The sequence below is a fragment of the Streptomyces sp. NBC_00076 genome, assembly GCF_045041235.1.
Lineage (GTDB): Bacteria > Actinomycetota > Actinomycetes > Streptomycetales > Streptomycetaceae > Streptomyces.
Map to the genome: position 1 here is coordinate 1 of NZ_CP108242.1, position 57,671 is coordinate 57,671.

A 57,671-nucleotide genomic window follows, 5' to 3' on the forward strand; every position below is an offset into this window, starting at 1 on the left:
CCGCAGGAACGACGCGCCGACGCTACGCGTCGGTAACCGTCTCCGCTCCGCGGAGACGCGGTCCCTCCGGGACCGTTGATCCGCTCCGCGGATCATGAGGGGGGACGTCGGTGCAGTGTCCCGATCGCTCCGCGATCGCGCCTCCTCCCCGACTCTTCTAGGTTTGTAAGGCGCAGCTTTGACTGTGTGTCAGCTTGTTGAGTGAGCCGTCCACTCCGTGGCCGACTCCTCTCTGGCTGCAAGAGCGGCTGGTTCCGTCTCGGGGTCGTGTTGATGCCTCGTCGGGTAAGTGATCAGCCAAGTGCTTCGAGGCTCTGGTGTTTGGGTGCTTCCTTGTCTGCAGAACTTTGGTAGATTCGAGTTCTGCCTCTCCCCCGCTCTTCGTGTTGGTGCGGACCCCCGACTCCATCGCTCATGCCCTGCCTACGCCGGACATGCGGCAGGAGTTCTGGCGGCAGTTCAACCTCACTGCTCTTCCCGGGCCTTAAGGCCCTGGGTGAGAAGTGGGTCAAGGTCATCGAGGAGTTGGAGGCCGCTGTCGAACGCGGCCGTGAGCTGCACGCCTTCCAACAGGAGCACGGCGGCCAGTGCCGGAGCAGTACGCGATGTCAGCGAGCTGATCACGGAGAGCCGGGCGCCTGAACCATGTACCGGCTCTATATGGACTCCCAGATCCCATGCCGTCTACCGGGATCTGCCTCACAAGGCCCGCGCGCGGGTCGCCCAGTTCCTCTTGGACTCGGCCACCCCGCGCCGCCACCGACCCGTACGGAGACATCGACGACGGCGTGATGTGGCTGTGGGCCGCCGGTGACCTCGCCGTTGTGCTTCTGATCGGGGATCAGACTCGCACGGTCACCGTTTTGAGCATCGCCTACGCGGGACTCGAATAGCCTTCGTTCAGGGCGCCGCGGGGATCGTCTGGTGGAGATCGAGGGACTTGTCGTGGCGAACTGCCCACACGCCGGTTTGCCTCAACGCTCGGTCTGGACAGCGGACTTGGGCCCACTCGGTCTGCGAAACTGTGGAGGCGTACTGCGCACGTGCCAGCAGTTGGCGCAGCGTCGCGTCCCGCGACGTCCCTTTCCGGGCACCGACCGCGGCCAGGGCCTTCACCGCACACCACGGCAGGCGGACGTTGGTCTCCGTACGGCCAGACACCGGGCCAGTATCGGCCAATCCCCGCATACCCGTCGCGCGAACTCGGCATCCTGGCCTCCCGCTTGGCCACTGCCGGGCGTGTCTCAGACTGTCCAGGCGGTCCGCGTCGCGGGACAGGCCCCGGTGCGTGATGCAGGCCCGCGACGACATCACGCGGGCCAGTTGCCGGGCTTCGTGCTCGTCGCGCACCACCATGCGCTGGAACTCCAACTGCGGTGACAGGGCGGCCAGTTCGGGGCAGGGATGCACCGATCCCGTACAGGGCGCGCAGCCGTCCCGTGGTGAAGAGCGGGATGCCGTAGGCGAAGTCCCGCTGACGGGCCGGGTGTATCCGGCCCGTCCGTCTCCTCCCCAACCCCTGGGCACGGCTTCCCGGACGTCACACTCGCCGTCCGCCCGCCGTCTTCGCGAAACTCTACGTTCGTCATGGCACTTCCAGCACACCGCGTGCGGGATTGCCGTGTCGCCTCGTCTCTCCGAGGAAGCCGGACCGCGCCGATTGGTCCTGCTCACCGTCTGCCGGTTCCTGCAACACGACGCGGAGGACGCCGGCGCCGACGAGTCCGCTGTACTGTCGTCCCTCGTTCAACATCGTCTCCTTGACGAGGAGATGCTCGCCCGAGCGCTCTTCCTGGGCCCCGCCACAGCGGCGAACCCGGGAAGCCGGCCACGCACGTTGGTCCTCGGTGATGCGGCAAAGGTGGTGATGGCACCCTCGGCCTAGCCAGCCGAAGGGCTCGCCGTCGCTCCCGGCCCGGTCACACATACGTGCCCGGCCCAGGGCCCAGCGTGGGACGTCGGCCGGCGCAGAGGGCGTGCGGCGCTACTACTGCGCGATCCGGGCACCCGCCGGGGCCTTCGCACCGGCTCGGGATCGGCGCGAAGGCCCGCCCCACCATCGTGCGCCCTGCCCCCGGGCACGGATGTTCTGACGCACCGCGGAGCCGCAAGCGCTCCGGAGCCGCCTGCCAGACGCAGCGACAGGCAGCACGGGGCGGCTGCGCCTGACAGCCGTCACGCGCAGCCTTCGGAAAGATCCCTGCATACCGCACGAATATCTCGCCGTCCGCGTCAGCGGCACGCCGAATTGAGACACGCCTCACAATCCAATACGTAGGGGCTCCGTTCCCGCCCGAAGAGGTTAGGACAAAACGGGCTGATCGCCCATGAATTACTCTCGCAGGCCGCGATCAAGAAGCCGGTATTCGCCACGGTGAAGGGAATGCAGGGCGACTGCGGGTAAACTCGTCTCGTAGCTTTATAAATCCACAGAGAAAGGCAGTGCCGCCATGGCCGACGACGAGATCAATTCCAACGAGTCGGCCGAGGACCCGATCGTCGAACCGGCCGAAGAACCGGCCGGGACGCCGCCCTCCATTCCCGACACTATGTCGTGGTACGAGGCGACGTACATGACCCTGGCGATCGCCTACTACGGAAGCCACACCATCCATGGGGTGTGGCTGCAGATGCAGGAACAGCTCTTTCCGCTGGTCCAGCCCTTCCTGTAGGCCCGCGGAGCCCGGTACCACGTGATCCGTGGGTCCAGGCTCCGCGGCGGTCTCGGTCAGTCCCGGGAACTTTCAGCGAGCAGCTTCACAGGCTCCCGGGTCCGGACGCAATCCAGATCAACCAGACCGGATCCGAAAATTTGGTTCCTGCCAAATCTTCGGACTCTGTCATTCTACGCGCTGCGGGAGTGGTGATTCCACTCCCGCAGCGCGTTTCTTGTTTTCGAGGTTTTCGGGATGCGCACGTCGGCCATCTTTCGTTTCGCTGCGTTCGCCTGAAAATGGTGAATCAACTTTTACGGTTCCGGCGCCTTCAAAGTTTCTGCCTGCCGCTCAAATCGGCCCGGATGCCGTTTCTCCATTTTTCCGATCCGGCGGAACATGAAAAATCCAGAACTTCAAAAACCGAAGCCCGGCCGGATGGAGGGTTTTCGGAAACGGAGATTTTCCAGACGAGCGTGGGACGTGCGTCTGACGGCATCGGGAGCAGGCTGGCGTGGGGACGTCCCGGCGGGGCACCGCGTACGTGGACCGATACGGAACCGGTCAGGGCTTCCCGGGTCCATCTCTCCACCGGTCCGGCCGACCGGACCGTGAGCGTCCCGCACCCGGCCGGCCCGCTCACACCGGTTCGGCGAGGGGGCTTCGGGGATGCTGCGCGATGCTCTGGAGTGAGCACAGGGTGGCGCCACGGTCAGGGGCGGGGGCTCGAATCGATGCCGTGCTCGGCAAGAGTGGAGGACAGCAACTCCACTTGGCTGGAGAGGAGTTGGCCAGCATTCAGTTTGGTGCGGGTCTTGGCGAGCCAGGGCCCGATCATGACGCGCTCGCCGTCGACCTCGATCCACTCGCGGGCTCCGGGCGCGCGACCCCACCGCTCGACGAACAGGGCGAGGATCTCGGCGGTCTGCGCGAAGCTGCGCCGCCGTGGTGTACCCGGTAGGCCCGTCTCCAGGGTGACGCGGTCGGGGGTGAGGCCGATGCGGGCAAGCAGGTCGCGCTGGCCGGGATCGAGCCGGTCCCAGTCGGTGAACTGGCGGTGCAGCCAGCTGCCCGCCTTCACCCCGTGGATGACCGTGTCGCGGGACAGGGTGCTGGGGTGGGTGCCGGCTTCGAGGTGGCGGCGCAGCAGGTGGTACTTGCGGTGCCAGTCGGGGCCGTGCGGGAGTTTCCAGTCCGGGTCGAGGGCAGTGAGCTGGACGTCGCGGTCGGGGGTGAGGCGGTCTTTGCGGGCGGCGGCGCGCTGGTCGGCGAGGAACTGGCCGCCGGGGGCCTGGGCGGGGATGGCGAGGTGGCCGTGTTCGGCGTGGAAGGCCTCGACTGTGGCCAGGTGGCCCTGCCAGGTGGCCTCGTGGTCGTCCCAGATCATGCCGAGGGCCTCGAGCTCGGCGATCCAGCTCTGGTCGAGGGCTCCGGCCTGGTGGGCGGTGCGCTGGCCGGTGATGAAGCTGCCCAGCCGGTAGCCGTAGGCGTCCTCGTAGTCGGCGCTCACGCGCAGGTGGCCGTGTTCGGCGTGGTAGCGGACGGCGGCGGCGAGTCCGGCGCGGCGGGGGGCGGACAGGACGGCGCCGCTGGAGGGCCACACCAGCAGGTCCAGGGCGCGGGCGATCGCCGAAGGGTCGAGGGTGTGGTCGAAGCGGAAGCGGCGGGTGATGTAGGTGTGGGAGTCGCGGGCGGGATGGGTGTTCTTGGCCCGCGGAGCGCGGGCGGCGATGGTCTGGTCGTGGTGGCGCAGGGCGGCGGTGACCAGCCAGAGCGCCTCGTAGGGGGTGCCGAGCAGGTCGGTGGGGTCGGCGCCGGGCGGAATGTAGGCAGGGACGACGAGGCTGGCCGTCTTCGTCTTGAGGGTGGGAGGTTTGCGCAGGGCGCGGCCCAGGGCCTGGACGATGCGGCGGACGCTGGCGGTGCGGTCGGCGAAGACGACGCCGTCGACGGTCGGCAGGTCGACGCCTTCGCCGAGAACCTTGGCGTTGGCCAGCACGCCTCGCTCGGCGTCGGTGAAGCGGGCGATGGTGTCGGCGCGCCGGCGGGGGCTGTGGGTGCCGTCGATGGACTGCACGACGACCTCGCCCGCCCAGTCGGGGCGCAGTTCGTCAGGGAGGGTGCGCAGGGTGTGGGCGAACTGGCGAGCGAAGTCGGCGGCGTCCGCGATCTGTTGGAAGTAGACGAACACGTGCCGTAGGTCCTGCTCGCGCATGGCCTTGAGGATGGCCAGGTGCAGGGCGGTGGTGCGGCGCGCGGTGGGCCCGGTTTCCGGGTCGGTGAGCGCGGTGCGCAGTTCGATGTCGGTGACGGTGGGGACGACGAGCTGGTAGTCGGCCAGGACGCCGTCGTCGATGGCGTCGGCGTGGGTGTAGGTGTGCAGGCGGGGGCCGAAGATCTTCGGCTGGTCCATGGTCGCCAGCAGGGATGGGTCGTCCCAAGCCGGTGCGGTGGCGGTGGTGCGCTTGGGCTGCGCCCTGGTGGTGGGCGGTTCGGTCAGGCGGGGGGCTTCCCACACATACGGGGTGGCGGTGAGGTAGAGGCGACGCTCGGCAGGGATGCGCTCGTTGTCGTGCAGCGCAGTCCAGTTCTTCTCCCAGGTGCCGGCCGTGGCGTGGGCTTCGTCCACGATCAGCAGGCCGAAGATGGAGGCGGGGAAGATCGCGGAGTGCTGGGCCTCTTCGATCTTGGACAGCGAGTCGTAGGTGAAGAAGACCGTCGCTTTGGGGTGGCGGGCGAGCCAATAGGCCAGGTACTCCCCCGCGTTGGCCGAGTCGACCTCGGCCTCGGCGAGGAGCGGGTGGGATTCGGCGCGCAGCGAGGAGACGGTGATCATCGGCTCGCGGCGGCCGTCCGCGCGGGCGGCCGCCGCCCACTGCGCGACCAGGTCCAGGCTGGGTACCGCCACCGCCAGGTGGCGCACGCCGAGTTCTTCGGCGACGCGTAGTGCGAAGAGGGTCTTGCCGGTGCCGCAGGCCGAGACGGCATGCCCGCGGGTGCGCGGGCGGCGCAGGTGGCGGACCGTACTAGCGAGGCCCTCTTGCTGGTCCGTACGCAGGACCAGACGCCCGGTGTGTTCTGTGGCGGTGGGGCTGGCGGTCATCGCACGGTTCCTCGGCATACGTGAGGGGCTGGCTCGCGGTCATTCTCGCGTATAGCGGGGGTTCGGTGCAGCTGGTCTCTATCACCTGGAGCCCAAGGCCTTGGTGTCATGCGTTCCGGTCGGCGGGTGGCCGGGTGCGTGTCCTCGTGTTCTGCCATGCGGTCATTCGGCGCCTTCGGTCAGGTGCGTGAGGGTGGAGCCGTCGATGTGCTTGGCGATGTGCAGGCGCTGGGTGATGCGGCGGCGCAGTTCGGGGACGTGGCTGATGAGTCCGACGGTGCGGTCGTGGGCGCGCAGGGAGTCCAGGACGTCGAGGACTTGGTGGAGGGTGTCTTCGTCGAGGGTGCCGAAGCCTTCGTCGATGAAGAGGGTGTCCAGTGCCTGGCCGCCTGCTTCGGCGGTGACGATGTCGGCCAGGCCCAGGGCGAGGGCCAGGGAGACGTAGAAGGATTCGCCGCCGGAGAGGGTGTCCGTGTGGCGTTTGTGTCCGCTCCAGGCGTCGAGGACCTTGAGGTCCAGGCCTGATTTGGCGCCTCGAGCGGCTCTGTCGTCGGAGTGGACGAGGGTGAAGCGGTGGTGGGACATGCGTGACAGGCGGGTGTTGGCGGCGTCGACGACGTCTTCGAGACGGGCTGCCAGGACGTAGGACTCCAGTTGCATGCGGAGCTGGTTGCTGGGTGAGCCGCCGCTGATGAGGCCGTGGAGGTGATCGACGGTGCGGTAGGCGTCCTCGAGTGGTTCCAGGCGCTGGATCTGGGTGTCCAGCTGAGCGGTGAGGGTGGCCAGGGTGGTTGTCCGGTCGGCGGCCTGGGTGGCGAGGGCTGCCGTGCGGGTGTGGGTTGTGGTGGCGGCGTTCAGTTCGGTGACGGCGTGCTCGAGGTCGGCTGGTGGCTGGGTGATGGCTGCCTGCAGTTCGGGTTCGGCGAGCCGGGCGGTCAGTACGAGGCGCTGTTCACGCCAGTGGGTGATCTCTTTGTCGATCGCGGTGAGTTCGTCGTCGGGCAGGCGGGCGGACGAGGCTTCGGCCGGGGAGGTGAAGCCTGCCGCGTGCGCTGCCTGCTCTGCGAGAGCGGTGGCGCTGTGGCGGTCTGTGGCGGTTGTTGTCACTGTGGCCGCGCACGCGGCGGCGGCCTCGAGCCGGCCGGCGTGCTGGGTGAGGTGGGTGATGCGATCGGCGAGTGAGGCGTGTCCGTTGAGGGCAGTTGCCAGGCGGTGGGTGAGCTCTTCGCGCTGGGTGTGCAGGCTGTCGTAGGTGGCGTCGGCGGCGCCCATGCGTGCGGTTGCGGTGTTGCGGGTGTGCTCGGTGTCGGCCTGTTCTTTTTCCAGGAGGGCGAGTTGTTCGCCGGCCGGTCCGGCGTCGGCTGCCTGGGAGAGGGCGTCGGCGAGGTGTTGTTCGAGGGCGGTGCGGTGGGCGGTGAGGTCGGTGAGGGGGATGTTGCCGCCGGCTTCACCGCGTGCCGTGGCGGCCTGTTCGTTCAGCTGAGCCAGGGCCTCTTTGGCCGTGTTCTCGCTCTGCTGGGCGCGGGTGTGGGCGGCTTCGGCGGCCTGTTCGTCGGCGGCGGTGGGCTGGCCGGGCTGGGCAGTGGCGGGTGCGGGGTGGGTGGGGGAACCGCATACGGGGCAGTCTTCGCCGTCGACGAGCCGGTCGGCGAGCTCGGCGACGATGCCGTCCGTGCGGCGGCGCCGGATGTCGACGTACGTTTTCGCGGCTTGCGTGGAGTCCTTCTCGGCCTGGCTGAGGACTTTGTGGGCGGCGCTGACCTGCTGGTCGAGCGCGTCACGGCGCCTGGCGGCTTCCAGCTGCTTTTCGACGAGGTTGAGGGTGGGGGTGAGTTCGCGGCTGGTTTCCTGCGCGCTGCGGGCGGTTTCCAGGCGTGCGGCAAGGTCAGTGCGGCGTTGCGGAAGGGCGTTGAGCCATTCCTGGGCGTCGGTGAGGGTTTCGGTGAGTTGCTGGCGCTCGCGGTCGAGTGCGGCCAGTTCTGCAGTGTGGCGCTGGAGGGTGGCCTCGTCGGGCAGCAGTGCCTGGACGGCGCCGGTGTCGGCGTGCAGCTGCTGGGCGGCGTGAGTGAGGCCTGCGGTGTCGAGGGATGCGTGTTCGGGCGGCAGCAGGGCGCGGGCGCGGCTGTCGTCGTCCAGGGCACGGGTGTGCTCGCGGTCGGCGGTGTGTGCGGTCTCCAGGACGGAGTGCAGTTGTTGGGCTTTCACGGCGCGGTCGCGGCGTTCGGCGAGGTGGTCGTGGTGGGTGGCCTGCTCGTGGAGCAGGTCGAGGTCGTGTGCGGTGGTGCGGTGGGCCTGCTGGAGACGGTGGAGGTCGCGGACGGCCTGTTCTGTCATGCGGGCTTCGGTCAGCTGCTGCTCGGCGGTCTCGGTGGCGGCGTCGGCGGCGTGCTGGCGGGTGAGGGCCTGGCGGTGCAGGGCGCTGGCCCAGGCGCGGGCGGGTGCGGTGAGGGTGGCGGGGTCGTCGGCCCGGGGGGCGTTCTGGGCCGGTTCGAGGTCGTCGCCGGCTGCCTGCTGGATGCGTTCGGCCAGGCGCAGGACGTCGGCGCGGGCCTCGTCGCGCGTCTTGGCGGTGAGGGTTTTGCGGTGGGCGAGGAATTCTTCGATGAGGCCGAAGCGGCGGGTGCCGAAGAGGGTGCCGAGCAGGACCCGGCGTTCGGATGCGTCGGCGCGCAGGAACTTGGTGAACTCGTTCTGCGGGAGCAGGACGACCTGGCAGAACTGCTGGCGGGTCAGGCGCAGGAGGGACTTGATCTCTTCTGCGGCTTCCTTGTGGGACTTGATGATGCCTTCCCACCGGCCGTGTCCGTTTTCGTCGAGGACCCACTGGTGCAGGTAGGTTTCGGCCTTCTGGTCGACGAGCTCTGCGCTGTTGCGCAGGTGGGGTCGCTTCTGGGCGGGGATCCTGCGGATCTGCAGGCGCTTGCCAGCCAGGGTTAATTCCAGGGTCACTTCGGTCAGCAGACCCTCGGGAGCGTGATCGCTGCGCAGCCGCATGTTGCGTTCGTGAGGCGGCAGGCCGTAGAGGGCGAAGCAGATGGCGGCGAACAGGGTGCTCTTGCCGGCGCCGGTGTCACCGTGCAGAAGGAAGAGGCCGTCGGCGGACAGGGCGTCGAAGTCGACGGTGTGGCGGCGGGCGAAGGGGCCGAAGGCCTGCAGGCGCAGGGAGTGCAGACGCATGTCAGACGGATTCCTTCTCCTGGGCGCGCACGCGCATGTCGTCGACGGCCTCTTGCAGGAGGCCTGCCTCTGCGGTGGTGGGTGGGGTGCCGCGCACGGCGGTGATGAAGTCGTGGGCGATGTCGAGGTCGCCGCGGCCGCGTACCCGTTCGCGGTAGGTGGGGCTGTCGGTGGCCTGTGCCGGGATACCGGCGGGCACGTGCCGCATGTCCAGCGTCTTGGAGAAGCGCTGCCTGAGGCGTGCCATCGCCTCGTACGGCAGGGCGGTGTCGGTGAGAGTGACCTGCAGCCAGGCTTCGCTGAGCTGATCGTGTGCGGGGTCGGTCAGCAGGTCCTCGATGCGGCCGGTCAGCCGGGCCAGCGGCAGGTGGAGGCCGGCCGGGATGTCATGGCGGGTGACCGTGGGAGCGCCGTCGGCCGGCAGGTCGGCCAGGGTGAGGGACTTGGTGTGGTTGGTCTCGGAGAAGGAGTAGGCCAGCGGGGAGCCGCTGTAGTGGATGCGGTCGTTGACGCGCTGCGGGCGGTGGAGATGGCCCAGGGCGGTGTAGTCGATGCCGTCGAAGAGGTCGGCACCGGCGTGGGCGACGCCGCCGACGCTGATGTCGCGTTCGCTGCTGCTGCTGGTGGCGCCGGTGATGAAGGCGTGGGCGAGGACGACGGAGCGGGTACCCGGGCGGGTGGCGAGGTCGGCGCGGATGCGGTCCAGTGCCGAGGTGAGCACGGCCTGGTGGGAGGCTGTCTCGGCGTCCAGCTGGGTGCGTACCAGGGCGGGCTCGAGGTAGGGCACACCGTAGACGGCGACGGGGCCGTGCTCGTCGTCGAGGAGGACGGGGCGGGCGGCGTCGGCGGGATCGGTGCGCAGGTGGACGCCGGCTGTGGCGTACAGGCCGGAGCCGGTGCCGAGGCGGTGGGCCGAGTCGTGGTTCCCACTGATCATGACGGTGGGGATGCCGAGGTCGGCGAGCTGGTGCAGAGCCCGGTCGAACAGGCGTACCGCGTCCAGGCTCGGGATGGCACGGTCGTAGATGTCGCCCGCGATCAGCAGGGCGTCCACCTTCTGGGTGCGGGCTGTGGCGCAGATGTGGTCCAGGACCGTGCGCTGGTGGTCAATCAGATCTTCCCCGTGGAACCGGCGGCCGAGATGCCAGTCCGAGGTGTGCAGGAACCTCATGGGCACAGACCGTAACCAGTGCGGTGGGAGCTACGGGCGGTTTTCCCGATAAACGGTCTTGTTTCAGAGGCTTGGGGACACGTGAGGGAAAGGTTTCTTCGTCTGCGCTGCCGGGTGGCGGAGCCGGACGCGGCTCGCGGGGTGATTGTCAGTGGCAGGAGGCAAGATAAGCAGTGGGGGAAGGAGGATGTGATGTCGTTATCGCGTTCTGCCAGGACCGAGCACACGGTGGCGCCCGGGGGCTGCCGGTGGTGCGGAATCGAAGCCCGCGCTCACGCGCGGCAATGGACTGCGGAGGCCGGATGGCACGCCTGGGCGGCGCCGACCGACGAGCAGCGCAAGGAGCGCATGCTGCAGCGGCGAACGCAGCAGCAGGTCAGCAGGCGAGGGCCTGCACCTCGGTGAAGATGTCCCGTAGCTGCTGGGGGACCTCTTCGGGAGTGGTGAGCATGGACACCAGTGCGTAGAGCATGTCGGCCTTGCCGTTGGGGCTGCTCTCCTCGGCCTGCTGTTTGATCATATAGAGGATGCGCTCGCTGAACTTGCCGCCCCGGTGCTCGGTGAAGTCGTCGGCGCTCCAGGACCGGCCCTTGGGGCGGGGCCAGTGGGCGTTGGCGGCAGCCGCCCACTGGAGGTCGCTGAAGAGCTCCTCCAGCTCGTTGTAGCCCTCGCTCTCGCCCACGTAGGAGACCTGTTTGGTGAGGTCGAGGCCGGCCTTGATGAGTTTCTCGGTCTTGAAGTGCTTGTTGGCGCGGCTGTCGGCGTCGACCATCAGCATGACGGTGCGGTGGTGCTTGACGAGGTAGCCCGCGAGATGGAGTGCTCCTTCGTTGTTGTCGCAGGCCCACAGGGCGATGCCGGCCGCCTGCAGGGGCAGCCCCTGCGAGAGGCGGAAGAGCAGGGGCACACACTGCTGCTCGGTGGGGCCCTCGACTGCCAGGAAGCAGCGTTCGTGCAGCAGGACGGAGTTGCGCAGTCCCACCGCGGCGGCGATCTGCCCGAGGTGGAAGTCGATGCCGTCGTGGGTGTCGTCGTCGAGGCGCTCGACGAGGGTGCGGCCGCTGTCGCTGAGCTTGAGGTGGACGACGTCGGCGATGTCGACGCCGTCGATGAGGTTCATCGAGTGGGTGGCGACGATGACGCTGACGTGGGGCAGGGCGCACTGCTTGCGGATGATGTCCATGACGGTGCGCTGGTGGCGGTAGTCGAGGTGGGTGTCGGGCTCGTCGTAGACGACGATGGTCTGCGTGGGCTGCGGCTCGTCCTGCTCCCCCGCCGCGGCGAGTTTACTGCTCTCGAGGAGGCTGCTGGTCCACTCCCACACGGCGAGGGCAATGCGCCGGGTGCTGCCCTGGCCCGAGCGGGTCAGGTCCACGGGCTCGCCGTCGGCCTTGGAGACCTCCAGCGGCGCCCTTTTGAAGCCGCCCTTGAAGGAGACCTCGGGCTTGACCTCCACGCCGACGAACTCGTGGCAGTGCTGGCGGATGTGCCGGCACAGGGAGTCCGCTTCCTTCTCCAGCCGCTGCGTGATCTCCTTCTCGATCTCACGGACCTGTCCCTGGAGGGTCTCGTCCTCCAGATGGGTCTCGTAGCAGCTGCTCAAAGCGGTGCGCACCGCGTCGTCCGGGCTCTCGTCCTTGCCGCCGAACGCCAGCAGCCGCGGCAGCCGGGTCTCGAGTTCTTTGGGCAGCGGCTGCCACTGGTCGGTCTGCGGGACGGTCGCGGCGTGTGCGGTGAGCGCGGCCAGCAGGTCTTCCTTCAGCGTGCCCGACGGGACGAGGCCGAACTCGGCGACCAGTTCGGTCAGGTCCTTCTTCATCAGCCGGCCCAGGCCCTGCAGGCGGCTGTCTGCGGGCTGCGATCCGAAGAACTCCCAGCACGCCGCCTCGCCGACGCGTGAGCGGCGCCGGATACGGACCTCGGCCGGTAACAGGGCTGCTGCGGCCTGCTCGGCGGTGTCCAGGCGGAAGACACCCTCCACCCATGTCTCCGCGCAGCGCTGTCCCTTGACACCCTCGTCCTGCTGGTAAGTGCGGTCCTCGTCCGTCAGACGGTGCTCGCCCAGCAGGAAGGCCAGCGCGGCCAGGACCGCGCTCTTACCGCCGTCGTTGCGGCCGGCCAAGATCGTCGGGCTGCTGACCGGGATGTCCTGCACATAGGTCAGCGAGCGGAACCCGCACGCGGAGAAGCTGATGAGGTGCACGGTCGAGCTGCTCCGTATCTCCCCGCTCCGCCGGGCGACGGGCAGGGGTGTGGCGTGCGGGCGTTACGCGTGCGGATGAGGCGCTTGAGGCCTCGGCGCAGGCAGTCATCCTAGAGGCACGCACAGCAACCGTGCCCCGTATTGCGCCAGTTAGCGTCTGGGCGAGGGGAGGCTGGACCTCGACTCCTGAGGGCGGAACACTGCATCCCGCAAGAGCCGGGAGCTGCACCGGCACAGCCTCAGGGAACGTATTTGACCAGCGTGAACCCAGAATGCACGGTTCCACGCATTGCGCCCCCTCTTCTTGACCTTCTGTCATTTTTGTCAACTTCGATACATGGAGGAATATTTGAATCTAATCTTTTGAGGTCTGATCTGAGGTGGTACGACGTGAGCGACGTACGTCCGGCGCAGCCGGGGATGCTGGTGGTGGCCCGGGAGTTCCGCGGCATGACGCAAGCCGACGTGGCTGAGGCGATGGTGAAGGCCTCCGGCGGTGACGTGGCGGTGTCCCAGGGGTATGTGAGCCGCGCCGAGAGCGGCCGACTGGCGGTCTCGGGAGAGCGGCTGGAGCTGTACGCGGCGGCGCTGGGGTATCCGCCGGATCTGCTGTGTCTGGATCCGCAGGTGCACGGGATCGGCGTGGGGCTCGTCCACCACCGCAAGCGTGCGTCGTTGACCGTCTCCGCCCTGCGGCGCCAGCATGCCCATCTCGCCCTGACACGGGTGCAGTTGCAGGGCATCGCGGCGTGCCGCCCCGGTCTCGGCGTGCGGGCTGCGGCCATTCCCCCTGTCGAACTCGACGCCCTGACCACGGCCAAGGACGCGGCCCGGCAGGTTCGCAAGGCCTGGGGCATGCCGCCGGGCCCGGCGGCGGACATCACCGCATCGCTGGAGGAGGCCGGGGCCCTGGTGGTCGCGCGTGATCTGGGCAGCGGCCGACTCGACGCGGTCAGCCAGTGGGACGGAAAGCAGCCGCCGCTCATCCTGGCCAACGACCACGCGCCCGCAGACCGCTACCGCTTCAGCCTGGCGCACGAGCTGGGGCACCTGGTCCTGCACCAGTCCCCCGGCGACAGCGCCCTGCAGGAGCGGCAGGCCGATGAATTCGCCGCCGAGTTCCTCATGCCCGCGCGTGACATCCGCTCCGCCTTCACGCCTCGCGTCGACCTGGAACTCCTGGCCCGGCTGAAGCGGGAGTGGAAGGTGTCGATGGCCGCGCTGCTACGCCGGGCGCAGAGTCTGAACATCGTCACGGACTGGCAGTACCGCAGCGTGATGGTGGAGATGTCCGCGCTGGGATACCGCACAGCCGAACCGGTCGAGATAGACCGGGAACGGCCCCGGTACGTCCCCTGGCTGATCCGCTCGGCTCTGGCCGCAGGGATCAATGAGGAGGAGCTGGCCCGCTGTGCGCGACTGCTGCCCGAAGACTTCCAGCTGCTGTACGCCCCGCGCGAAGACGCGGCGGTGAATTCCGCTTCGAAGGTGAGGCCATGACTGAGTCGTTCCCCTCCCCGCGCCCGGGCGCCGGTTCCGATCCCGCGGAGCCTCCCGACCCGCCTCTGACCCATCAGCCCTCTGTACCCGGGCAGTTGCGGGGCCGGATGCTGCTGCAGGCCGGGGTCAGCCGGGTCGGTTACATCCGCGCACAGCTCGATCCGGTGCGCAGCGGGCTCGTCGTCAGCGGTCCCGGGGCGGCGGCGAAAGTCCGCAAGCTGCGCGAGGAGGGGTTCACGGGACCGCTGCTGGCGGATCCCGCCGTCTACACCGTGGCGGCGGCCAGTGAGGATGACCCTTTCCCCGACGTCTCGGAAGGCCAGCTGGCCTTCGGCGACCCGCTGAGGCTGTCGATCGAGGAGCAGGTGGGCCACCGTGCGGGCGCGACGGCGGCCATGACGCCCACCGGATATCTGCACGCGGAAGACTCCGACGCCCTCAAGACCGCCGTCCACCAGGTCCTCAAGCTGGAGGACCCTAACGTCTTCTTCAGTGTTCCCGTGGACGTGGGGTGGCTGCGCGACGACGCGGTCGGGCAGCTGATCGCCTGGCTCAATGTCGTACCGAACCCCAAAGCGGTCATGCTCGGCGGGCAGATGGACCCGCTGGCCGGCTTCTCCCAGGCAGTGGGCAACCTCAAGCGGCTGCTGGCGGAGGTACCCGGAACCGCGCTGCTGCGTGCCGACCTCGCGGCGTTCGGGGCTCTGGCCCACGGGGCGGCGTTCACCGCCTTCGGCGCCACCAGCAGCGTGCGGCACATCGTGCCGCCCGGCCAGGCGGCCAAGCGGTCTCCGGGCGGACCGAACTCGCCCTCCGTGCTGCTGCCGGAGCTGATGGACTTCTTCCTCGGCGAGACGCTGGCGAAGAGGTTCGCCGCCGGCCTGGCGCCGGTGTGCCGGTGCGCGGCCTGCGACGGACTCGTGCTGGACACCTTCGTCAGCAATCACTGGCAGGTGCCGGCTGCCGCCCACAACGCGGCGGTGCTGATGGAGTGGCTGCGCAGCATGGACGCCGTCGAGCCGGCCGGACGGCCCGCATGGTGGCAGCAGCGCTGCCAGCGGGCGGTCGACCGCTACCCGGTGGTCAACGCCGAACTCGACCATCCCGGGTTCAGCGCCTTCAAGGTGCCCCAGCAGTTGCTGCAGTGGGCGCAGGCCTCTGTCGCCCCGCAGGCTTCGTCGACAGCCCGCCCGGTGGCGGGCGTGGAGCGCGGTGAGCCGTGACTAGCCGATGCGGCGGTGGAACTCCTCGGTGAAGCACCACGCCGCGGGCGTGTGGCGGCGCGGGGTGTAAGGCCGGGGCTCCAGCAGCAAGTCCACGCTCTCGCCGTCGGCCACCAGGATGCCGATGCCGTAGAAGGCGGCTTCCATCAGCATCTCCTCAGCGGCCGGTAGAGCGCTATCCAGCAGCAGGGCGCGCCGGCAGAAGGGGGCGAAACGGCCGGCTTGCTCCAGCCCTCCGCGCCAGCCCGCGGCGCTCGCCCGGACTACGGCGAGATCAACGGTGAGCGGTCGCACCGCGCGACGGGTGACCTCACGGCGGTCGGCCTCGGCCGCACCGGCCGGAAGCCGCCGTACCGCCGAACGCAGCCGTGCGGGCAGCGACGCCAGTGCGACGGGCTCATCTACGGGCAGCTCCAGAAGGGTCTGCAGCGCATCAAGACTGTCCAGGCGCGCCGCTGACACGCGGGCGCGGCGTGCGCATTCTTCCTCGTCAAGCCGGTAGAACAGCAGCGCCTGACTGCCCATCAACTGGAGCGAGACAGACAGTACGGCAGGATCCAGCAGGGCCGCGGAGGCTGCGCGTACCGACGTGCCCACCGACGGGCTGGCCAAGGTCACCATGCCGTTCACCCTGCCTCATCCGACTTCAGCCGCACCCGGCGGCCCCGACTATCCCACCCGATGGGGCACGGCCGCCTCGTCCAAACGTTCCAAAAACGCACCCAATCCCTGCCACAGTGCTATGCCGCCGACCGCACGGCAGAACTACCGCTGTTCCCCAGGACACCAGGCCTACGGGGCCGTATGCCGCGCGGCCAGGTGGACCACGGCGCAGGTCCCGCACAGCACGGCGGCTCGGTGACGGGTATGGGCAGACCAGGACCTGCTGCGAGATCCCAGCGCGGACCGCGCACATGGCAACCCTGCACTGTGCGCAGACGCCAACCACTGCGATCCGCGCACCGTCACCGACGACTCCCCTGTTCGCCGCAGAGAGTCCAGCGAGAACGGCCTGAGATCGATCACCTCGGGCAGGCAGCAAGGGCGGCCGGGCCTCCTGCTGGGCAGGAGGCAGACGTGGGCTTGCGCCGGGAACGCAAAAGAGCCCGGATCGTGTAGATCCGGGCCTCTTCGGCAGTAGCGGGGACAGGATTTGAACCTGCGACCTCTGGGTTATGAGCCCAGCGAGCTACCGAGCTGCTCCACCCCGCGTCGGTGATCCCCACCGTACGCCATCCCAGCAGGCGCCGAAGACCACCTTCCGGCGCAGGGCTCTACGCGGCGAAGCCGACGTTGGTGACGTACTCGTACTGGCCCCACTGCGAGCCGAGGTCGACGATCGTGTCCTGCCACGCGGCGTCGAGGCTCTGGTGGTCGCCGGCCGCCCAGGAGCCGACGATTCGGTCCCAGCGGCGCACGTTCATCGTCCGGTACTCCACCACGCGCTGCAGCGGCTGCGGCACCTGGGACTGGTTGAGCGGGTGGATCTCCACTCGCGTACCACGTCCGTCGCGGTTGAGGCGCCTGAGGAGATGGCGGGCGACGTTGTGACGGCGCACCGCCCGGTACACCTGGTCGATGCGTTTCAGGTTGGCCTTGGAGGGGCGGCGTTCACCCTCCAGCCAGGCCTTCAGCGTCCGGTGGGTCACTGTGAGTCCGGCGTCCTGCGCTGCCTTCAGGGTCTGGGTCGACTTCGTCAGATAGTGCAGGCGCGCCGTCCATCCGCGCTTGGCGGTCACGGGAGTGGCGATGCCGCCCGCGAGTTCGTCGAGCTTGCGGGCAACGGCGTCGCTGCCCTTGATGCCCTGGGCGCCGAACCTCCCGAAGTCGATGTTCTTCTCCGGCACTACTCCCCCTCTCCTGCGTGCTCACCGGCGTCGGTTCCGGCGGCGTACGTGTCCTTGACCTTGACCTCGGTAACACCTCGGCCTTCGGCGAAGACACGGCGCCAGTCACCGATGACGTGGAGTTCGTCGGTGCCCATCGCCCGGACGACGGCCAGGCCTTCGTCATGGGCCTTGAGCGCCTTGAGCCACAGATTGGCGAAGGCCTGGCTGCGGATGAGGTGCATCCAGTCCGGACGGTAGAGCTCCCGGTTGTAGTTCGACTCCCCCATCGTGGAGACGAACTTCGAGTACATCGCCTTCACGTACTCCAGCGTCACCGTATCGCCCTGCTCGATCGCCGTGTCGCGGGCGTCCTTCAACGCGATGCGAAACTTTTCCAGCAGGTTCTCCGTGGCCCCGGAGGTGTACGACTCGTGGATCTGAGGAGGCGCGCACAGCTGGTGCTTCGGGCCGGACAGGCGCAGCAGGAGGCGCAGCGTCGGCTCGGTGACCCACAGCGGGCCGGGCTCGTCCCTCTGGCCGATCGGGTTGGGCAGCACCGCCTCGTGCTCCCACTCGGGCGGGGTGATCAGGTGGACTCCGGAGCGGCGGCGGTCGTGGGCCAGGCCGGTGGAGTGCTCGAGCTGACCCAGGGGGAGGTGCGTCTTGAGGGCGGATAGGTAGGCGCCGTTGATGTCGAGCGCGGTCACCTCATGCCGGCCGGGCGGGAGTTCGTGACGGATCCACTTGGGGCGGGCCTCCCAGATCTGGTCGGCGCCGCGCGCGGTCTGCTTCTTGAGGATGTCGGGGATCCAGGGGTGCGCGATCACGTCGTAGCGGGCGCCCTTGCGGGTCTCGTCCAGCAGTCGCATTGCGTCCGAGATCGCCCGCTTCAACAGCGCCGCCGTGGCTGCGTCGACGTCGCCCCGGTGCTCGGCGAGCACGCCCTGCACGGCCTCGCGGATCAGGTCGACCGGGCCGGACGGCTCCTGGAACGCGTGGCGGGCCGGGCCCTTAGAACGCTCCGTTGCACGCACCGGACGTGTGGTGCGCAGCGGCGCTTTCGAGGTGTGCGCAGTGGGCTGTTCAGCAGGTGGGGCAGGCGCGGCAGCGGGGGCTCCAGTGGCGGTGGGCCGGCAGTCGGCCGGGGCCAGGTGCTGAGCGAACCCCGCCACGCGCTGTCCGGCCGGACGGCCGCACAGCACACACGGCTCGGGTACGACGAGCAGCTCCACGTCGTCCCCGTCCCCGTCCTCGTCCTGCCCGGGATCCGGCGAAGACGAGGGAGTGACGGTCGCGGCCGTGCCCGACGTGAGGGGCTGCTCCGCAGCCAGCGCCGCCTCAGTCTCGGTGGCAGTCTCGGTGGCGAGCTTGGTGTTCAGCCCGTCCAGCAGGTACGCGTATTTGGTGCGGCTCTCGCCGGCCGGGTCCCGGCCGCTTTCCCATCCGCTGAGGGTTGACGGGCTCACGCCGAGCGCGCGTGCCACCTGCGCCTTGGACAGCCGAGCCCGCTCCCGCAGCTCGCGGCGCACCTGACAGGGCGGGAGTTCGGCCTCCGGGCCGACGGCGTCAAGCAGCGAGTCGATCGCGTCGAAGTCGCTCACCGGCTCGTCCCCTTCGCTTCGGTCCGGACGGAACGGCGCCTGTCGGCCGGCAGTACCTCGCACGCCCTGGTCGGACCCCCCAGCAGGTCCAGCGCGCCGATGCCGTAGTGCTCGGCCAGGACGTCGACGTCGCGCAGGCTCCATGAGATGGCGCCCGACTGCCGGCGCGACACCTGCGTCTGCGTCAGCCCCAGCACCCCCGCAACCGACCGCTGCGAGTCACCCGTCACCTGCATCAACGCGGCCACCGTCAGCCGCAGCGACTCCTCCAAGCTCAATCCCATGCCGCCATCTTACCTGAATCTATGCAACTTTCGCATCTATATCAGCTTTTTACTATCGATGATGCAGGAAAGCTTTCACCGTCACCAGGAACTGAAGGTTCTCGAGCAAGCGAGTGTCAGCAATCCGGGCCGCCCTGATCCCGCGGAATCCGTCGGGCCGCGCGCCGGGCTTCCCGTTTCACCTGGCGCGCCGCTTCCACCGCACGATCAGACAGGCACCGCGGGCACACGAGGTCGACGACACGGCGGCGCAGGGCCCGGCGCAGCCGGAGCCCGGGCGGCGGCGGCCACCCACGGCAGTGGCGGCGCACCGTACGCACTCCGGTGCCCAAGAGCGCCCCGACCACGGAGGCGTTGTCGGCGTAGTTGGCCAGGAGGAACGCCATCTGCGCCCGGTGGCCGGCCGGGAACCGGGCCGCGAACTCGGTCCGCTCTTCCGGCTGGAGGAGCGCGTCGTGGCGTTCGCAGCGCGGCGTCGTCTTGTTGTTCCGGGCGATGCCCGGCGAGCTGATGTTCATAGCTCAAGAAGCCTGCCGGGGGCCGTCTGTGGACAGCGGGCGGCCACTGAGGGCTTCTCGGATGTGCCGTCACCGGCAGGGTCGGCGCCCGTCACACTCGATGCTGCACCGTCCCGGATCATTGCGATCCGTACCGCCGCTCCCCCGTGCGCTCCTTCCAGGCGGAGGCACCGAACGCCCAGAACCCGCCCGGAGTATCACTGTGGTGGCTGGGGACTGGCCGATGCTCCTTCCGGATGCTCGTTGATCCAGGACAGGCCGCCGATGTCGAGGCGGTGCCGGGTGCGGGTGACGGCCACATAGGCCAGGCATGCCTCTTTGTCGTCGATCCGGCGGGCCGCCCCCTGCCCTGTGTCGTGCGGCGGGCCGTCGGAGGGTGGGGTGAAGTCGTCGGCGATCTTCACCTGTGCCCATTCCCGGCCTTTGGCCTTGTGCGCGGTGGAGACGGTTACCTCGGCCTGGCCTTCGGGGGCGAGATGGTCGACGGCGGTCAGGATGGCGTCCGCGCCGTGGGTATCGACCAGGTCGACCAGAGGTTGCAGGTCACGGCCGGCGGGGTCGTAGGCGGCGTAATCCTGCAGATCGCCCCAGGTCGTGAACAGCACCAGTTCGGGATGCGTGGTGCGGCGTCCTTCTTTGAGGTCGCGGGCGGCCAGGGCCAGAGCACGCAGGCCACGCTGCACGGCTACCGGTTGCCGGCCGCCTCGGCCCGCTCCGTTGCCCTGACGCACCTGGCCCGCCACGCCCGACGGGACGTGCTGCCCAGGCATTTGCGGACCTGCCAGTGCCGGGCGCGAAGCTGCTCCTGGCACCCGCGTCATCGCGGCTGCGCCGGCCCCGTGCTCCTGGCGCTGACCTGCGACCGCAGCGGCCGCGTGTGGCGCCTCGCGGATGCCTGCGCCGCCTGCGCGGCCGCCACCACCAACACCGCCGTCGTACCCGACACCCTACTGGCCTCCGCACGCGCGCGGCAGGCCGGTCCGGCAGCCAGGCCCTCGCACGGACCGGGCGAGCGGCTACGCGTCCGGGAGATGCTCACCTACCTCGGAGTGGCGCTGCCCTGCTACTCCTCCCCCGCCGCCCGGCTACTGGCCCTGCAATGCGCCCTGCGCGCCACCGGCCGAGGCCGCGTCCGGCTCCCCAGCGGTCTTCTGCGCAGCATGCGGCTGCACGGCCGTGCCGAACTCTGGAGCGAACTGGAACATGCCGAGTGGCTCCGCTGTTCCCTCCCGCTGCGTCCTCACGTGGAAGCGCGTCTGCTCGACGCGGACATGCAGACCCAGACATCTGGTCGCGGCGCCCGCGCCCGCGCGGCGCACTGGGCCCTACGCCCTGTTCCGCTGGTCGCGCCGCGCGGGATGTCTCCCGCGGTGCAGCTCACCGCTCTGGTCCTGGCAGCCCACACGTCCGACGGCGTCGGAAGTGCGGAACTCGACGTCCTTGCCCGGCTGGGCGGTCAGTCCCCGCAACAGGTGGAGGACCTCCTGGACCAGTTGGTCCGCTGCCGCCTCCTGGCCGCCTGGCAGCACCTCAGGGAGCACGACGAGATCTCCTGGCGCCTCCCCGAACACAGCGCACCAAGCAGCGCCCCACCAGGAAGGTGACCCCGCAGCGGGCCTGTTGTCCCGCTCCGCCCACACTGCCGGGACTGCCTTGCGCTCACCTGGAGGATGAGGTTGGGGGACACTCCTTCGATGCGAGCAGCCGACGCCGGCCCGCACAGGCTCCGTGACCGCTCCCAGGGCCCACGGAGAGGAGCTGGAGGACGGGGCCAAGGTCAAACTCGGGTGTTCTTGTCCAACAGCAAGAGCAGGCACGGGAAGCTCAGTGCTGACAAGGTCGCCGCGCTGGCTGCGCTCGGGCTGGAGTGGGCGAGTACGTAGGACATTCGAGGAGGTAACGACAGTACCTCTTCGGATCCCACGATCCGATCTTCAAGATATATCCATAAATGAGGGCAAAACTGGTCTTTCGGTGGCAACCTATCGTTGGGCCTCGTCCACAGGCGCGAGGTCCGCGGTGAGTGCCAAGTGGTCAATGACGTCCAGGCAGCGGTCGCGGTCAGTTGGACTGCCCTGCCGGTCCAGGCGCAGCAACAAGGGGATGAGGTAGCGCCCGGTCAACCGTGCGTCAGTTCCTTGGGCTGCCGCTTGCTCGCATGCCTCGATCGCGGCCGGGGGCAGGCTGGTCTGCTGGTTGAGGGTGTTGAGGAAGGTCCTCTTGTTCTTTGGGAAGGCCTTGCTGCGGGTGAATGTCTGGACGAAATCGTTCAGGGCAGCCGCTTTCAGTTGCTTGATATTGAAGGTGGCTCTGGCTGCGCTGTCACGGATGGTGGGGTCGGTGTCGTTGAAGAGGTCGGCCAGCCATGGGAGGGAGAGCTCTGGGTGTTGGGCGAAGACCTGGGCCGCACCGTTTCGTGCGGGCTCGCTCAGTTCCTGAACCGTGGCAGGGAGGTCTGGTGTCAGGACTCCCCAGAGCGCGAGGCAAGCCCAGGCCTGGCCGCCGCTGTTACCGGCATCCGCCGGAAGCGACAAGGCTTGGAAGAGGTGAGGGCTGAAGCGGGACGTGTCTTGTTGCAGGGCCGAGATCAGCATGTCGCGCACGGTGTGGGCACCATAAATGTCCGCGGCAGTGGAGGCCAGTAGTTCGTCCGAGAGATCCATGGCGGTGTCGGGGCTGTACTTGCGGAGTGCATGTACCGGCTGTGCGGCGCAAGCCCGCACAGCCGGTGACGGATCCTTGGCCAGACGCTTCACAATCGGCGTCAGTGCGGACAGGTGCTGCTCTCCCTGCCACAACAACGTTCCAGCCACACTTGCGACCTGTCCTCGGTTGGTGTTGATCCCTGCAGTGACGAGGTTATCGGTCGCGGTGTAGCCGTCGCTGGCACTCTGGTCTTCGGAAAAGATGTCGAGCAGTCTGACGAGGGCCTGGTTGGTTCTGGTGGGGTTGGACTCGATAGCGCGGCAGATCTCCGGGATGCTGGATGGACCGACACACTGGTAGGTGTGTGCACACAGCTCGGCAAAGACGTTCGCGTCCAGGGACGGCGCGTTGGCGTGAAGAACAGCGGTGAAATAGACCAGGAGCGTGGTGCTGTCCAACGCAAGAATTAGGCGGGCGAACCGCTGCGGGTCGAGCTCTGCTTGGCGGCCCAACGTCTGAGACAGTGCGAAGGCCCCTCCTCGCCTGCTCCACGGCCCGTTGTTCTCCGGCTTGGCGTAGATGGCCAGGGCCTTCAGCCAATGCTTGTCCTCCATCCGGGCAGCTGCCGCGTCGCTGATGGCCGACACGACATCGCCTACCGCTGAGGATGGCGAGAGAGTCAGGACCCCTGGTGCGTCCCTCCCGAACTTCCTTTCCCACTCCCCCAGCCGTCGACGTACCAGATCCGAGCGGCGCGTCGGGTCTACCGCCGACAGCAGCCGGTACTGGGTGATCCCCAACAAGCCTCGGCGATCGAGGCGAGGACGTTCCCAAGAGGGGAAGTGGCCCAGAAGGGCCGTGACAAGAGAGTCGAGGCTGTCCTTGGAACAGCCGGGAGTTACGGATTTGATCATGTCCCGGGTGGCCCACAAAACATCATCCCAGGTTCCTTGACGGAAACGGTCGTCTGCCAACAGCCACGCCACTGCCTCATCGGGCTGGTCAATGACTGTGTGCACACGCGCCACGATGTAGTTGGTCTCTGGCCCGTTGATCGCCATGAGTTGTTGCAGGGCTCTTCTGGCTGTGTCGGGCTGGCTTGCTGCCAGTGCGCGCAGTGCCTGGTCGAGGCCTCGGATGAGGAGGGATCCCACGTCGTGGGTTCCGAGGTACGGGTGCGCCCAGGAGGTCTTGTCGCCGGACTCCCTGCCGGCCTTCTTCGCAGCGGCGATCTCCAGGACGAAGGGCAGTACCTCAACGACGAAGGTAGCGGGAGCGCCGTCAGCACAGGGAGAGATCACGTCGCGGGCTGTGGGTGTGTACTCAGTGAGGAAGCCCGCCGTGAACGGGTCCGGCTGCCCGTCCCACAAGGCGCGTGCTGCGGCCCGGCGGAGATATGCGCCCAGAATCCGGGTGGCGCTGTGGGGGTCTTGGCCCGCCAGAGAGTCCAGGTTGCTCATGAGAGCCGTGCCACCCGTCTCACGTCCGTGGGGGTCGTCTAGTTCGCCTCGGTCGATGAGTTCCACCACCAGCGGCTCAAGGTCGGCGCTCATGGCCCAAAAGACCAGGCGCTGCAGCCGTTCTCTCCAGACATCTGACACACCGACGTAAGGCTGCACCAGGTCTGAGACCCGCCGCGACCGCTGGCCGACGACGCTGACGAGAAAGTTGAATGCCTCTTCGCCTGTGGCGGGATCTGCAAGCAGGCCTTCCCAGTACTCGTCATGATCGGCGGCATCGAACCACGCGGGTTGTGCAAGAAGCGACCGAATCTTGGGCGCCAGTGGCGAGGGACTCCAGGCCAGGTCCGCCACCACGTTCCAGTCGTCGGATGTGGCATCGATCTGACGCAGGACCGTGATGACCACGTCGTTGATGTGCGGGCGGATCACCTGCGATTCGAGGAGTTCACGGGCATCAGTGCGAAAACGGTTGGGGTCGATCGCCTCAGTGTGCTCCAGGATCTGCCGGGTCTGCGCCCGGCGGAACAACGCCTGTCCGGAGTCCACGAGGAAATCGTGGAGCGTGGTGGTGCCAGTCATGAAAGTGCGCGCGAAGAGGTAATCGAAGTAGGACTCGTGGAAGAACCCGGTGCGGGCGCCGGCCTCCTTCACGAGAATGCCCTCGGACTCAAGGACCCAGAGATCGGCGCGATCGAAGGCGTCCAGTATCGGATCTGGGGCGCTCAGGGTCTCGTTGTCGCTCAGGTACTCCACCAAGGCTCCGGTGATGCGTGACCACGCTGCTGGGGTGGTCTTGGGTTCGAGGGCTCTCCGGCGTTCCTCGGTGAACTGGTCGTACAACTGCTGCAGAGTGCGGTAGCTGCCCGTACGGGCAGCGGCAGTGAGCCGGCTGAAGACGGACAGGTGTAGGGGAACCCTGAGCAGCCGTAGCGTCTGCGAGCTCAGGTTGGCGGGATCGCTTCCGGAACGCAGAAGCACCTCGCGGACGGCATCGTCGGACAGCTCGTCCAGCCTGAACCGCCTGACGCGTTCGGTATGGGAGGCCAGTTCTCTTAGGCGGAAGTCGTGCTCCACATCGACAGTGCGCGCCACCAGCAGCACTTTGACCTTGGGCTCGTAGAGCAGTTGCCCCAGCATTTCGTCCACGGCGACGAAGACCTCGGCCATCCGGCCGCCGTAGGTGCTGACCGCGTCCAACTGGTCGACCACCAGCAGCGCCGGCTGGCCGCCCGCCACGCTCGCCAGGACGACCGCAGGGGAATCCTCCAGGCCCATGGCGCCACTACGGCCCAGGGCGGCCGCGCTCTGCGTGTCCGCGCTCACCGCGCTCATCCGCACGGCGGCCGTATACCAACCCCTCTCCTGCAAGCGCTGCGCGACCTCGCTGACGACCGTGGACTTCCCCATGCCCGCTGCTCCCTCGCACAGGACGATCTGCCGACCGGACGAGCCCGTCGCGGTGAGCAGCTCGACAAGATCGTCCGCATGCGGGCGTGCAGCAAGGCCAAAAGGCACAGGCTGGGCCTTAGCGCTGAAGACGAAACGCTCAACCGTCCCCCGCAGAGCATCCACCGTGGTCGTGTCACCGACCAGGAAACGTCGCCTGACCTTTCTCTTCTCCAGGTAGCCCCACACCAGCGGAGCGGTCAGAACATGGTGGATCTGTTGGTCGAACAGGGCGCGCAGGATAGAGACGACAGCTTCGGAGTCGCCTTGCACCAACGCGGCATAGCTCAAGTTCACGGCCCGCTGGAGCCCTTCCTCCGGCTCATGCAGAACCTCGACCAGCCGCAGGTACTTCCACGCGGTTTCCTGGTCGACATCCGCCCACGCCGCAACGACCTTCGCAAACAATGCAGCGTGCGGACCTGTCCGGCTCTCCTCGAAGTCTTCGAACACATCCGCATCCCGTGCACGCACACACAGGCCACGCAGACTGGGTGCGTCAGTCGCCACGATCAGACGGACCCGCTTGCCCTCGGCAAGCTGCGCCTTGACTTTCCGCAGCACCTCGGCAAGCACACCCGGGGTCCACGCCTTCCCGCTGGCCTTCACCTGATCACAGCACGGACCGTCCGGAAGCCGAATCTCGAACTCAATGCCCTCACCGGCCGCGTTCAACGGCTCCAGATGAATGCTCGATGCCTCTCCCCTGAGCAACCGCGCGACCTGCAGCGCCGTCCACCAATGCTCGAACCTATTGGGGAGTTTGTCCCCGGCCCCACCAGCTGTGACCATCCAGCGCCCCGTAACCCACCGTGAAATTCCAGGCCCAACCACCCGAAAGCCACCACGCTACCCGCCCCCGCCGGCACCCCTGCCAGGAACACCACACCGTGCCCCAGACACCTCATGGTCTGGTCGGTGGCCGATGAGAAGTTCCAGGAGAATCTGGAGGCCGCGAAGGCGTACGAGGAGCACTGGACGCTGTGCGCTTCCCGTACGGCGACCGTGCTGGACCGGCCGGTGGGGCAGTGGCTGTCCAGCCTCCGTCGCCGACGCCCTGGCGGGCCGCCCCGAGTGGGAGACCGCGCTCCAGGAGGTCGACCCGGACTGGAACCCCGAATGGCCGGCCGACTGGCAGCGGCACTACGCGGCCGTACGCGAACTGCTGCGCGACGAAGACAGCCAAGCTGGCCGAACCGACGTCCTGCCGGCATGACCATCCACGGCCAGGACGTCGGACGATGGCTCATCAAGCAGCGCCAGCACGCCACTTGGACGGGGCTGAAGGCCGGGTATCGCAGGCGCCTGGAGCAGCTCGGCATCACGCCACTGCCCCCGCCCGCGGAGGCGGAGGCGGAGGCGCCCACGAAGCCCGCCACAGCGCCCGTGGGGGCCTTCGCGCGGGGCGTTGCGGCCCTGACGCAGTAACGGCCACAAGCTCGACCGTCCCCAGGCCCCTGTAGAAGAGCTGGAGGACGGTCAGGAACACGCGATCAAGCTGCGTTATGGGCGATGAACCTCAAGGGCCGCAGAGCGAAGCTGACCGCCGATCAGCTCCGGAAACCCTCGGGCCTCGGGCTGGCGTGGGCGGCGGAGGAAGCGGCAGCGTGATGACCGGTGTTGCTCTGAGGAGCAGCGGGTGCAGGCGGCCGTACGGCGGCAGCGCCGGGAGATGGACGCGCTCTGGGCGGAGAAGGCCATCTCGGTCGTCCTGGCCGACCCGCAGGTACAGCGGGTGAGTGCGCAGATTCAGGAGGCGGAGACGCAGTTCGGCCTGGAGCTGCGCACCCGCCTCCAGCCCTTCCAGGACCGTTACGACCAAGCCGTGCGCGACGGCGACGCCGCCCGGCTCACCGGGATCTGTCCGGGCAAGCACGGCCGCTGGGGACGGATCTGCGTCCTGGACGACGGCCACGAGACCTCGATGGAGGAACCGCACTGGGGCCGCAACAGCGAGGGCCGGCCGATCGCGTGGGTGGGCAGCGCGCCCGGCGACTGGTGAATCGCTGCTCATCGTCGGTGGAGACCGGATCGCGGCCGGGCACGGGAGTCGACCTTCCGGCCGATAGAGTCCATCTGATCAGAGGGGGTTACTGATGAGCGGACGGTCTGTTGAGCTGCCGGACATCCCGGGGGCCGGCGATGAACTCGAGGACTATGTCGCCGCGCTGTTCCAGGCGTCAGGTCACTACGTGGAGAAGCAGATCGTGGAGTCCGATCCTGCGGACCTCCTGGAGCTTGACATCGTCACCACGGACTACGCGCATGAAGAGGCTGTACGGAGGCTTGTCGAGGTCAAGGGTGGGGGTTGGGGATACACCGATCTCTTCAAGGTCGTCGGTTGGATGCAGTACCTGAAGATTCCCCGCAGCGCCTTTTTCATCACCCGGTGGGACGACCGTGGGACCGCGCCGCGCCGGATGGAGCCCTTGGGGCTGGACGTCGTCTGTTTCGACGACTTCAAGACCGCTCCGGCGTACTTCACGGAGAAGGGCTTCGGAGCGTTCTCAGAACCAGAACTCATCGGGCTGTGGCGCCACTCCTACGGTGTCGAGCGGAAGTTCGTCAAGCTCCTCCACAAGCAGGCGAAGGCGGGAGACGAGGGAGCCCGGGCGGCGAAGACCTACCACCGGCAGATCAACAACGGCACCTTCTTCGCACGGGCCCCGGAAGAGTCCCTGGCGATGTTGTACGAGGCGTACGGCGAGCATCCGAAGCTGACGCGCGGCTATGCCGATGAGCTCGATGGAGGAACGTTCGACCCTCAGTCGGAAACGGCCAGCAGCGTGAGCTACAGGGGCATGCTTGATGGGAAGCGCCCAGAACTGCAGGCCTGCGCGTACCTGGAGCACCGCGCCCGGCTGTCGATCTTGAAGTCGGCAGTCGACTACGCGCTCGCGCATCCCGACGGCGCGCCGGAGTTCAGAATGTCGGAGGACCGAAACGTTTTCATCTTCCAAGGGCTCACTTACCACACCCTGCCGGCGACATTCCACAGCGGCATGGCCTGGCTGCGTGAACAGCCGAACTTCTGTCGCTACGCAACCTTCTGGCAGCAGCTGCTCTGGGGATGGGGCGGTTTCTATCTCGATGACCGGGAAGAGCAGGAGTTCGAATGGATGTCGAGGTACTCCGGCATCCCGGCCGACGAGATCCCAACGGCGCTTGAGGCGTTCGACCGCTTCTTCCCCATCACCGGCAACTGGTTCGTTACGGCTGGAGACACGGACGTCCGCATGGTCAAGATGGTTCCCCTGAGCTTCCAGGGGATTGGCGCCCACCATCGCCGCGTCCAGTACAAGCTGAGCAAGGAGTCCGGCTTCTCCGGGCTGAACCCGAGCTCCCGATACACCGGCAGCGATCTCGGCAAGCGAGTCAACTGCACCGTTGACTTCCTGCTCGATCAATAGCCGCACCTACCTGGCAGCCCGCCCCCGCAGCGCGGGTCCGTCCGCCCCGGGGCGCCTCTCCCCCACCGCGGCAGCGAGGACGCCGCAGCAGGCCGGGCGTCTGCGGGCATCCCCGGTGACGCGCCATCAGCACCCGGGCACCAGGACGCGGGGGTCTACGGTGGTGATCTTGTGGAGGAGGGGATGTGGTGGGCCGACGGGCTGGCGTACGGCTAACAACCGCGGATACCGGTCACTGTCCAGCGGAAACGTTCACGCCGAGTCCGGTAACAGCTGGAGCCCGGAGCCGTTCGCGGGAACACCCGGCGTTCAGCCGGGCGGCGCTGATGTGTCAACGCCGGGGCGCGAGAGACGGTGGGCGGGGGTGATGGGCGTGAGGTTGATGTACCCGTAGTTCCCGGAGCGGCAAACGTGGCAGGGGGCTGCCGGGATGTCAGGCGGTTGGGGCGCGCAGGGCATTGGCGCGGATGGCTGCAGCCCTGATGATGATGTGCTGCCGGATCCGCTCGTATTCGGAAGTCTGCTCCGGGTCGGCGGCGGCTTGGGCGTAGACGTCGCCGGTGAGGCTCTGGTCGATGGCGGCCAAGGCCGCGAGGGCTTCCTCAAGGGTGCGCAGGTGCGCGACGGGTGTTGCGTCAGCGGTGGGTGCCGCGCGCGAAGCTCCACTGTTCGAATTTGATTCAAACGTGAGCGCTCGAATTCGAGCGCTCACGTTTGATTTTTGTTCGACATCTGTCAGCTGGAGTGGGCGGATCTGCCGGTGGCCTGCCATCCGTGGCGCGGGCCTCGGGGGCTCGCGGTCGGGGCCCGGGGCACTTGGCTGCTGTGCCAGCGTGCGGCGGGCAATCTGCTCGATCGCTGTCCTTTGTGCGTCGTTCTGCTCCGGCAGATGCTTGGGAAGGTTGTTCTGGACGACCTTCAGGACTTCTGCGGTGGTCTGGCCTCCGAGTTCAGCTGCGACATCACGGACGACCTCGAAGAGGGTGACTGCGACGTCCAGGCCGTGCCGCTGTTCGGTCCTCCTGGTGACGACCATCTGCGATGGCTTGGGGACGGTGCCGGTCCGGCGGACCGTCTCCAGGGCGAGTGGCGCATGCAGGCGCAATTGGCGGACGTAGCCGGCGGAGCGGCCGATCCTCTCCTCCACGTACGCCGCGAGACTGGCGTGGGTAGCGCGCCACCAGCGACCCCTGGCGGCGCGCTCCAGCCCCTGCGCGATCACCCACAGTGCGGCGTCCCCCGCCGCGAGGGCAGCGCCGATGACCTCCTCGGTCTGCTGCAGTTGCAGTTGCTCGGTCTGCGTCAGGTCCGAGCGCTCGTGTTCCCCCACCTCCCGCACGTCAGCAAGGGCAGGCAGCCCCTCGGCCAGCCGGAGCACCGCCTCCACACCGGACGCAGCAACGTGAGGCCGGGCGTTGCGCACGCGGCCGGACCGCTCCACCTTGCCGGTGTTTCCCGCCATCGTTTGAAGCCTCCTAGACTTCGCAGACTCTCCGCAGGCCGTGATCACTGCGTTGCGGGGCCCAGCCGACGGCGGAGCCGTGCATGACCGGGCTGTCGTGGGCCACGAGCAACGGCTCGCGCCCCGCTGATTGGGTGCGGGGTGCGATCAGGTTACCGCCTCTGGGGGCTGAGGGGATCGACTCCTGAGGGTGGGTCAGGCCTGGATGGTGTGGTGGGTCAGGTGTTGGAGGACTGTGTGGTTGGCTTCCCAGCCGTCGGGGATTTTGGAGGGTGCGCCCAGGTAAACCGGCTCGTCACAGGGGTGGGTGTCGAGGACGTCGGCGATGCCGGCGCGGGCGACGACGATGCAGGTGTGGCGGTGGCGGGAGGTCAGGACACACAGGCGGCCGGCTTCCAGGTGGAAGGCGGAGGCGTCCGTGCGGCCGGAGAGAGGGTGCAGGACCAGGGTGACGCTGCACTGGTGGCCCTGGAGGCGGTTCGCGGTGCCGATGCTGATGCCGTGCAGGCGAGGATAGTGCTGGGCCTGCAGGGAGCGCAGGCGTTCGGCCTGGACGCTGTGCGCGGTGCCGATGGCGATGTCGGCGGGGCGCAGGACCTGTCCCTCGGGGTTGAGTTCGCAGGTTGTGGTGGCCTGTCGGATCAGGAGCCGTTCGGCGAGGGCGAGGGTCGTGTGGAGGGCTTCGAGGTCGATGCGGTGGGTGCAACGGGCGGGCAGTTCCAGCAGTGCCCAACCGGTGCGGGCGGCGTGTTCGATGGTCGCGTCGAGGGGGGTGCGTATGCCTTTGGCGGTGAAGGCCAGGGTGCGCTGCGTCTCGTGGGTTCCAGCGCGGAAAGAGGTGGAGGGGTAGAAGGCTTTGTTGATCAGGGGGACGGCCGAGGGGGGCAGGCGCCAGGAGACGGGCAGGGAGTGGAGGGGCAGGTCGCGGTTCTTGTCGAGGACGACGGCCGCCGCGCTGTTGACGGGGTGGTGGGGCAGGCCCTCCCAGCGGGAGGTGTCGATCTCGGAGAACGGGTCGAGTTGTCCGGGGTCCCCGACGAACAGGGTCTGGTCGAAGAGGCCGGCGGTGCGCAGAAGTGTGCCGGAGCGCATCTGGTAGGCCTCGTCGATGATCGCCCAGGGCCAGTGCCGGTCCGTGACGGTCGCCCATTTCAGGGCGGTGCCCACGATGACCTGGGCTGTTTTGAGGTCCTGGATGCGAGTGCTGGCCCGCACGCGGGGCAGCGTCAGCAGGCTGTCGGGCACCGTGTACTGCGTTGCGGTGAGCCGGGCGATCGACAGGCGGGGGTGGAGGTTGGTGAGGCGCAGCACGAGGTCGTCGACCTGGGTGTTGGTCTGGGCGATGACGGCGCAGGGGTGCCCGGGCCGGGTGAGGATTCCGGCGGCGCGTGCGACCAGGGTGGTTTTGCCGGCGCCGGGCGGGGAGTCCACGACCATGCCGCGGTGGGTGAGAGTGGGGAGTTGGTCCAGGATGGCGCGGGTGGCGGGGTCTGCTGGTTGCGCCGGCTGGTGCGAGGAGGTCACTGCTCCTCCTTGCTGTCGCCGTGGTCGGGGGGTGGTCCCCCGTGGGTCCAGGGGGTCTGGTCGCGTGAGGGGAAGGCTGGTTTTCGGGAGTGTTCGGGGGCGGCGGTGAGCACGAGGAAGGCGCCGGCGCTGGGCAGAACGGTGTGGTTGGGGCGGTCGACGCGCCCCATGCCGGCGGTGATCTCCAGTTCCACGAGGGTGTCGCTGTCCCGGGGGATGACCTCGCGGACCTGGTAGCGGGCGGTGCGGTGCAGGTGGCTCGCGAGAAGCCGGCCGGGTTCCAGATGTACGGGATCCTCGGTGGACAGGGTGATCCGTGGGCGCCACAGGGCGCGGCCGGTGGTTCCGCGGATGATGTGCTGGGTGTCGACCGCGGTGACGGTGCCGCCGACGGCTTCGCCTGCGGTGCGCAGTTCGGCACGCACGAACGGATCCTCCAGGGCTCGGTCGGTGTGGAAGGCGGCTGCCGCTGCTTCCTTTCGTTCCAGGCCGATGGCGGCGGCCACTGCCTGGTCGTGGGCCGGCCGGGAGCGGCCACCCTGTTCGAGGTAGGTGCTCTGGTCGGTGAACTCGCTGCGCTCGGTGGCCCAGCGGCGCCCTGCGCTCGGGGTTTCGGGGATGGCCTGCAGCAGTGTGTAGGCGTGCCACATGCGGTCCCAGGTGGGCTGGAGGTAGCCCGTCAGGAGTTGTTCGAGATCCTTCAGGGCTGGTGCGGGGTCGCGGGCGAAGGCGTCGAACAGGGGGTCCAGCTTCTCGTTGTCGAAGGCGGCGGCGGTGCCGGGGCCGGCGGGGCGGTGCGTGGCCGGGTCTTCGGCGCGGCGCGCGGCGTCGCGTCCGTCGGCGCTGCCGGGGGGCGGGTCGATCCATGCCAGGAGAGTGGCGAGGTCTTCGTCGTCCTGCGGACTCTGCCCCGTGATCCAGTGCATGGACAGCAGGTCGGTGAGGGGGATGAGGGCGGCGGAGCCGGGTATCTCGGCGCGGTCGGTGAAGTGGGTGAGCCACTGTCCCAGGCGCCTGGCGGAACGCGTGGCGGGGGTCTGGTCGTCGAGGGGGCGGAACCGCAGGTCCAGTCCGAGGTTCTGCAGGAATTTCACGGCTTGTGGGTTGGGGACCAGGAGTTGGGGCGCGTCGGTGTAGCGCTGGTATGCCGGGCGGGTGGAGGTGGCGGGCAGGTATTCCCTGCTGAGCTGGTGGGATTCGATGTGGACGATCAGCGTCTCGGCCAGGGCCGCGCGTATGGTGGCGGTGCTGCCCGAGGGCGGCGCTGTCAGCAGGCGCGGCCGCAGGGGGTCGGTGCCCAGCATGACTGCCAGGGGTCGTGCGGCGGGTCCGGTTCGTTTCAGTGGCAGCAGCATCAGGGGCTGGTCGCTGAGGTGGAAGTGGCGTACGTGGCTGGTGCGGATGGCGTTGCCTGCGGCGTCGGCACGCAGCCGCAGCAGGGATGCGAGCAGACTCATACGGTGCCCGCCTGGAGGCCGTCGTAGAGGCGTTGTGCGTGGCGCAGGGCACGGGTGATGTCCGCTTGGGCGTCCGAGGGGTGGATGCGGCCATCGACCAGGGCGAGGGCGGTAGTCGAGGTGACTATGCCGGCTGTGTCCTCGCGGACGATGGTGCCCAGTGCCTCGGTGCGGTTGCGGGCGCGGGCCTCGTCGCGGCAGTGGACGGCCAGGTCGCAGTGGCTGCGGCAGCGGCGGGGGGTGTAGCGCGGCGTCAGAAGGGCCAGTGCGGCAGCAAGTTCGGTGCCAGGACGGGTCGGCTTCCCGTCCGGGCCGGAGACCGGGTCGAAGGTGGTGTCCGGCGGGAGTTGGTCAAGTAGTTCGGGCAGGCGTCGCAGTCGGTCCAGGTGGAAGCGCAGGGTCCTGACCTGTCGGCGGGCGCATTGGAGTACGGCCGTGGGGCGCGCGGTGAAGTTCAGCGGGTTGATCAGGACGACGTCGTCGGAGACGCGCTCGGGTGGCAGGCCTTTGTCGGCGAGGATGTCGCGCAGGGCCAGGATGTAGGCGGCGGCCTGGGTCAGTGCTGCGTTGACGCTGGCCGGGTCGGCCTGCCCGTAGATGACGGGGAAGGACTTGATCTCCACGACGTGGAAGGTGCCGTCGTGGTGGAAGGCGACGACGTCGGGTTCCAGGTAGACGTGGTGGCCGGCGACGGGCAGGCGCAGGACCGGGTGGTTGAGCAGGGTGCGCGGGGGCGCCAGGTTGGTCGCTGCGGCGAGGATGAACGAGCGGGTGTGGATGTAGCGCAGCCGGGGTGTGGACCTGTCCTGGTCGGTGGCGACCGAGTTGAGGTCTTCGTAGCCGACCTCGGGCAGGTCGAGGTCCAGGGTCTCGCGCAGCAGGCGTACGAGTTCGGCGTGGTCGCGGCCGATGACCCGGTCTTCGAAGGCGAGGCCGTGTTTGAGGGCGAGTTGGGATTTCCCCGAGGGCCTGGGCGCGCCCAGGTGGGCGGCGAGGGCGTCCTTGTCGATGCCGGCCGCGTCGAGCACGGCCCGGCGGTCGCAGGCAGGGTTGGCGGTCAGCGCGGCCAGGGTGCGTGCACTGTGCGGCAGCGGCCGGCTTGGTCCTCGCAACACGTCCAGACGTGTGTCGAGCGAGCTCACGGGTTTCCTCGGAAAGGGGCGGGGCACTGCTGTGCGGTCGGAAGGGGGTTACGCCGTGCGGCGGACGCGGTTCGCGTTGTGCAGGGTGCTGCCGAAGATCTGGTCGGTGTCGTTGAGCTGCTTGCGGGCGCGGTCGGCCGCGTCTGCGCGGGTGTTCGCATCGTCTGTGGCGTGGACGGCCAGCTCGTCCTCTGCAGCAGCGCGCAGCGCGTCCAGTTCCACGGGACCCCGGGTGCCCGGGTAGCCGGGGATGTTGCGGCGGTAGTGCTGCAGGAGCTGCTGGAGGGGCTGGGGCGGGACGTCGTCCGCGCGCTGCCCGGCGGCGTCCGCGATGCGCAGCGCGGCGGTCAGGAAGTGGACCCGGTGGGTGAGCGGCCCCACCAGGCGTTGTTCCAGCGGCCAGTTGCTCAGGGCGAGGAGGGCGCGGGCCGGGGAGAGCAGGTCGCAGGTCAGGGCCGGGCAGATGTAGTACGTGCGGGCGAAGGGGGCCGTGCGGAAGGAGCGTTCCTCATCACGGCGCACCGTGGTCAGGCGCGGGGTGTTCAGCGGGTGCCCGTAGAACGCCTCGTGGACCTGGCTCAGCAGTTTCGGCGTGGTGGGGACGGTCAGCAGGGTCAGCGTCTGGTGGACCTGCTCGCGGATGGGCAGGCCGCCGCGCGGGGGCCGGGGCGCGCTCGCCGGAGCGGGCTCCGGCTGGGCTGACGCTGTTTCGTCGGCGGGCAGGACCAGCGAAGCCCAGTATGCCTGTGTGCTCTTCAAGTCCGCGTACAGCGAGGCCACTTGGGCGTCGTCGTGTTGCAGGCGTGCCTGCAGCATCGCGTGCTGCAGCTGCTGCATGCGTGTCTCGAGTGCCTCCAGGAGCTCCTGCATGTCTCAGATATTAGCAGGACCCTTCTTTTCCTGTTTTACCTCGTGTTTCTGATGTACGGTTCTGGGGCCGCAGGCACTTCACGTGTCTCGCCACGCCTCCAGCGCGTGCCCCTGACGACGTATCCGGGGACGCGCTCCCACGCTTCCAGAAAGGCTCATGGCTGCATGAGCAGAGTGATCCACACCTCCGACTGGCACCTGGGCGCCACCTTGTACCGGCACTCGCGTGAGGAGGACTTCGACGCAGTCCTCCCCGAGATCGCGGCCCTGGCCCGGGAGTGCCAGCCGGACCTGATCGTCCACAGCGGCGACCTGTTCCACTCCTTCCGCCCGGGCGCCCGGGACCTGTCGCGCGCCATCCGCACGCTGGACGAGCTCGCCGCCGTCGCCCCCACCGTGGTGATCGCCGGCAACCACGACTCCCCCGCCTACTTTGAGTTCCTCAACCTCGTCAGCGGCCCGACCCGGGGCCGCGGGCTGTACTTCGTCGACCGATTCCGCCCCGGGCGCGAGGGAGGCATCCTGACGTTCGATGCCTGCGGGGGCGAGCAGCGCATACGCCTCGCCGTCATGCCGTTCGTGCACCCGAACCAGTTCTGGCAGCGTTCCTCCCCATCGGGCGTCACGTCCGCCGACTACGTGCAGGCGATGCGCGGACTCCAGGCGGAACTGACGGAGGCGCTGCACGACGAGTACGACCCGGGCCGGGACGTCCTGCTGTTCGCCGCCCACCTGTTCGTCGCCGGCGCCAGGCCGGCGCACAGCGAACGCGGCGTGGACACCGACGCGGCCTTTGCCACCGCCCCGGAGGACCTGCCGGCCGTCTCGTACGCGGCGCTGGGGCACATCCACGCCCCACAGGCGGTGAAGGGCGTTCCGTTCGCGGCCCGTTACGCAGGCAGCCCGCTGCAGATGGACTTCGGCGAGCACAAGGACGTCAAGAGCGTCGTGGTCGTCGACGCCGACCCGGGCCGGCCGGTACGCGTCCAGCCGCACCGCCTGACCGGCGGCCGGCGGCTGGCCTATTTCGAAGGGACGCTGGACCGCCTGCGCGCCGAGGCCGGCCAGTACGAGGGAACGTTCCTCAAAGCGGCCATCACCGGCGAGGACGACGGTGTGCTGCTGAGCCGCAGGATCGCTGACATCGTCCCCGGCGCGATCGTCGTCGACGCGGCCCCGGTACGCGAAGCAACGGCCGGCAGCGTGCTGGCCGACATCCCGGCCGACGAGCCAGACCTGCCCGACTCGTTCCGCACCTATCTGACCGAAGCAGGCCTGGACGAGCCTGCCGCACGGTCCACCGCCACCGCGTTCGCCCGCCTGCTCAGCGAGGTCGACGACGAGGCTCCCCCGCCGGTCCCGGCCGAGGAACTGCTGCGCGCCGCGCTGGAGGACATCTGGACGGGGACGGAGGCGTCATGAGGCCCCTGCGACTGACCGTGTCGGGGGTCCGCAGCTACCCCGGCACCTGCACAATCAACTTCGCCGGCAAGCGGCTGGCCGGGATCCTGGGCGACACCGGTGCGGGCAAGTCCACCCTCCTCGAAGCCATCATCTTCGCCCTGTACGGCAGATCCTCGTGGGCCGCGGCTAACGGCCGTGAGCTGATCAGTACCGGACTCGACGAGATGAGCGTGGCGTTCGAGTTCTCCGTCGACGGCCGGCCGTGGAGCGTGCGGCGCACCCAGTACAGGAAGCCCAGCAAGCGGCCGAAGGCCGTGCTCGAGCCCCTGGACGGCGACTCGTCCCTGGAACGGGTCGACTCGAGTGACAAGGTGACCGAGGCGGTCTCCCAGATCATCGGCCTGGGCTACGACGGCTTCGTCAGCACGGTCCTGCTGCGCCAGGGCAACTTCGACACATTACTCAAAGCCGCCCCCGCACACCGCGCGGGCATCCTGCGCCACATCTTCGGCATCCACGAACTGGAACGCGTGCGCAAGCACACCCTCGCACGCATGGAGGCTCTGAAGGCGAGCACGACCGAGGCCGCCTGGGCCCGCGCGAACCTGCTGCGGGACCCGGTCGCCAGCGCCGCCCAGGCGGTCCTGGACGTGGAACGCACCCGCATCACCGCGACCCGGCGGCGCGAACGCCTGGACCTCCTGCGGCACGCGCAGGGCGAAGCGGCCCGGAGCAAGCAGCGCAAAACCGAACTGGACCGAGCCGCACGGCTGCTGCGCGAGCGCGCCACCGCCGACGCCGGTGCCACGATGGCCGAACTCGCACACACCCAGCAGGCCCTCGACGCCGAAACGGCAGCCCTCGACACGGCCGGACACGAGCTGCGCCTGCGCGTGGAGGCCGCACAGACCGCGCTGGATGCCGCCGCGCAGGCCGGTCACACCGTCCGCTCTCTCGACAGTGCCCTGACGGCCCTGTCCCGTCTGCCCCGGCGCGTGAGCGAACTGGACGCCACGGCCCGGCGGTTGGAGCAGGAGCTGTTGCTGCACAGCGCGCAGGAGCAGGAGGACGCGCAGGCCCGCCAGGACCTGCAAGCGCGCGAGCAGGCCAGGGCGGCGCTCGCCGAGGCGGCCGGGCAGGCCGAGCGCGCCGTGAACCGTGCACGTACCGATACCGACCAGGTCCAAGAAGCCGTCCGGGCGGCGCTGCAGGAGGCCTGCGCCGCGGCCGTGCACCTGCAGAGCCAGTGCACAGCGCTGGAATCCGCGGACGGCCAGCGCACGCGCAGCACCGGCCTTCAAGAGCGGCTGGAGCCCCTGCACAAGGCGCACGACGCGGCACAGGACGCGCTCGCGGCACTGAAATGCGGCGACGCGGCCCACGCGGCCGGTGCCGCCCTGGCGCCGGGGGACGCCTGCACGGTGTGCACCCAGACGGTGCCCAGCGGCTTCACCGCCCCGCCGCCGCTGGACGGCAAGGCCCTGGAGCGGGCCAAACGCGTGGTCCGCAAGCACGCACTGGCCTACAACAACGCGGTGTCCGCTTCGGCACAGGCGGCCGCCGAGTTGGGCGCGGCCGAAGCGAAGGCCGCCGAGCACCGGCGCGAGCACCTGGGTGCCCGCGAGCGTATGCAGACAGCGCTGCTGCAGGTGAAGGAGCTGGCGGTCGCAATCGGACCGATGCGCTCGCCCGCCACAGCCCTGGCGCTGGACGCGCTCGTCCAGGAGGTCGTCGACCAGGCACAGGCCATGAGCGAGGGCGAGCCGAAGACCCGGCCCCAGCTGTCCCGTGCGGTCACCGCTCTGGTGCGGCCGCTGCGCGACGCGGAGGCGGACACGCTGCAGGAGCACACGAGCGCGCAGGCGCGACTGGCCACAGCGCAGGCCGAGGACGACGCGGCCCTGGCTGAGCTCAGACGACAGCGCGCTCGCCTGCTGCGTGAGCGCAAGCGGCTGGACAAGGCACAGCAGCAGTACGACAGCGATCTGCTGACGGTGACGAAGGAGATCGCCGAGCTGCCGGTCCCCCTGCGCCCCGGCGGCCCCTCGCAAGAGACGCTGCCCGATGCGTCGGCCATTGCCCGGGCGAAGGCCACGGCCGAGGAACTGCTCCCCCGGCTCGAGCAGACCCAACGCGAGCGTGACGAGGCCACGCAGGCGCTGGCCGCACACGCCGAAGACCGGCAAGCCCTGCAGGAACGGCACCGGCTGACAGTCGAGGTACCCACCCGCGCACTGCTGACCCGGCTGCAGCGCTGGGCAGACGCGGCTACCGACGCCCAGAGCGTCCTCGACCACCAGGAACAGGCCGAGGTCCCGTCACCGGTGGACGGCAGTGACCTGCCCGGCGTCGAGGCATACGCGGCCGCTCTGGCCTCTCTCGGCACGCGGCTGACCGACGAGCTGAAGCAGGCCTCGCGGCAGGCCGCCGCACAAATACGCGCGTTCGAGAAGGAGATCACCGCGCAAGCCGGCGCCCGTGCCGACGACACCGACCCGGACCCCGGCTTCCCGCTGCCGGCGAAGGGCGACCCGCTGGCTCCCGGTTGCCTGGACCCGCTCAGCCGCAAGACCAGCAAGGCGGAGGCCTCACACGACAGGGCCAGAACCGAACTGCGCACCGCGCAGTCCCAGATCCCCTACGCCCAGACACTGGACACCGCCCTGCAGGAGGCGCATCGGCAGATCGCGGAGTGGAAAAGCGTGTGCGACCACCTCACGGATGCCAACTTTCTCAGCTACCTCACCGAGCGACGCACCCGTGCGCTGCTCGTCCACGGCAGCAGGATCCTGCTCGAACTCTCCGCAGGGGCATACGCGTTCACCGAGGACTTCCGGATCATGGAGCTGGCCACGAACCTCACGCGCAGTCCGGAGACCCTCTCCGGCGGCGAGACCTTCCAGACCTCCCTCGCCCTGGCCCTCGCGCTGGTCGAGTTCCACAGCCGCAGCCACAGCAAGCTGGAGAGCCTGTTCCTGGACGAAGGATTCGCCTCGCTGGACGCCACCCGACTGGAAGACGCGCTCGCAGCCCTGCGAAGCACCGTGCTGGCCGGGGACAAGACGATCGTTGTCATCAGCCACCTGTACTCGGTGGCAGAGGCCGTCAACGACGTTCTGTGGGTCGGCAAGGTCGCCCACGAGTCCAGTGCGGAGTGGCTCACGCCGGAGCGGCGCGAGAATCTCATCCAGGACGGCATCAAGCAGTTGCAAGAGCTGACCTGACATCCAGCGGGCCGGCCGGCTCCCGCCCTCCTGTGCGCGACGGCCGGCCCGCCACCTGCTCCACACCACCCGGCAATGGCCCCGCACGCCCGCAAACGGCGCGCGGGCAGGCCTGCGGGCGAACCATCTCCCGGGCAGCAGCGACCTCGTAGAGACCCACCGGTTGCAGGCGACAGGCCGCACCGGGCCACGAGCCGTGCCCGGTGCGGGACACCGGTATCCGGGCACAGCCCGCACCCCCTCGGGGGGACCTGAAGCGCCCGGGCCCGGGCCGGCCCTGTGCGCCGTAGCGACATCATCGAAGGAGGCGACCGCGTGAGCGGCTCCCCTGACTCCACGTCACCACCCCTCACCCCACCGGGCCTCACCGCCCGCTGGGCCAAGACCGCGGCGCTGTCGCGCCTGACCGCACTGGACGAGCACGGCCATCTGAGGACCGCGCACGTGAACCTGGCCGCCGCAGCGCTGGGGCGCTCGCCACGCACGGTATGGCGGTGGATCGAGCGGGCGCGCACCCCTGGTGACGCCGCACCGGCCCGCGCGAAGTTCACCATCACCTCGGAGATCCGGCGGCTGCTGGTGCTGTGGGGAGGCAACGCCTCCGCCGTGCACCGCGAGCTGGTGCAGCGCCGCCGGAAGGACCCCAAACTGCCCAAGGTGCCGTCGCTGGCGACGCTGCACCGAGCGCTGCGCCGGGACCTGACCCCCGGGGACCGGGCCGGGCTCGCCCACGGCGAGGCCGCCCGGCGGGCCTTCGACGTGTTCGGACAACGCCCGACGGAGCACCGCAACGCCGCCTGGGAGGGCGACCACAAGTGCGTGCCCGTGCAGGTGTCGGTGGAGGGCGAGCACGCGCGGCCCTGGGTGACCTGGTTCATCGACTGCGCCACCAAGGTCATCACGGGCGTGGCCGTGACCCCCCACGCGCCCAGCAGCGACGCGGTGCTCGCGGCCCTGCGCACGGCCCTGGACCGTGCGGAGCCCTTCGGCCCGGCCGGGGGCCTGCCCGACCTGATCCGCGTGGACCGCGGCAAGGACTTCCTGTGCGCCGCGGTGACCTCGGCGCTCGGCGCGTTCGCCGTGCCCGTCATCGACCTGCCGGCGTACACCCCGCATCTGAAGGGCACGATCGAGGCGCTGAACGACGCGGTCGAGGAGATGCTGTTCGTCTCCATGCCGCGCTACGTCCACCAGCAGAAACTCCCCGGCGGCCGCAGCATCGACCCGGACGCGCCGGCGCTGGCCTTCGAGGCGTTCGTAGAGCTGCTGCTGAAGTGGGTGGACTGGTGGAACACCGAACATCTTCCCCGAGCGCTCAACGGCCGCACCCCGATCGAGGCGTGGCAGGCGGACCCCACTCCCCTGCACGACATCCCCGCCGCACAGCTAGCCCGCTTCGGGCTCACAGACGACGGACGCACCCGCAAGATCACCACGCAGGGAGTGCGGTGGCGTAACCGCCACTACATCGCGCCGTGGATGGTGGGCCGGGCTGGTGTGCCGGTCGTGACGCGGCACCTGCCCCACCACGGCACCAGCATCGAAGTGTTCGGCCTCGACGGCGTACACCTGGGAACGGCGGTCCTGGCTGAGGCAGCCAGCAAAGAGCAGGTCCGCGAAGTGCGCAACGCCCGTAAGGCCAAGGAACGACAGCTGCGCGCGGACATGAAGGCCGCAGCCAAGCTGCGCCGTGAGCGCTTCAAAGCCGCCACCACCGCCGCCCCGCCCGAGCGCCTGGGCGCGCTGACCGAGGCGGAAGCCGACGCAGAGCTCTCCGGGTGGGACACCTCCGGCCGAAGGCAGGCCAATCCCGGCTACATCCCGCACCAGCCCGTCCCGGACGGCTGGGCACACCCGCTCCCGCCTGGCACCGGCGAGCCGGACCCCGACAATCCCAAGGAGAACACGTGAGCGGCGACATGGACTACGGCAAGCTCCCCCCGGAGAGCGCCGACCACTTCCACCACCTGGACGCCCACCTGGTGGCCACCGACGCGCTCATGACGACGCTGGACAACATCCAGGCGACGATCGAGGCCAAGGCCATGATGTGCGCCTACGGGTCGGCCGGCTACGGCAAGACGATGTCGGTGAACTCGGCACTGCGCAAGCTCGCCCCCGACATCACCTACCGCCTGGAACTGCGCTCGGGCCCCACCCCTCGCGACATCCGCCACGGCCTGTTCCGGGCCCTGGGGCTGCCCGGGGAGCCGCCGACCCGCCCGATCGAGTTCGACACCCTCCTGAAGGAGACCCTGTCGCAGACGTTCCGGGTGCTGGTGTGCGACGAGGCCCAGTGGATGGGCCGCAGCTCGTTCGAGTACTGGCGCCATCTGTGGGACGACCGCAACACCGACATGGCGGTGATCTTCGCCGGTGGCGACAACTGCTACAAAGTCCTCAAGCGTGAGCCGATGCTGGCATCGCGCGTCTTCATCTGGCAGAAGTTCCAGCGCATGTCCGAGGACGAGGTCCTCGCCACCCTGCCGGTGTTCCACTCCCTGTGGGCGGGCGTCGACCCGCAGAAGGTCCGCGGCATCGACCGCGCCGCGGCGCACGGCAACTTCCGCAACTGGGGCACCATCACCAAACACATGCTCAACGGCATGGAGCAGATGGGGCTGACCGAGGTCAACGACGAACTCATCAACTGGGTCTACAGCAAGCTCGGCGGCATGTAGGACGGCGTGTCTGGGTTCCCGCGGCGGGCCGCCGCGGGAACCCAGACACGGGCTGCGGCCCACGCCAGGAGGGTTTTTTCCTGGCAGGTCCGGGGCGGTGTGGCGGGGCGCGGCCGGGAAGGGGGTGGCAGTGGCGTACAGCGACGTGACGATCGTGGTGGACGAGCGGGACGACCTGTTCTACACCCGGGCGGCGCTTCAGGCACACCAGCCCGGGGAAGGCCGCATCACCGTGCAGCCGACGCCGGCCAGCGGCAGCCCAGCCGCGCTGGCGCACGACATGCTGTATGCGCTGGGCAAGCGGCTGGCCCCCGGGCTCCACTCCCCCGATGTGTGGCTGGATTCGGTGAACGCGGCCTGGCTTGCCGCGGCGGCCTGGGGTGTCGCGATGGGGGTGCGGCACGTGGTAGTCCTCCGGGCCCATCTGCTGACCCTCAGGCGCATCGACCAACTGCTCGCCTGGCGCGAGTTGACAGGGGCTCAGCTGACCTTGCTATGGCAGAAGCCGCCGCGTGGACTGCCGCCAGTGCTGGCCCGCGCGGAGCGCTGTATCAGCGGCCGAGACCAGTTCGAGGCGCTTCTCGCCGAGCCGGGACCGATACCCGCGCGCCCGCCCTTCCCTCCCGCTCCACCGATGGCGGGACCAGCGGCTGTGGCAGTGGCGGCGGGGCAGTCACCCGCCCGGCAGCCGCGGGAGAATCGGTCGGCGTCGCTGAAGCACGGGTGGCCGGCTCCCCCTTGCACCGGCGCGTTGGCAACGGCGCAGTTGGTCCAGGCCGCCCCTGCCCTCGAGATTGCGTTCGAGGAAGCCGCCGCTCTGGCCGCTCTCGCACACCCGCTCATCGCCGGAGCTCTGAGCGTGCTGGCCTTCACCCGGGCCGGCCTGGGCAGCCTGCGCTTCACCCGCGACCTCGACATCACCGGCGACGTCTGTGCCATCAAGCTCCACGGGGTCAACCATCGGTACTGCCCTCTGCACGCTGTGCCTGCCTGGGCGCGCCCGCTGCTGGCCGGCGCCCGCGCCCACCACCGTCTGACACCCCACCCGCCCGGGGACAGCGTGTTCGCCCCCGTGATGTCCGCCGAAGCCCGGCATCTGCGCGCGCACGCCGGACGGCTGCCCCGGCTCGGCCTCTCCCAGCCCGCCAGCGCCCTCGTCCCTTGAGCTGTGCGTACCGCCCCCCTGCGTGCCAGAACCGCGGCAGCATTGATGCCGCGTTCGCAACAGGCCACCAACCGGGGCCAGAAAGCTAGGAGTTGTGAACGACAGCCCGGCCCGAGTAGACCCGCTCTGCCCGCTTCTACGAGGTCAGGACCTGCCAGACACGTGCACGGCTTTCAGCAAACTCGGGAGTGTGGGGAGGACTTCGTCGTAGAGCGTCTCCTGTTCGCAGCCGTGCCCGTCGGTCCGAGCGATCTCTTCGGCCAGATCACGCAGAGCCTCGATGCCATCGCACGCTAGCCGGGCGGCGAGCTTGCGGTTCTCCTCCAGTTTCGTGGGCTCCTGGCGGTACTTGGTGCCGCCCCGGTAGAGGTCGACGGTCATCGCGACGGGTGTGATGGGCCGCCTGATGCGGTCGGCGAGATTACCGATGATGCGGATGCCGTGGGCGTCGAGGTCGCCCCATGCCGCGAGGGGCAGGCCATCGAGGCCGCGGAGGAATTCGGCCAGTCCGTCGGTTGCATAGCCCTTGCCCCAGATACACAGCCAACTGTCGGCTATCTCCGAGATCTTGCAGACCTGTTCGAAGGTGTCCTCGTTCTCGATCAGGAAGATGCCCTGGGCATCGCAGGAGATCATGCCGAGGGCACGGACTCCGCGGGCAGGAAGAGCGAGCCAGGGGTTGCAGGCTGCCGCATCGGCGATGACAGTACCGACGCGCCACTGGAGGGGGCCGCGGATGCGCAGTTCGGTGTCGGCTTTGTCGACGGCCTGGTCGAAGGGGATGCCGATCAGGTTAGAGAAGGCCTGTTGCCTGACGGGGGTCCAGGCGCTCTTGGTGTTGTGCAGGCTGCGTCCGGCGAGTTCCTTGGCGGTGATCTTGCGGGGTTTGCCTTGGGCGGGCCACCAGATGCCGGCGGCCCGGATGGCGACCTCGTAGACGCGCCAGTCCTCGGCTCGCGTGGTGGTGCCTTCGGGGATTTTCAGGACCCGGCCGGGAGGCGTCTTGGCCAGCAGGGCGTGCTCATGGGCGAGTTGAGGGAGGCCGGACATGATGTGAAGGAGCTCGCGGTGCAGGTCCTCGGGGTGCTGGCGGCCTTGGAGTTCGGCGAGTTTATCCTCGGCGAGTTCAGTCCATGACTGGGTCAGGGTCCATGAGCGTGGGCTGTAGCCGGTGGCGTTGACGACGTCGCAGCGCAGGATGACAGCGCCGCAGCGGATGAGGTCGACCACGCTTTGCCAGGCGTTGTCGCCGAGGTCGGCTTGGATCGTGGGCCAGCGCTTGGTGCTCTTGGTCTGCAGGACTTTGATCAGTTGTCGGGCGGTCAGGGTGGGCGGCGGCTCGTAGGGCCTGACGGGGTGGTCGGCGACGAGGTCGACCTGTCGGGGATTGACGCGTCGTCGATGGTCCCTGGGGACGCGCACGTGGATGGTGTCGTCGCCGTCCTTGGTGATGCGCGGCAGGGTGACGGCGGTGATGCCCGGCGGCAGGTTGCGCAACGGTACGGTCTCGCGGCCGTGTGCTTCGCCGATGAGGAGTGGAGGCCGGGGGGTGAGGTCAGGCATAGGTGCGTCCTGCGGTGATCCAGTCTTCCGTGAGCTGGGTGCGGGCACCGTTGCTGTCGAAGGCCCATGCGCTGGTGGGCTGGTTGATGATGTCGGCCGCTGATGCGTGGACGAACCACAGCAGTTCCCCGCAGACATCGGCGGCGTCGGCAAGGACGCTGTCCTGGCAGGTGCCGAGGATGGTCAGGTGTTGCTCGCGGGCGACGTCGCGCAGGGCGGCGAGCATGTCCTTTCGGTTGACCTCTCCGAGGCTGTTGCCGAGTTCATCCAGGATCAGGACTCTGCCCTGGGTCTGGGAGTCGGCGAGGAGCGCCGCGAGGACGAGCAGGATGGCGTGCACCTTGACCTGGGCGCTGTTGGCGTTTTCTCGGTAGGGGACGTATCCGCCGCTGCGGGAGCGTTTCCATCGCGGGATGACCTGCCACTGCCAGTCACCGGCCCCCTGGGGGCGGACGCTGATGTGTTCGAGCTTGGCCCCGTAGCCTTCGCTGCGCAGGTCGAGGTCGTTGAAGGCGGCGCTGATCTGAGCGAAGAGGCCGTCAAGGTGCTTTTCGATCATGTCCTGGAGGGTTTCCAGGTTGCGGGCGCTGGTGGCGACCCCGTTGGTGAGTTCTGTGATCGCCTGCTCCCGGGCGTGCTGGTCGTGGGTGACGCGCGCTGCGGCAACCTCATCCTGGTCCCGGTGGCCGGCGAGGCGATTATCCAGCGGGGCTGCCACGTCGGCGAAGGTGAGAGAGGGGAGGCTGGCGGGATCGGTGTCAGCGAAAGTCCGCATCATTTCCTCGCCAGTGCGGAGGTCTTCGCCGATGTCCGCGCCTGGGGTGCCGTCGATGCCGTAGTGCTCGTAGGCTCGGCGCAGTCCGTCCTCCGCTTGTCGGCGCAGGGCCGCCGGCCGGGATGAACGGGCCTGCTCCGATGCCTGGTCCAGGAAGTGGACGGCATCTTCGAGAGTGCCGTCCCACTGCAGCTGCCACTGGGATGCGGCGGCTTGACTGCGCTGACGTTCAAGCACCGCGAGGATACGGTGGCGTTCCTTGAGCGCATTGCCAGCCCCTTCCAGTGTGAGCTTTGCGTTGGCGAGGAGCTGCTCGTGGGAGGCGTGCCGGGCCACGGCCTCCTTCCAGGTCTGCTGGAGTTGCTGTTCGTCGCGCGCGGCGTTGTTGACGCGGCTGGAGAACTCGCCGATCTTGGTCTGAAGGTCGTTCTCCTGGGTACCAAGGCGCGCGAGTTCTTCAGTGGCCTGGGCAGCCGCGTGCTGGGTCTTGGCCAAGGTGAGGGCAGCGCTGGCAGCGGTCACAGCTTCGGTGGCCTCGGTTGCGAGCTGCTTGGCGGCTGCGAGATCGGCGCGTGCTTGTCGGAGCCGGGCTTCGCGCCCGGCCAGCGGGGTAGGGAAGCCGCCCGTCACGGTCAGAGCCAGCGCCTGGTCACGGACGGCAGTGCCATCGGCCGAGGGGATCAGGCGTTCTTGAAGAGTGCCAAGGAAGCGTGCCACTTTCAGGGTGGTGTGAATGCCCTGCGGCAGGCGTTCCTGCCTCACGTCGGACGAGATGATCTGTGCGCCGGGCAGAGCGGCGTGCAGAAGGCGTCGGGCCTTCTCTTCATGCTCGGGTTCGACGACGATCGCGTCCTGCCAGGGTGTCAGCCGCGGTTCCCACTCGGGGCGGGCGGCTTCGTCCACGTTGAGCTGGTCGAGCAGGCCGTGCGCGGGAATGCGGTGTTCGCTCAGCAGGTCGATGGCGTGGCCGGCTTGGCCACTGCGGCCCTGTTCGACGTTGTGCAGGTGTGTGCGGGCGCGGGTGACGGTGTCTTCGGCCTCGACGCGTTGCAACTCTGCCTTGGCGTGATCGCGCTGGCGTTGCTCCAGGCGGGTGGCTGCGGTGGCGCAGTCGCTGCCGTCCCAGCCCTGCACCTGGGGCAGGAGGATGGTCCGCTGACTGCGCAGCAGCGTCTGCTTAGTGGTCAACTCCGTTATTTTGCTGGATAGTTCGCGGACAAGTTGTTGGGCGTCGGACCACATCTGGCGGGCTTCGCGTTCCTGAGTGGCGAGTTCCTCGGCGGACCCGAGGGACTTCAACTGCTCCTCGGCGTCCCGCACCAGGGCTGCGGCTGTCGCAGCGGCCCCTTTCTCTTCCTCCATGGTCGCAGCGATGCGCTGGTCGCTCTGGTGGGCGTCGCGGTAGGAGGCCGCGAGGTAGCGGCGCCATGCCTCGTCGCCGCGCTGGAGAGAGAGGCGGGCGGTCTCGCGGGCGCGCACGCCGCTCATCACCTCTTCTTCTGCGAGCAGCGCCTGAGCGTGCTCGGTCTGGGCCTTGTCGAGTGCGATCTGGTGTTCCAGGGCCTGGCCGCGCAGATCGTCTTCTTCCTCCACCAGGGGTGTCATGCCCGACAGAGCGATCAGGGACCGGCCTATGTCGTGGGGCTCCATCTCGGTCAGCTGCTGGCTGAGCAGTGAGGGAACGGGCGGACGGAGGGCGGTGTCGAGGTAGGTGAGGCAGCGCGGGGCGGTGCCGTAGAGCTTCTCGGCCATGGCGCGGGCGGAGAGGATCTGGCGGGTTCCGAGCTCGCGCCACAGGGCGTCGGCCTGGATGCTGCGCTCGTGGTCAGTGGGGGCGTCGGCGACGTGCAGGCCTTCGGTCCAGTTGGCTTGCAGGTAGGGAGTGGTGGTGGCGATGCGGACCCATACGGTCAAGGGGCTGGTGGCGGGGTCGTCAGAGTGGGCGAAGACGCCGACGATGTAGCCGTGGGTGACCGGCGATGCTTGGTGGGCTTGGTCGACGCCGGCTGCGTCGGGGCGGAACAGGATGCCGCTGGCGTGCCGACCACCGTTGGTCTCCAGGCGCCACTGCGGGTCGGCCAGCAGCAGGGAAACGGCAATGAGGAAGCTGGTCTTGCCGGAGCCGTTCGAGTCGTCCTTGGGGCCGAGACCGGAGACTGCGATGAAGGTCTCCGGGACGATCGGAACGGCGTGTGCCGTGAGCCGGGCGATGTCGAAAGCTTGGACGGCGACGAGCTGGCGGTCGCCGACGATGCCCCGGGACAGGTCGGACGTGGGCGGGCTGGTCATGGTGTGTCGTGCACCTCGTGGTCGGGAGCGGTAGCCGTGGGCACGGCACGGGCGGCGTGGCGGCGACGGATCGATTCAGCGAGGGGACTGTCAGGATCGGCCAGCAGGATCAATCGTTCGAACAGTTCGGTGCCCACGGTCGGCGTCAGGCGCAGGAACTGGTTGCCCAGGACGTAGCCGGTTTTGGTACGACGGACCAGGTCTGCGTCGGTGAGACGCTGCAGCGCGCTGGTGAGGACCGTGTCGGACACCCGGCAGCCTTTGAGCTGGTCCCTGGGCACGGGGGTGCCCCGGGTCCACAGCTGGTCGGGCAGGGTAGTGCCGGATGCTCGGGGGATGGCGACGCTGAACATCAGGATCAAGGTGAGGACAGCGCGGTCCTCGCGAGGCAGGACCCCGATTCCTTCGTGCGCCAGACGTTGTCTGATCTCGTCGGTGTAACCGGAGAGGTAGCCGCCGCCAACCACGAGCAGAGTGCGTCCGGATGCGGTCAGTACCTGTTCCACCACGACCCGCAGCGGGGTCTCCGCGAGGGCGCGGTAGTGCGCTGGCCGCACAGGGAGCATGGCGGTCTCCACGGCGCAGACCGCCGCTCGGACATCGGCCCGCCGGTTGTGGGACAGGGCTTCCAGTGCCGGTACGTCCACCGGCTCATCCCTTCCTCAGGGCGGGCAGGACGTCGTAGCCGCTGCGGAGTTCAGCCACATCGCGCTCGGACCACAGCGCGACCATGGGGCCGAGACGGACCATGCCGTCGCCGACGTCCGCCGAGAGGTAGTCGCAGGCGCGCAGGAACCGCAGGGCAGTGAGGAAATGCGAGGTCTGGCCCAGCGCGGCCACGCCTTCCCGGGGGACGAGGGTGTCCTGGAGAGGAGCCAGGGAGGCGATGATGTCCTCCTGTGCGGCGGGCTGTCCCGGGTACAGCGGCTGGCTGGGGTCGGGCCAGCAGTGGCGGATACAGCAGGCCAGTGTGACCAGGCGGATGGCCGAGGCGGTGCGGTGGACGTCGCTGTCGCCCAGGGCTCCGCTTGCAGGTTCCACATCAGGGGCCCAGCCGGTCATCAGCTCCTGGATACCGTCGGGGGTGGCGACATCCACCAAACGGCGCTCCACATCATCGACGGCGCGGCGCAGCCGGGTGAGTTCTGCGCGGTCCGTAGGGACAGGAACAGTTCGCAGTGCTCGGGCGCGCGCTAACAGGTAGGGGTCACTCATGGGGGCTCTGCGGTGCGGCTTCGGTGTCGTCGTTCATATCTTGGGGGCTGTCGGGAATGCGGTACACGGTCACCGGTGAGGCGTAGGTGACCGGGCCTGCGGCGTCCACGATGACCTCGCGGGAGATGTCGAGCATGAACGGGATGGCCGGATCGGCTGCGGCGCGCAGCAGGTCGACCATGTGCCTGACTGCTGCCTGCCAGGGCAGGGCGCGCAGGGCGGCGGTGACGTCGGCTTCGTCTTTTCCCGCCATGAGCAGGGTCACGGTGGCCTCCCGTCGCTGCCGCGCGAGCGCGACCTTGGCGCGTGTGGCCTCGACCGGGTCCGGGCCGGGCGGCTGCGCCGGGGGGCGCGGCAGACGCTGTCTCGGTGGCGGGGGCTGGTGATCGGCCGCGGCAGTGAGGATCTGGCCCGTGGTGATCTGGACGTGAGGCGGGTCGAAGACGGTCGTGGCGAGCACCTGCGCGAGTGCATCCGTGGAGGAGCGCAGGGCCGCAGTCAGGTATTGCTCGGGAAGGAGCATGCTGAAGTCGCGGCGGGTGGTGGCTTGTTGCATGAGCCGGTCGTAGAACTCATGGACGGCTGCCGTGTAACGCAGTGCTTCTTGGATCAGGCGGGTTCCTGCGGGACGCAGCGCGGGGTACTGCTCAGCGATGGCGTGAACGAGGTGTTTCGCCTCCTCGAGCGATGTGGTGTGGGCGTGGTGGTGGCGCTGGCCGAGCAGTTCTTCGATGGGCCTGGTCCGCACGAGCCGCAGCAGGTGATTGGTGTAGTTCGCCAGGCTCCGCCGGGCCTGCGCGATCTTGGCGGCCAGTTGCTCCTCGGTCAGGGAGCCGTTCAGGAGGCCTTCGCGGGTCCGATCCAGCAGCATGGTGATCTCTTGGACGCCTCCGGCCTCCCCCAGCCGCTCGTAGACCAAGAGCGCTGCACCACTGGTCGGATTGAACACATAGCGCTGGTCGTAGGCCTTGCCGTGCAGCGACTCCAGCAGACGAAGCTTGGTGAAGACCCGGAACCTCGCATCGAACTCGTCAGCGGAGGCCACCACAGCGCACGCCTGGGCGATCTCCGAGCGGCTCAGGCCATGTTCGGAGCCGAAATCGCCGAACACGTCCCGGATCGCCTCGGCAATGCGCAGTGCCACCGGATCATCTGTTACCGCGCTCGATGTGGCAGCGATCGGTGCCGCGAACGGCGGTATGTGCTCAAGGCCGTCCGCGCTGCCCTCCTGCTGTACGGAGAACAAGTCAGGCTGGTCCAACAAGTGCCCCCTCACTCCCCCACCTCGTGAGGCCCCAAAACAGCATGACCTCTGTAGGGCCCGAAAAACCCGGAAACCACTCAACTTGTCTTGTGCTTCCTCAACCCCGGCGGTGGCAACTTGCGTTCGTGCCCGCCCTGCGCCAGATCAAGCACCTCATGTACGAACCGACCCGCTCACGTCTCCGCGCGGTTGCCGCCACTTCGGCGGAGCCGCGTAGGTCAGCCGTCAGCACATCGGCGATCACTGGATTCCGCCCGTCCCGCGGCGCTGCGCCACGCATCATTCCAGTGAGCCTCGCGGCCACCGCTCCAGTCTGGGCCCGGCGGTAGTGGGGCACGGATACAGGCCCTTACGTGGTCGTCGGCTGCCGAACAGCGCCTCGCCGAGAGCCGGGCAGTGCTCCACGAGGACAGCAACAGCGATCTCAGGTCCACGCTCGGGGACGTACCCGTCCTCGCCCGATGCGCGCCGCTGGGGTCAGCGCTATCCGGCAGACACTCGGCTCACGCGCGCCGTTCGAACCGGACAACCTGATCATCGCCGAGGACCCTGTCTGTCCATACCGCTTTAATCTCGATAACACGCGCCGATGTACCCGTGAGCGAGGCGATGCCCGGGCGCGGGCGTCGAAGCGCCCTGGGTGGCCGGGTAAGGGAGTTGGGGCCACGGCCGACTGCTGATCATGACAAGATGGTGCTCATGGGGGACGTGAATCTCACTTTTGATGACGGCTCGATGGTGCGCCTGCACCTCACTCCGGTGCTCAAGGACTCCTCTGCGATGCCCGAGCCGGGCACCAGCCGACGCGAAACCGACGCGAGCGAACCTCTCGGCCTTCCGGGGGACTTCGGCTCCGCCCAGCCCGTGAGCGTCAACGAGCGTGCGGCGCAGGCCCTCACCCGAGGCGGCGAAGCGCTCGCCGAGGCACTGCGTCCGTTGGGCGGCGTACTCGACGGGATCCACCAGTCGTTCACCGAGTCCGCCCGGCGGCCGAACGAGGTCACCGTCGAGTTCGGCGTGACCCTGGGGAGCGATTTCAGCCTTGGGGTCTTCTCGGGGAAGGGCGAGGCGAGTTTCACCGTCTCCGCCACCTGGAACTTCACCGACTCACCGGACGGCGTCCCTGTCCCGGAAGAGCCGCGTTCCCTGAACAGGGCGGCTTCTCCCTCTGTGTCGTGACGGAAGGCTGTACCAGGTGATCCCTTCCACTCACAGTGACGCGGCACTTCGCCGGTCGTTCGTGTCCGTCCTCGGGCAGAAAGAGTTCGTCGGCGCTGCCGTTCTGATCTCTGACTCCCTGGTCCTCACCTGTGCCCATGTCGTCAACAGCGCATTGGGACGACACCGCTTCGAAGACTCCGTACCGGCGCAGGGAAACGTCGTCCGGTTACGGATGCCCCATGTGGCCCCGGACCGGGAGTTGGTCGGCCGTGTCGAACAGGCGATGTGGCGTCCGCCGCGGGCACATCCTTCACCCCACAGCGGTGCCGCGGGGACGGCGGGCAAGTTTCCGTTTCCGTATTTCGGCGACCTGGCTGTGCTCAGACTCGCCGAGCCCCCTCCCGACGGTGCGGAGCCGGCGCCCTTTCTTCCAGAGCGGGACGGGCACGCCGTCATCGCGCTGTGGGCCAGCGGCCACCCCGCGATGACCATCGTCGCGTCGCCGCGTGCGGTGGCTGAGCCTTGGATCGTGCTGGACGTCGACGCAGGCGAGGCGCGGGAGGGACACAGCGGTGGGCCGCTGTGGGACCGGGACCGGGAGGCCGTGGTCGGGATCGTGGTCGCCACACACGTGGACGCGCCCGGCAAGACCCCGGTGGCACGGCGCCCGTTGTACGCGATCGGCCTGCCCGCCATCGAGGCCGAGCTGCCGGACCTTCCGCCTGTCGAGGTGCCCACAGCAGGACACGGCCAGCAGCGGACGCTGGCTGCCTTGGAAAGGCTTTTGCCGGGCACTCAGGCCGTCCTAAAGTGTGAGGTCAGGCTGGCCGCCAAGCTTGGCAGGGAGTCCATCCATCAGGCGGCGGATCATCACCGGTTGCTCGCTCTCGCCGTCGGCGTGCGACGCGGCGTGCCGGAACTGCTGAAAGTGGTCCGGGAGTACCTGGTGGACACCGGCGCCCTCAGCTCCTCGGACGAAAGGGCCGCCTGGGACCGGCTCCTGCGCGCGGCACGTGTGGTCAGCCCCAGGGAGACGCTGACAGCGCGACAGCGGCGGGAACTGGTCGGCCTTCTCGCCCAGTGCCGTGAGACCGACCCCGAGGATCTGCTGCGTGCTGTACTCCCGTACGCCGACGAGTTGCCATTAGTCTCTGGACTGGTGGACGTCACCGACCTCCTCGAGGGGTACCCGTCTGACAACCGGTTGATGCCTCCGCTCCTCCAGTCAGTTGTCCGGATCGGCCTTGTGGAGCACTCCGTGGGGAATCCTCTGTCGGAGGAACTGGACGCCTGGGTCGACAGGGTGGCACCGCAGCTGGGAATACCTGAGGCCGCCGTCGACCAATTCCGGGAGGATATCCGCCCGAAGCCCCGCGGCCATCCCACCGGGGCCGCAGCGACTCCCCGCATCCAGGTCGAGTTGCTGCCCGTACCCCCAGGGCAACGCTTCACCTATCAGATATGGGTCTGTGACGGTGACGGCCGCCACGAGGTCGTCCTGGTGCAGGACTCCGAGGTGTCGAGCGAAAAGGTGGTCGAGGGCGTCCGGGCAGTGCTGCGCAACGAGGTGAACGAACACGCAGATCAGGCGCTGGTGGAGTTCTTCGTGGAACCTCTCTGGCTGCGGCTCGACGTGGACACCTGGCACCTGAGGGGAGACGAGGACGACGACTTCTTCCTGGGCGTCATGCGTCGGGTCGTCCTGCGCAGTTCCGGACGGACGCGGGACACCTACGCCGGGTGGAAGCGGCGCACCAAAGCGCTCCCGTTGTCCCGGCCCCTCGTCCTCGACCAGCGCTCGGCACGCCCGGGCGTCGCTCAGGCACAGCTCGAGGCGGTTCCGGACGCCGGCGTCGTCATCATGTGCTGCGAGCAGCAGCACCAGAACCAGGTGCTCCGGCAATGCCTCCAGGCAGGTGTGCACACTGTCCTGTGGCACCGTCAGGATCACGACACCGAGACGGCCAAGCGGCTGCTCGACCTGATGGAAGGCATCAGCCACACGGACCTGCCGGAGACGGTGCGGCGGGAACGGGCCAGGGCCCTGGCCGACCCCGACTGCCCGACCCACCACGGGCGTCGGCTGTCACTCCTGTACGACGGGCCGGACTACCGACCGCCACCGTTTGCTCCCGATGCCTGGGCCCTCACCCAGCCCTGAACCCACCATGCCAAGGAGAGCGACCGTGTCGCACAGCCCAGCACCCGATCACGACCCCGGCGCGGCAGCCGAGGACTGGTGGGTGTTCCGCGGACCGGCCGACCTGCCCGCTCCGCCACCGTGGCGGAGTCTCGCCGAATCGCCGAAGACTCCGACGGCCCACCAGTACCTCATGGGCCCGGAACATGTCGCAGTCGTCAACGCCGCACTGCACCTGCGCCGCCCCCTGCTGGTCACCGGGCGTCCCGGCACCGGCAAGAGCTCCCTCGCCCACGCCATCGCCGAGGATCTGGAACTGGGTGACGTACTCCGCTGGCCGGTCAACAGCCGCTCGACGCTGACGGACGCCCTCTACCGCTACGACGCGGTGGGCCGACTGCGCGAGGCAACGCTGGAACGCGAGACACGAGCCACGCGCGGCGTTTCCAGGAAACTGAGGCAACGTCCTAGGGGCCGCCGGTCGGGCATCGGCGACTTCCTGCGACTCGGCCCGCTGGGCACGGCACTCGCCGCCACGGATCGCCCCCGAGTACTGCTCATCGACGAGCTGGACAAGGCCGACATCGATCTGCCGAACGACCTCCTCGTAGTACTGGAGGAGGGAGCATTCGAGATTCCCGAACTCGCGCGGCTTCCCGAGGACCAACAGAGCGCCGACGTGCTGGTCACCGGCAGCAGGAAACGTGTCAAGGTGCACCGCGGAACCGTGTCGTGCAGCCACTTTCCGATCGTGGTCATGACCAGTAACGGAGAACGGGACTTCCCCCCGGCCTTTCTCCGTCGCTGTGTGCGCCTCGATCTGCCGGACCCAGACGAGGAGAAGCTCCGCGACATCGTCCGCCTCCATCTCGGAGCCGAGGCGCTTGCCGACGCCGAGGATCTCATCCAGAACTTCCTGCAGAGAGCGGCTGTGCAGACCCTTGCCACCGATCAGCTCCTGGCCGCGGTTCATCTGCGCGTTACAGGAGCCGATCTGAGCCGCGAGCAGCTGATCAACGCCGTCATGCACCGTCTCGACGAGGCTTTCCCGGCGTGATCGCCCGACTGCGTCGGGTCCTGGACGACCTCGGTTACCCGCTCGGCGGCGAGGAGCTCCTGGACGTCCTCCTCCTGGCCCGTGTCATGAAAGGAGCCCGGACAGGAGCGGGCGACGCGACGGCGCCGGATCCGGCGGAGGCAGAAGAGGCCGGGCCTCTGGCCGACGACGTCGGGCAGGCTGACACCGATGAGCAGGGCTTCGACCCGACGGGTTCCGGACCTGGCCCCACGAGCCCGACGGAAGAACCGGTAACGGGGCGGCGCCGGTTTCTGTTCCCCGACAGCAGGACAGCCCAAACCGCCACCGGCACGGCCGCTCGTGCCGTGCGCGTCCCGGCGCCGCGGGCCCTGCCCGGAGCGCACGGCCTGGCCCGATCGCTCCGACCCCTGCGCCAGTACCGGGATCACCTGCATCGCAAGGTCGTCGATGTGGAGGCCACCGTCAGGCTCACTGCGGAATCGGGCACCCTCGACGTGGTGCTGCGCCCCGAGCGTGAGCTGCGGCACTCAGCCCTACTCCTGGTCGACGACTCTTCGTCCATGCGCGTGTGGCGGTCACTGGTGCCGGAACTCGGCGGCCTGCTGGAGCGCAGCGGCAATTTCCGCACCATCCACGTCAGCAGATTCACCCCGCAGAAGCTGAGCCCGCGGCACCACAAGAACGGTGCCGGGGCATCGGTCACCTTCCTGCTGACGGACGGCGTTCATCCGGCCTGGATGAGCCCTGACACGGTTGACGCCGTCGCAGACTGGGGGGCACGTGGGCCCGTCGCCGTTCTCAACCCGTTGCCGCGGCGCTTGTGGCGCGCCACAAGGTTCCAGCCGCAGCCGCACCTGCTCAGGGCCACCCAGCGCTTCCCGGCGGCGGACCAAGTGCTGATGCTGGACCCCTTGACAGGTGAACGTGCGGAACTCGGTTCGGGCCGGCTGTCCCTGCCGGTGCTCGCACTGTCGCCGTCCTCGCTGGCGTCGTGGGCGCAGCTGCTGACCGGGCCCGCCGTCCCCCACCTCGTCGAGGCAACTGCGCTGGGGTCTCTCAGCGCCGGGGCGGCGGAGGCGGGACCTGCCCCCGCGACTGTGCCGCCGGACCGGCTGATCGCCGTGTTCCGGGGGTCCTTTTCTCCGCAGGCCTACCGTCTGGCAGTCCGGCTTTCCGCGATCAGGCCCCTCAGCCCGCTCCTGATGCAACTCGTCCGCGGTGCCACCCTTCCCGAGGCCACCTCGGCACACGTCGCCGAGGTGCTGCTCGGAGGGCTGCTGGAGCGTCTCGACGACGAGCAAACGCTCGAAGGGTTCCCGGAATCGCTGCGTCGAGACGGCCTCTACGACTTCAGGCCCGGCGTACGGGAACTCCTGTCCAGTGCGCTGAGCAGGACACAGTCCCAGGAGATCACCGAGGCCGTGGGCCGAGCCCTCGAGCCGTACCTCGGCCGGCTGCCGGACTTCTCCGCGCTCATGGCCGATGCCTCGGGAACGATCAGGCTGTCGGACGGGGCTTCGCCCTTCGCGGTGGTGGCCGACCCCACCACCAAGGACGGAACCCACGGCAGGCCGCCGTCCGACGCTGCAAGCACACCGGCCAGTGTCCGGGAGATGCCCGCGACATTCGGCGGCGCCCTGCTGCGGGCGTCCGCAGGAGCGGTCGCCGCCGACGCAGGGGACGGTTCGCTGCTGCTACTCCTCAACGACCGCTACGTCCGAGCATTCGGACACAGGCCAGCTTCTTCACAAATCCGAGCCTGGGAAAGAGGTCTTCCCGCACTGGCGGGATGCCTGATCGACGCCGGACTCTCCGAGGTCGAGATGCTCGTTGAGTTCACCCTGCCGATGAACAGCAGACGAGTAGACGTGATCCTGTCCGGCCTGGACCCCGTCCGCTCGGCTCCGTCGTATGTGCTCGTCGAGTTGAAACAGTGGGCTGTGGCCAGACCGGACACGAACGATCCGGCTCTGTGCTCTGCCGGCACCGACACGTTCCTCGTCCTCAACCCCATCGACCAGGTACAGCGCTACCGCGAGTACCTGGTCAAGTTCAACAGCCTGCTGGCAAGACACCCGGAACGCGTCAGCGGGGCCGTCTACCTGCCCAACGCCACCGAGGCTGGAGTGGACGGGCTGCGGGACATCGAACGCGAGGACGGAAGCCGGTTGTTCACCGGTGAACGCCGGGCAGAGTTCCTCACGTACCTGCGTGGGCGGTTCAACGGCGGACGTTCGGGAGCAGAAGCGGCCGACCAACTCCTCCTGGGCAAGCTCCTCCCCCCGAGCAAACTGACGGCTGTCGCGGCCCAGGAAGTGCAGGAAGGGCTTTTCATCCTCCTGGACGAACAACAGATCGCCTATCGCACGGTTCTCAACGCAGTACGGAAGGCACAGCACTCCGCTCACAAGGAAGTCGTCGTCATCACCGGGGGCCCCGGGACCGGCAAGAGCGTGATCGCACTCCACCTGCTGGGCGAGCTGTACCGGCAGGGCGTACCAGCCCTGCATGCCACCGGCTCGCCGTCGCTCACTAAAACCCTGCGCAAGGTTGCAGGCGGCCGCAAGCGTGAAGTGCAGGACCTCTTCAAGTACTTCAACAGTTTCATGACGGCCCCGGAGAACTCCCTCGACGTTCTGATCTGCGACGAGGCCCACCGAATCCGCGAGACCTCCGCCAATCGCTACACCCGGGCCTCTTTGCGCACCGAACGCCCGCAGATCGATGAGCTCATCGACGTGGCACGTGTCCCCGTCTTTCTCCTCGACGAGCACCAAGTGGTGCGCCCCGGCGAGATGGGCACCGTGTCGGAGATCGTGGGGGCGGCCGGGAGGAAGGGGCTGCCGTTCCGGGTCATAGCGCTGGACAGCCAGTTCCGCTGCGGCGGCAGCGACGTCTACCTGAACTGGGTGGTGCGTCTTCTCGGGCTGGAGGCGGGCGAGCCCACGCTCTGGGAACCGGACGGCCGGATGCAACTCCTCGTTGCCGACAGCCCGGAGGAGATGGAGGCGTTCCTGGAGGACCGCCGAAGCGAAGGCTACGGTGCCCGCATGACCGCGGGCTATTGC

38 protein-coding genes, 1 tRNA gene and 1 pseudogene (1 of these 40 running past the window's edge) are annotated in these 57,671 nt (G+C 68.7%); 17 read left to right on the forward strand and 23 right to left on the reverse strand.

Features of this window, described 5'->3' with window-relative positions:
* Nucleotides 1–465: 465 nt before the first annotated feature.
* Entirely contained in the window at nt 466–624 is a 159-nt protein-coding gene (locus OHA64_RS00005; RefSeq protein ID WP_405606273.1) for a hypothetical protein, read from the reverse strand.
* Between the two features lie 615 nt (nt 625–1,239).
* On the opposite strand from OHA64_RS00005, the gene OHA64_RS00010 reads away from it, so the two are divergent.
* Nucleotides 1,240–1,380 (forward strand): hypothetical protein, encoded by a 141-nt coding sequence (locus OHA64_RS00010; protein ID WP_405606275.1) that lies wholly within the window; start codon nt 1,240–1,242, stop codon nt 1,378–1,380.
* Between the two features lie 1,070 nt (nt 1,381–2,450).
* Nucleotides 2,451–2,672: a hypothetical protein gene (locus tag OHA64_RS00015; RefSeq protein WP_405606277.1), complete on the forward strand. Its 222-nt coding sequence runs from the start codon at nt 2,451–2,453 to the stop codon at nt 2,670–2,672.
* Between the two features lie 694 nt (nt 2,673–3,366).
* On the opposite strand, the gene OHA64_RS00020 is transcribed toward OHA64_RS00015, so the two are convergent.
* The 4 genes from OHA64_RS00020 to OHA64_RS00035 form a co-directional block, all read right to left on the reverse strand.
* Nucleotides 3,367–5,757 carry a Helicase associated domain protein gene (locus OHA64_RS00020; protein ID WP_405606279.1) on the reverse strand — a complete coding sequence of 797 codons (2,391 nt, stop codon included), beginning with the start codon at nt 5,755–5,757 and terminating at the stop codon, nt 3,367–3,369.
* A 162-nt stretch (nt 5,758–5,919) separates the two neighbouring features.
* Nucleotides 5,920–8,934 (reverse strand): AAA family ATPase, encoded by a 3,015-nt coding sequence (locus OHA64_RS00025; protein WP_405606281.1) that lies wholly within the window; start codon nt 8,932–8,934, stop codon nt 5,920–5,922.
* Nucleotide 8,935: 1 nt separating this feature from the next.
* A complete protein-coding gene (locus OHA64_RS00030) occupies nt 8,936–10,105 on the reverse strand; it encodes an exonuclease SbcCD subunit D (protein ID WP_405606283.1) in 1,170 nt (389 codons plus the stop codon).
* Nucleotides 10,106–10,481: 376 nt separating this feature from the next.
* Complete coding sequence (locus OHA64_RS00035) at nt 10,482–12,308, reverse strand: ATP-dependent nuclease (protein ID WP_405606285.1); 1,827 nt, start codon at nt 12,306–12,308, stop codon at nt 10,482–10,484.
* Nucleotides 12,309–12,698: 390 nt separating this feature from the next.
* Here OHA64_RS00035 and OHA64_RS00040 point away from each other — a divergent pair, with 390 nt between their 5' ends.
* Complete coding sequence (locus OHA64_RS00040) at nt 12,699–13,808, forward strand: ImmA/IrrE family metallo-endopeptidase (RefSeq protein ID WP_405606287.1); 1,110 nt, start codon at nt 12,699–12,701, stop codon at nt 13,806–13,808.
* Nucleotides 13,805–15,031, forward strand: coding sequence for a hypothetical protein (locus OHA64_RS00045; RefSeq protein ID WP_405606289.1), 1,227 nt, complete (start codon nt 13,805–13,807; stop codon nt 15,029–15,031). The genes OHA64_RS00040 and OHA64_RS00045 overlap by 4 nt, the downstream gene beginning before the upstream one ends.
* On the opposite strand, the gene OHA64_RS00050 is transcribed toward OHA64_RS00045, so the two are convergent.
* From OHA64_RS00050 to OHA64_RS00080, 7 genes and pseudogenes are all read right to left on the reverse strand, one after another.
* Nucleotides 15,032–15,661 carry a hypothetical protein gene (locus OHA64_RS00050; protein WP_405606291.1) on the reverse strand — a complete coding sequence of 210 codons (630 nt, stop codon included), beginning with the start codon at nt 15,659–15,661 and terminating at the stop codon, nt 15,032–15,034.
* 508 nt (nt 15,662–16,169) lie between these two features.
* Nucleotides 16,170–16,243 (reverse strand) — tRNA-Met (locus OHA64_RS00055).
* A 62-nt stretch (nt 16,244–16,305) separates the two neighbouring features.
* Nucleotides 16,306–16,878 (reverse strand): transcriptional regulator, encoded by a 573-nt coding sequence (locus OHA64_RS00060; RefSeq protein WP_361059423.1) that lies wholly within the window; start codon nt 16,876–16,878, stop codon nt 16,306–16,308.
* Nucleotides 16,878–18,461, reverse strand: a complete 1,584-nt coding sequence (locus OHA64_RS00065; RefSeq protein WP_405606293.1) for a helix-turn-helix domain-containing protein — start codon at nt 18,459–18,461, stop codon at nt 16,878–16,880. Before OHA64_RS00065 ends, OHA64_RS00060 begins: the two co-directional genes overlap by 1 nt.
* Complete coding sequence (locus OHA64_RS00070; RefSeq protein ID WP_405606295.1) at nt 18,458–18,745, reverse strand: helix-turn-helix domain-containing protein; 288 nt, start codon at nt 18,743–18,745, stop codon at nt 18,458–18,460. The genes OHA64_RS00065 and OHA64_RS00070 overlap by 4 nt, the downstream gene beginning before the upstream one ends.
* 116 nt (nt 18,746–18,861) lie before the next feature.
* The gene (locus OHA64_RS00075) at nt 18,862–19,263 is read right to left on the reverse strand and encodes a hypothetical protein (RefSeq protein WP_405606297.1); all 402 of its coding nucleotides are present in this window, start codon (nt 19,261–19,263) and stop codon (nt 18,862–18,864) included.
* A 197-nt stretch (nt 19,264–19,460) separates the two neighbouring features.
* A pseudogene (locus OHA64_RS00080) lies at nt 19,461–19,934 on the reverse strand (DNA helicase); the annotation flags it as partial.
* Between the two features lie 168 nt (nt 19,935–20,102).
* Between OHA64_RS00080 and OHA64_RS00085 the strand changes: the two are divergent.
* Nucleotides 20,103–20,867, forward strand: a complete 765-nt coding sequence (locus tag OHA64_RS00085; RefSeq protein WP_405606299.1) for a hypothetical protein — start codon at nt 20,103–20,105, stop codon at nt 20,865–20,867.
* 378 nt (nt 20,868–21,245) lie between these two features.
* Here the strand turns inward: OHA64_RS00085 and OHA64_RS00090 are convergent, their stop codons facing one another.
* Complete coding sequence (locus OHA64_RS00090) at nt 21,246–25,610, reverse strand: NACHT domain-containing protein (RefSeq protein WP_405606301.1); 4,365 nt, start codon at nt 25,608–25,610, stop codon at nt 21,246–21,248.
* 420 nt (nt 25,611–26,030) lie between these two features.
* On the opposite strand from OHA64_RS00090, the gene OHA64_RS00095 reads away from it, so the two are divergent.
* From OHA64_RS00095 to OHA64_RS00105, 3 genes are all read left to right on the forward strand, one after another.
* Nucleotides 26,031–26,246 (forward strand): hypothetical protein, encoded by a 216-nt coding sequence (locus OHA64_RS00095; protein ID WP_405606303.1) that lies wholly within the window; start codon nt 26,031–26,033, stop codon nt 26,244–26,246.
* A gap of 211 nt (nt 26,247–26,457) precedes the next feature.
* Entirely contained in the window at nt 26,458–26,820 is a 363-nt protein-coding gene (locus OHA64_RS00100; protein ID WP_405606305.1) for a hypothetical protein, read from the forward strand.
* A gap of 94 nt (nt 26,821–26,914) precedes the next feature.
* The gene (locus tag OHA64_RS00105; protein WP_405606307.1) at nt 26,915–28,228 is read left to right on the forward strand and encodes a hypothetical protein; all 1,314 of its coding nucleotides are present in this window, start codon (nt 26,915–26,917) and stop codon (nt 28,226–28,228) included.
* 433 nt (nt 28,229–28,661) lie between these two features.
* On the opposite strand, the gene OHA64_RS00110 is transcribed toward OHA64_RS00105, so the two are convergent.
* From OHA64_RS00110 to OHA64_RS00130, 5 genes are all read right to left on the reverse strand, one after another.
* Nucleotides 28,662–29,690 (reverse strand): hypothetical protein, encoded by a 1,029-nt coding sequence (locus tag OHA64_RS00110; protein WP_405606309.1) that lies wholly within the window; start codon nt 29,688–29,690, stop codon nt 28,662–28,664.
* Between the two features lie 195 nt (nt 29,691–29,885).
* Nucleotides 29,886–31,214, reverse strand: a complete 1,329-nt coding sequence (locus OHA64_RS00115) for an AAA family ATPase (RefSeq protein WP_405606310.1) — start codon at nt 31,212–31,214, stop codon at nt 29,886–29,888.
* Nucleotides 31,211–32,671 (reverse strand): hypothetical protein, encoded by a 1,461-nt coding sequence (locus OHA64_RS00120; RefSeq protein ID WP_405606312.1) that lies wholly within the window; start codon nt 32,669–32,671, stop codon nt 31,211–31,213. The genes OHA64_RS00115 and OHA64_RS00120 overlap by 4 nt, the downstream gene beginning before the upstream one ends.
* Complete coding sequence (locus OHA64_RS00125) at nt 32,668–33,813, reverse strand: hypothetical protein (RefSeq protein WP_405606314.1); 1,146 nt, start codon at nt 33,811–33,813, stop codon at nt 32,668–32,670. Before OHA64_RS00125 ends, OHA64_RS00120 begins: the two co-directional genes overlap by 4 nt.
* Nucleotides 33,814–33,861: 48 nt before the next feature.
* Entirely contained in the window at nt 33,862–34,683 is an 822-nt protein-coding gene (locus tag OHA64_RS00130) for a hypothetical protein (RefSeq protein ID WP_405606316.1), read from the reverse strand.
* A gap of 165 nt (nt 34,684–34,848) precedes the next feature.
* On the opposite strand from OHA64_RS00130, the gene OHA64_RS00135 reads away from it, so the two are divergent.
* From OHA64_RS00135 to OHA64_RS00155, 5 genes are all read left to right on the forward strand, one after another.
* Nucleotides 34,849–36,105, forward strand: a complete 1,257-nt coding sequence (locus tag OHA64_RS00135; RefSeq protein ID WP_405606318.1) for an exonuclease SbcCD subunit D — start codon at nt 34,849–34,851, stop codon at nt 36,103–36,105.
* Nucleotides 36,102–39,311, forward strand: coding sequence for an AAA family ATPase (locus OHA64_RS00140; protein ID WP_405606320.1), 3,210 nt, complete (start codon nt 36,102–36,104; stop codon nt 39,309–39,311). Before OHA64_RS00135 ends, OHA64_RS00140 begins: the two co-directional genes overlap by 4 nt.
* A gap of 393 nt (nt 39,312–39,704) precedes the next feature.
* A complete protein-coding gene (locus tag OHA64_RS00145) occupies nt 39,705–41,222 on the forward strand; it encodes a Mu transposase C-terminal domain-containing protein (RefSeq protein WP_405623789.1) in 1,518 nt (505 codons plus the stop codon).
* A complete protein-coding gene (locus OHA64_RS00150; protein ID WP_405606322.1) occupies nt 41,219–41,992 on the forward strand; it encodes an AAA family ATPase in 774 nt (257 codons plus the stop codon). The genes OHA64_RS00145 and OHA64_RS00150 overlap by 4 nt, the downstream gene beginning before the upstream one ends.
* 130 nt (nt 41,993–42,122) lie before the next feature.
* Complete coding sequence (locus OHA64_RS00155; RefSeq protein WP_405606324.1) at nt 42,123–43,157, forward strand: hypothetical protein; 1,035 nt, start codon at nt 42,123–42,125, stop codon at nt 43,155–43,157.
* A 144-nt stretch (nt 43,158–43,301) separates the two neighbouring features.
* Here OHA64_RS00155 and OHA64_RS00160 read toward each other — a convergent pair whose 3' ends face one another.
* The 5 genes from OHA64_RS00160 to OHA64_RS00180 all read right to left on the reverse strand — a co-directional run bounded on the left by OHA64_RS00160 (nt 43,302) and on the right by OHA64_RS00180 (nt 50,260).
* Complete coding sequence (locus OHA64_RS00160) at nt 43,302–44,720, reverse strand: Wadjet anti-phage system protein JetD domain-containing protein (RefSeq protein ID WP_405606326.1); 1,419 nt, start codon at nt 44,718–44,720, stop codon at nt 43,302–43,304.
* Nucleotides 44,713–47,784, reverse strand: coding sequence for a hypothetical protein (locus OHA64_RS00165; RefSeq protein WP_405606328.1), 3,072 nt, complete (start codon nt 47,782–47,784; stop codon nt 44,713–44,715). Before OHA64_RS00165 ends, OHA64_RS00160 begins: the two co-directional genes overlap by 8 nt.
* On the reverse strand, nt 47,781–48,431 hold the full coding sequence (locus OHA64_RS00170; RefSeq protein WP_405606330.1) for a hypothetical protein: 651 nt from the start codon (nt 48,429–48,431) through the stop codon (nt 47,781–47,783). Before OHA64_RS00170 ends, OHA64_RS00165 begins: the two co-directional genes overlap by 4 nt.
* A 4-nt stretch (nt 48,432–48,435) precedes the next feature.
* Nucleotides 48,436–48,882, reverse strand: a complete 447-nt coding sequence (locus OHA64_RS00175) for a hypothetical protein (protein WP_405606332.1) — start codon at nt 48,880–48,882, stop codon at nt 48,436–48,438.
* A 109-nt stretch (nt 48,883–48,991) separates the two neighbouring features.
* Entirely contained in the window at nt 48,992–50,260 is a 1,269-nt protein-coding gene (locus tag OHA64_RS00180; protein WP_405606334.1) for a hypothetical protein, read from the reverse strand.
* Nucleotides 50,261–50,962: 702 nt separating this feature from the next.
* Here OHA64_RS00180 and OHA64_RS00185 point away from each other — a divergent pair.
* The 4 genes in view from OHA64_RS00185 to OHA64_RS00200 are tightly spaced (at most 16 nt apart) and all read left to right on the forward strand, a layout consistent with a single transcriptional unit that may run on beyond the window.
* A complete protein-coding gene (locus OHA64_RS00185) occupies nt 50,963–51,442 on the forward strand; it encodes a CU044_2847 family protein (RefSeq protein WP_405606336.1) in 480 nt (159 codons plus the stop codon).
* 16 nt (nt 51,443–51,458) lie between these two features.
* Entirely contained in the window at nt 51,459–53,585 is a 2,127-nt protein-coding gene (locus OHA64_RS00190; protein WP_405606338.1) for a trypsin-like peptidase domain-containing protein, read from the forward strand.
* A gap of 7 nt (nt 53,586–53,592) precedes the next feature.
* Nucleotides 53,593–54,621: an AAA family ATPase gene (locus tag OHA64_RS00195; protein ID WP_405606340.1), complete on the forward strand. Its 1,029-nt coding sequence runs from the start codon at nt 53,593–53,595 to the stop codon at nt 54,619–54,621.
* Nucleotides 54,618–57,671 carry the 5' portion of an SAV_2336 N-terminal domain-related protein gene (locus OHA64_RS00200; protein WP_405606342.1) on the forward strand. Its footprint extends 1,812 nt past the window's final position, so only the first 3,054 of its 4,866 coding nucleotides appear in the window; it begins with the start codon at nt 54,618–54,620; its stop codon lies beyond the right edge, outside the window. Before OHA64_RS00195 ends, OHA64_RS00200 begins: the two co-directional genes overlap by 4 nt.

Excerpts from the sequence above, each read along its gene's own strand:
- OHA64_RS00015 (WP_405606277.1), top strand. The coding sequence starts at position 2,451 with ATGGCCGACGACGAGATCAATTCCAACGAGTCGGCCGAGGACCCGATC.
- OHA64_RS00020 (WP_405606279.1), bottom strand. The coding sequence starts at position 5,757 with ATGACCGCCAGCCCCACCGCCACAGAACACACCGGGCGTCTGGTCCTG.
- OHA64_RS00025 (WP_405606281.1), bottom strand. The coding sequence starts at position 8,934 with ATGCGTCTGCACTCCCTGCGCCTGCAGGCCTTCGGCCCCTTCGCCCGC.
- OHA64_RS00030 (WP_405606283.1), bottom strand. The coding sequence starts at position 10,105 with ATGAGGTTCCTGCACACCTCGGACTGGCATCTCGGCCGCCGGTTCCAC.
- OHA64_RS00045 (WP_405606289.1), top strand. The coding sequence starts at position 13,805 with ATGACTGAGTCGTTCCCCTCCCCGCGCCCGGGCGCCGGTTCCGATCCC.
- OHA64_RS00070 (WP_405606295.1), bottom strand. The coding sequence starts at position 18,745 with ATGGGATTGAGCTTGGAGGAGTCGCTGCGGCTGACGGTGGCCGCGTTG.
- OHA64_RS00075 (WP_405606297.1), bottom strand. The coding sequence starts at position 19,263 with ATGAACATCAGCTCGCCGGGCATCGCCCGGAACAACAAGACGACGCCG.
- OHA64_RS00090 (WP_405606301.1), bottom strand. The coding sequence starts at position 25,610 with ATGGTCACAGCTGGTGGGGCCGGGGACAAACTCCCCAATAGGTTCGAG.
- OHA64_RS00095 (WP_405606303.1), top strand. The coding sequence starts at position 26,031 with ATGACCATCCACGGCCAGGACGTCGGACGATGGCTCATCAAGCAGCGC.
- OHA64_RS00105 (WP_405606307.1), top strand. The coding sequence starts at position 26,915 with ATGAGCGGACGGTCTGTTGAGCTGCCGGACATCCCGGGGGCCGGCGAT.
- OHA64_RS00110 (WP_405606309.1), bottom strand. The coding sequence starts at position 29,690 with ATGGCGGGAAACACCGGCAAGGTGGAGCGGTCCGGCCGCGTGCGCAAC.
- OHA64_RS00120 (WP_405606312.1), bottom strand. The coding sequence starts at position 32,671 with ATGAGTCTGCTCGCATCCCTGCTGCGGCTGCGTGCCGACGCCGCAGGC.
- OHA64_RS00130 (WP_405606316.1), bottom strand. The coding sequence starts at position 34,683 with ATGCAGGAGCTCCTGGAGGCACTCGAGACACGCATGCAGCAGCTGCAG.
- OHA64_RS00135 (WP_405606318.1), top strand. The coding sequence starts at position 34,849 with ATGAGCAGAGTGATCCACACCTCCGACTGGCACCTGGGCGCCACCTTG.
- OHA64_RS00140 (WP_405606320.1), top strand. The coding sequence starts at position 36,102 with ATGAGGCCCCTGCGACTGACCGTGTCGGGGGTCCGCAGCTACCCCGGC.
- OHA64_RS00160 (WP_405606326.1), bottom strand. The coding sequence starts at position 44,720 with ATGCCTGACCTCACCCCCCGGCCTCCACTCCTCATCGGCGAAGCACAC.
- OHA64_RS00165 (WP_405606328.1), bottom strand. The coding sequence starts at position 47,784 with ATGACCAGCCCGCCCACGTCCGACCTGTCCCGGGGCATCGTCGGCGAC.
- OHA64_RS00185 (WP_405606336.1), top strand. The coding sequence starts at position 50,963 with ATGGGGGACGTGAATCTCACTTTTGATGACGGCTCGATGGTGCGCCTG.
- OHA64_RS00195 (WP_405606340.1), top strand. The coding sequence starts at position 53,593 with ATGCCAAGGAGAGCGACCGTGTCGCACAGCCCAGCACCCGATCACGAC.